38 protein-coding genes (1 of these 38 running past the window's edge) are annotated in these 57,671 nt (G+C 71.7%); 17 read left to right on the top strand and 21 right to left on the bottom strand.

Annotated features, from left to right (window positions below; all coding sequences use genetic code 11):
• The 3 genes in view from hemQ to hemE are tightly spaced (at most 21 nt apart) and all read right to left on the bottom strand, a layout consistent with a single transcriptional unit that may run on beyond the window.
• Window positions 1-332: the start of a hydrogen peroxide-dependent heme synthase gene (hemQ, locus tag POF43_RS15900; protein WP_271316961.1), read on the bottom strand. Its footprint begins 394 nt before the window's first position; only the first 332 of its 726 coding nucleotides appear in the window; its start codon is at window positions 330-332; its stop codon lies beyond the left edge, outside the window.
• 4 nt (window positions 333-336) lie between these two features.
• Window positions 337-1,800 carry a protoporphyrinogen oxidase gene (hemG, locus tag POF43_RS15895; protein WP_271322457.1) on the bottom strand — a complete coding sequence of 488 codons (1,464 nt, stop codon included), beginning with the start codon at window positions 1,798-1,800 and terminating at the stop codon, window positions 337-339.
• A gap of 21 nt (window positions 1,801-1,821) precedes the next feature.
• The gene (gene hemE / locus POF43_RS15890; protein ID WP_271322458.1) at window positions 1,822-2,913 is read right to left on the bottom strand and encodes a uroporphyrinogen decarboxylase; all 1,092 of its coding nucleotides are present in this window, start codon (window positions 2,911-2,913) and stop codon (window positions 1,822-1,824) included.
• Between the two features lie 89 nt (window positions 2,914-3,002).
• Here hemE and POF43_RS15885 point away from each other — a divergent pair, with 89 nt between their 5' ends.
• The 5 genes from POF43_RS15885 to POF43_RS15865 all read left to right on the top strand — a co-directional run bounded on the left by POF43_RS15885 (window position 3,003) and on the right by POF43_RS15865 (window position 9,694).
• Window positions 3,003-3,629: a DUF3000 domain-containing protein gene (locus POF43_RS15885; protein ID WP_271322459.1), complete on the top strand. Its 627-nt coding sequence runs from the start codon at window positions 3,003-3,005 to the stop codon at window positions 3,627-3,629.
• Between the two features lie 490 nt (window positions 3,630-4,119).
• Entirely contained in the window at window positions 4,120-4,782 is a 663-nt protein-coding gene (locus tag POF43_RS15880; RefSeq protein WP_222977281.1) for a LuxR C-terminal-related transcriptional regulator, read from the top strand.
• Between the two features lie 107 nt (window positions 4,783-4,889).
• A complete protein-coding gene (locus POF43_RS15875) occupies window positions 4,890-6,146 on the top strand; it encodes an HRDC domain-containing protein (RefSeq protein WP_271313728.1) in 1,257 nt (418 codons plus the stop codon).
• 201 nt (window positions 6,147-6,347) lie between these two features.
• The gene (locus tag POF43_RS15870; RefSeq protein ID WP_271313727.1) at window positions 6,348-7,568 is read left to right on the top strand and encodes a thiolase family protein; all 1,221 of its coding nucleotides are present in this window, start codon (window positions 6,348-6,350) and stop codon (window positions 7,566-7,568) included.
• The gene (locus POF43_RS15865; protein ID WP_271313726.1) at window positions 7,565-9,694 is read left to right on the top strand and encodes a 3-hydroxyacyl-CoA dehydrogenase NAD-binding domain-containing protein; all 2,130 of its coding nucleotides are present in this window, start codon (window positions 7,565-7,567) and stop codon (window positions 9,692-9,694) included. Before POF43_RS15870 ends, POF43_RS15865 begins: the two co-directional genes overlap by 4 nt.
• A 182-nt stretch (window positions 9,695-9,876) precedes the next feature.
• Here the strand turns inward: POF43_RS15865 and POF43_RS15860 are convergent, their stop codons facing one another.
• Complete coding sequence (locus POF43_RS15860) at window positions 9,877-10,692, bottom strand: thioredoxin domain-containing protein (protein WP_271313725.1); 816 nt, start codon at window positions 10,690-10,692, stop codon at window positions 9,877-9,879.
• 92 nt (window positions 10,693-10,784) lie between these two features.
• Between POF43_RS15860 and POF43_RS15855 the strand changes: the two genes are divergently transcribed.
• Window positions 10,785-11,195 carry an NTP pyrophosphohydrolase gene (locus tag POF43_RS15855; protein ID WP_271322460.1) on the top strand — a complete coding sequence of 137 codons (411 nt, stop codon included), beginning with the start codon at window positions 10,785-10,787 and terminating at the stop codon, window positions 11,193-11,195.
• Between the two features lie 30 nt (window positions 11,196-11,225).
• On the opposite strand, the gene POF43_RS15850 is transcribed toward POF43_RS15855, so the two are convergent.
• The 12 genes from POF43_RS15850 to POF43_RS15795 all read right to left on the bottom strand — a co-directional run bounded on the left by POF43_RS15850 (window position 11,226) and on the right by POF43_RS15795 (window position 29,535).
• Window positions 11,226-12,737: an ArnT family glycosyltransferase gene (locus POF43_RS15850; RefSeq protein WP_372516024.1), complete on the bottom strand. Its 1,512-nt coding sequence runs from the start codon at window positions 12,735-12,737 to the stop codon at window positions 11,226-11,228.
• 175 nt (window positions 12,738-12,912) lie between these two features.
• A complete protein-coding gene (locus POF43_RS15845) occupies window positions 12,913-14,421 on the bottom strand; it encodes an amino acid permease (protein ID WP_271322461.1) in 1,509 nt (502 codons plus the stop codon).
• A gap of 167 nt (window positions 14,422-14,588) precedes the next feature.
• Complete coding sequence (gene dxs, locus POF43_RS15840) at window positions 14,589-16,508, bottom strand: 1-deoxy-D-xylulose-5-phosphate synthase (protein WP_271313722.1); 1,920 nt, start codon at window positions 16,506-16,508, stop codon at window positions 14,589-14,591.
• Between the two features lie 174 nt (window positions 16,509-16,682).
• Complete coding sequence (locus tag POF43_RS15835) at window positions 16,683-18,050, bottom strand: sugar ABC transporter permease (RefSeq protein WP_443732103.1); 1,368 nt, start codon at window positions 18,048-18,050, stop codon at window positions 16,683-16,685.
• On the bottom strand, window positions 18,047-18,835 hold the full coding sequence (locus POF43_RS15830) for an ATP-binding cassette domain-containing protein (protein WP_271313721.1): 789 nt from the start codon (window positions 18,833-18,835) through the stop codon (window positions 18,047-18,049). Before POF43_RS15830 ends, POF43_RS15835 begins: the two co-directional genes overlap by 4 nt.
• Before the next feature lie 226 nt (window positions 18,836-19,061).
• Window positions 19,062-20,162 carry a substrate-binding domain-containing protein gene (locus tag POF43_RS15825; protein WP_271313720.1) on the bottom strand — a complete coding sequence of 367 codons (1,101 nt, stop codon included), beginning with the start codon at window positions 20,160-20,162 and terminating at the stop codon, window positions 19,062-19,064.
• A 118-nt stretch (window positions 20,163-20,280) separates the two neighbouring features.
• Window positions 20,281-21,477 (bottom strand): ROK family transcriptional regulator, encoded by a 1,197-nt coding sequence (locus tag POF43_RS15820; protein WP_271313719.1) that lies wholly within the window; start codon window positions 21,475-21,477, stop codon window positions 20,281-20,283.
• A gap of 184 nt (window positions 21,478-21,661) precedes the next feature.
• Window positions 21,662-22,591 carry a carbohydrate ABC transporter permease gene (locus POF43_RS15815; protein ID WP_282698886.1) on the bottom strand — a complete coding sequence of 310 codons (930 nt, stop codon included), beginning with the start codon at window positions 22,589-22,591 and terminating at the stop codon, window positions 21,662-21,664.
• A 15-nt stretch (window positions 22,592-22,606) separates the two neighbouring features.
• Window positions 22,607-23,539, bottom strand: a complete 933-nt coding sequence (locus POF43_RS15810) for a carbohydrate ABC transporter permease (RefSeq protein WP_271324521.1) — start codon at window positions 23,537-23,539, stop codon at window positions 22,607-22,609.
• A 120-nt stretch (window positions 23,540-23,659) separates the two neighbouring features.
• Complete coding sequence (gene ngcE, locus POF43_RS15805) at window positions 23,660-25,066, bottom strand: N-acetylglucosamine/diacetylchitobiose ABC transporter substrate-binding protein (protein ID WP_271316511.1); 1,407 nt, start codon at window positions 25,064-25,066, stop codon at window positions 23,660-23,662.
• A gap of 509 nt (window positions 25,067-25,575) precedes the next feature.
• Window positions 25,576-28,290, bottom strand: a complete 2,715-nt coding sequence (gene acnA, locus POF43_RS15800) for an aconitate hydratase AcnA (RefSeq protein ID WP_271324522.1) — start codon at window positions 28,288-28,290, stop codon at window positions 25,576-25,578.
• 411 nt (window positions 28,291-28,701) lie between these two features.
• Window positions 28,702-29,535: an EamA family transporter gene (locus POF43_RS15795; protein WP_271316512.1), complete on the bottom strand. Its 834-nt coding sequence runs from the start codon at window positions 29,533-29,535 to the stop codon at window positions 28,702-28,704.
• Between the two features lie 581 nt (window positions 29,536-30,116).
• Here POF43_RS15795 and POF43_RS15790 point away from each other — a divergent pair.
• Entirely contained in the window at window positions 30,117-31,646 is a 1,530-nt protein-coding gene (locus tag POF43_RS15790) for a helix-turn-helix domain-containing protein (RefSeq protein ID WP_271313034.1), read from the top strand.
• Window positions 31,647-31,967: 321 nt separating this feature from the next.
• Here POF43_RS15790 and POF43_RS15785 read toward each other — a convergent pair whose 3' ends face one another.
• Window positions 31,968-33,350, bottom strand: coding sequence for an MFS transporter (locus POF43_RS15785; protein ID WP_271313033.1), 1,383 nt, complete (start codon window positions 33,348-33,350; stop codon window positions 31,968-31,970).
• Between the two features lie 1,243 nt (window positions 33,351-34,593).
• On the opposite strand from POF43_RS15785, the gene proS reads away from it, so the two are divergent.
• The 9 genes from proS to POF43_RS15740 all read left to right on the top strand — a co-directional run bounded on the left by proS (window position 34,594) and on the right by POF43_RS15740 (window position 49,529).
• Window positions 34,594-36,042 carry a proline--tRNA ligase gene (gene proS / locus POF43_RS15780; RefSeq protein WP_271313032.1) on the top strand — a complete coding sequence of 483 codons (1,449 nt, stop codon included), beginning with the start codon at window positions 34,594-34,596 and terminating at the stop codon, window positions 36,040-36,042.
• An 852-nt stretch (window positions 36,043-36,894) separates the two neighbouring features.
• Complete coding sequence (locus POF43_RS15775) at window positions 36,895-37,671, top strand: SDR family NAD(P)-dependent oxidoreductase (protein ID WP_271313031.1); 777 nt, start codon at window positions 36,895-36,897, stop codon at window positions 37,669-37,671.
• A gap of 1,815 nt (window positions 37,672-39,486) precedes the next feature.
• Window positions 39,487-41,205 carry a carbamoyltransferase family protein gene (locus POF43_RS15770; RefSeq protein WP_271313030.1) on the top strand — a complete coding sequence of 573 codons (1,719 nt, stop codon included), beginning with the start codon at window positions 39,487-39,489 and terminating at the stop codon, window positions 41,203-41,205.
• Between the two features lie 223 nt (window positions 41,206-41,428).
• A complete protein-coding gene (locus POF43_RS15765; RefSeq protein WP_271313029.1) occupies window positions 41,429-42,958 on the top strand; it encodes an amino acid adenylation domain-containing protein in 1,530 nt (509 codons plus the stop codon).
• Between the two features lie 300 nt (window positions 42,959-43,258).
• Complete coding sequence (locus POF43_RS15760) at window positions 43,259-44,389, top strand: SPL family radical SAM protein (RefSeq protein ID WP_271313028.1); 1,131 nt, start codon at window positions 43,259-43,261, stop codon at window positions 44,387-44,389.
• A gap of 605 nt (window positions 44,390-44,994) precedes the next feature.
• Window positions 44,995-46,098, top strand: coding sequence for an alpha-hydroxy acid oxidase (locus POF43_RS15755; RefSeq protein WP_271322773.1), 1,104 nt, complete (start codon window positions 44,995-44,997; stop codon window positions 46,096-46,098).
• A gap of 256 nt (window positions 46,099-46,354) precedes the next feature.
• Window positions 46,355-47,875, top strand: coding sequence for an aldehyde dehydrogenase family protein (locus POF43_RS15750; protein WP_282704607.1), 1,521 nt, complete (start codon window positions 46,355-46,357; stop codon window positions 47,873-47,875).
• A gap of 415 nt (window positions 47,876-48,290) precedes the next feature.
• The gene (locus POF43_RS15745; protein WP_271313025.1) at window positions 48,291-48,830 is read left to right on the top strand and encodes a hypothetical protein; all 540 of its coding nucleotides are present in this window, start codon (window positions 48,291-48,293) and stop codon (window positions 48,828-48,830) included.
• Between the two features lie 186 nt (window positions 48,831-49,016).
• Window positions 49,017-49,529: a hypothetical protein gene (locus POF43_RS15740; RefSeq protein ID WP_271322775.1), complete on the top strand. Its 513-nt coding sequence runs from the start codon at window positions 49,017-49,019 to the stop codon at window positions 49,527-49,529.
• 247 nt (window positions 49,530-49,776) lie between these two features.
• On the opposite strand, the gene POF43_RS15735 is transcribed toward POF43_RS15740, so the two are convergent.
• On the bottom strand, window positions 49,777-50,775 hold the full coding sequence (locus POF43_RS15735) for a hypothetical protein (protein ID WP_282704606.1): 999 nt from the start codon (window positions 50,773-50,775) through the stop codon (window positions 49,777-49,779).
• 426 nt (window positions 50,776-51,201) lie between these two features.
• Window positions 51,202-52,206, bottom strand: coding sequence for an ornithine carbamoyltransferase (gene argF, locus POF43_RS15730; RefSeq protein ID WP_271322777.1), 1,005 nt, complete (start codon window positions 52,204-52,206; stop codon window positions 51,202-51,204).
• Between the two features lie 275 nt (window positions 52,207-52,481).
• Here argF and POF43_RS15725 point away from each other — a divergent pair, with 275 nt between their 5' ends.
• Complete coding sequence (locus tag POF43_RS15725; RefSeq protein ID WP_271313021.1) at window positions 52,482-53,285, top strand: alpha/beta fold hydrolase; 804 nt, start codon at window positions 52,482-52,484, stop codon at window positions 53,283-53,285.
• A gap of 394 nt (window positions 53,286-53,679) precedes the next feature.
• On the opposite strand, the gene POF43_RS15720 is transcribed toward POF43_RS15725, so the two are convergent.
• Both POF43_RS15720 and POF43_RS15715 read right to left on the bottom strand, forming a co-directional pair.
• Entirely contained in the window at window positions 53,680-54,903 is a 1,224-nt protein-coding gene (locus POF43_RS15720) for an arginine deiminase (RefSeq protein WP_271313020.1), read from the bottom strand.
• A gap of 203 nt (window positions 54,904-55,106) precedes the next feature.
• The gene (locus POF43_RS15715; RefSeq protein WP_271325244.1) at window positions 55,107-57,653 is read right to left on the bottom strand and encodes a polynucleotide kinase-phosphatase; all 2,547 of its coding nucleotides are present in this window, start codon (window positions 57,651-57,653) and stop codon (window positions 55,107-55,109) included.
• Window positions 57,654-57,671 lie beyond the last annotated feature (18 nt).

Raw genomic sequence — 57,671 nt, 5'->3', positions numbered from 1 at the left:
CACACCGGTTCGAGGTGGCGGCCGAGCCGGGTGCGGCGGAAGAGGTTGTAGGCGGTCTGGAGTTCGTCGGAGGTCTCGGCGTGCCACCAGATCATCAGGTCGGCGTCGGCGCGCAGCCCGGAGACGTCGTAGGTGCCGCGGACGGTGACGTCCTTGGCGGCGAGCTGGTCGAACAGCTCCTGGACCTCGTCGGCGTACCCGGTGCGGTCCTGCGGCAGCACGTCGCGCAGCTTGAAGACCGACCAGAGGGTGTAGCGGATCACGTCGTTGAGGTCCCGGGCCTTCTTGCCCGCGTTGGGCGCCTTGGCGGTCCCGTCAGCATTCTCGGTCATGCCGTCATTCTCCTGTGCCGTCGTCAGGGCCGGCCGACCGGGTCCGGGCGGCCAGCGCGTCGAGTACCTCGCCGGCCGCGCGGTGCGCGGAGGCCACGCAGGCCGGGATGCCGACGCCGTCGTAGAGCGCGCCGCACACGGCCGCGCCGGGGAGCTTGGCGACCTGTTCGCGGATGCGGGCGACCCGGGCGGTGTGGCCGACCGGGTACTGCGGCAGGCCGCCGGTCCAGCGGGTGACCCGGGCGGCCACCGGCGCGGCGGTGACGCCGGCCGCCTCGCCGAGGTCCTTGCGCGACAGCCGGACCAGGTCGGTGTCGTCCCAGGCCAGGTCGGCCTCCTCGCCGTGCCGGCCGACGGAGGTGCGCAGCACGAAGGTGCCGGGGCCGGCGTCGGCGACCCAGCCCCACTTGCGGCTGGAGAAGGTGGACGCCTTGATGGTGCGCCGGTCGACCGGCGGTACCAGGAAGCCGCTGCCGCTGGGCAGGTTGAGCAGGTCGCGCTTGCGGAACGCCATGGTGACCAGCGCCATGCTCGCGTACTCGGCGCGGTCGAGTTCGGCGGCGGCGGTGGGCGACTCGGCCGCCAGCAGCCGGGCGGCGGCCGGCGCCGGCACCGCCAGCACCACCGCGTCGGCCTCCAGGGCGCCGGGGGCGGTGCCGCCGTCGATCCGCAGCGTCCAGCCGTGCGCGGTGCGGCGCAGCGCGGTGACCCGGGCGCCGGTGCGCACCTCGGCGCCGGCCGCGCGGCAGGCGTCGGCGACGGCGAGCGGCAGCCGTCCGATGCCACCGCGGATGCCCATGAAAACGGGGGCGTCCGGGGTGGTGGCGGCGGCCGCGGCGCGGCGCATGGCGCCCCGGACGCCTTCGATGAGGGAGCGCTGCTCGCGTACCGCCCGGTACAGCTGCGGGACGGCGGCGCGCATCGAGATGCGGTAGGCGTTGCCCGCGTAGACCCCGCCGAGCAGCGGTTCGACGAGCCGGTCGACGACCTCGCGGCCCAGGCGGGCGGCGACGTACTCGCCGATGGCGACGTCCTCGCCGACCTTGGTGCGCGGCAGGACGTGGTCGAGCGGGACGCGGGCGAGCCCGGCCGGGGACAGCACGCCGGAGGCGGACAGCGGGGCGAGGTCGCCGGGCACGCCCATGAGGTGGCCGCGCGGCATGGGCCGCAGCCGGCCGCGGGTCCACAGCGCGGCGCGGGTGGTGGCCGGTGCCAGCAGGTCGTCGCCGAGGCCGACCTCGCGGGCCAGCGCGACCGCCTCCGGGCGCCGCGCCAGCATCGACTCCGCGCCGAGGTCGACCGGTACGCCGGCGATCTCGTCGGCGTACAGCTTGCCGCCCAGCCGGCCGGACGCCTCCAGCACGGTCACCGAGGCGCCGGCGGTGGCCAGCCGGTGGGCGGCGGCCAGCCCGGAGATGCCGCCGCCGATGACCACGACGCGGCCCAGCGGCCGCCTGCTCGCTCTCATGTCGTCCACGGTGCCCCGCCCTCAGCCGGCGTGGACGGCACTCGTCCGCGTGGTGGTGTGGACGAAGTCGACCAGCCGGGTCAGCACCTCCGGGTCGGTGTCGGGCAGCACGCCGTGGCCGAGGTTGAAGATGTGGCCGGGCGCGGCACGGCCGGCGTCGAGGATCTCGCGGGTCTTGGTCTCCACCGCCTCGCGCGGCGCGAAGAGCACCGCGGGGTCGAGGTTGCCCTGCAGGGGCTTGCCGCCGCCGACCCGGCGGGCCGCCTCGTCGAGCGGGACGCGCCAGTCGACGCCGACCACGTCGGCGCCGGCCTGCGACATCAGGCCGAGGATCTCGCCGGTGCCGACGCCGAAGTGGATGCGCGGTACGCCGTAGGAGGCGACGGCGTCGAAGACCTTCACCGAGGCCGGCAGCACGTAGCGGCGGTAGTCCTCGGGGGCGAGGGCGCCGGCCCAGGAGTCGAACAGCTGCACGGCCGAGGCGCCGGCCTCGATCTGGACCTTCAGGAACGCGGCGGTGATGTCGGCGAGCCGGTCGAGCAGCGCGGCCCACAGGTCGGGGGCGCCGTACATCATGGCCTTGGTGCGCTCGTGGTTCTTCGACGGGCCGCCCTCGACGAGGTAGCTGGCGACGGTGAAGGGCGCGCCGGCGAAGCCGATCAGCGGGGTGGCGCCGAGTTCGGCGGTGAGCATGCCGATGGCCTCGGTGACGTAGTCGACGTGGCCGGGCTCCAGCAGCGGCAGCCGGTCGAGGTCGGCGAGGCTGCGGATCGGGTCGGGGGCGACCGGGCCGACGCCGGGCTTGATGTCGATGTCGAAGCCGATGGCCTTGATGGGTACGACGATGTCGCTGAAGTAGATGGCGGCGTCGACGTGGTGGCGGCGCACCGGCTGGAGGGTGATCTCGGTGACCAGGTCGGGCCGCATGCACGACTCCAGCATGGCGGTGCCCCTGCGCAGCTCGCGGTACTCCGGCAGCGAGCGGCCCGCCTGGCGCATGAACCACACCGGGGTGTGCGGCACCGGTTCGCCGCGACAGGCGCGCAGGAACGCCGAGTCGGCGGTGGCGGGGTTCGGGATGGGACGGTCGGCGGCACGCTCGTCAGCACTCACGGGGGAATTTTCGCATGGGCCGAAGGGGCGACCCGCCACGCCCGGCCTCCTCCCCGCGCTCGGCCGGTGGGCGGCCTAGTCTTCCGGGCATGGCAGCGGCTCAGGGACAGCTCCCGGACGGGGACGAGGCACCCGTGGTTTTCCGGCAGGCGGTGGACGCGCTGCTGGGCGCCCGGCCCCGGCCGGAGGTGACGCTCGCGCCGATGCCGGCCCCCAAACGGCTGGCGCCGTACGCGTACGCGCTGGAGGCCGAGGTGGCGGCCGAGGACGAGGAGGAGCTGGCGGACGGGCGGCTGGTCCTGCTGCACGATCCGGCGGCGCCGGCGGCCTGGGGCGGCACGTTCCGGGTGGTGACGCTGGCACGGGTGGAGCTCGAACCGGAGATGGCCGCCGATCCGCTGCTCCCGGAGGTGTGCTGGTCGTGGCTGACCGGCGCGCTGGCGGCGCGCGGCGCGGAGTACAAGGAGGCGGGCGGCACGGTCTCGCGCAGTTCCTCGCACCATTTCGGTGCGCTTTCCGACCGCGCGGACTCCACCCAGATCGAGGTACGCGCCTCGTGGACGCCGGTGGCCGGCGCGGCCGGGGTGCCGGACACCGCGGCGCACCTGGCGGCGTGGTGCGAGCTGCTGTGCACCGGCGCGGGCCTGCCGCCGGCCCAGGGCGACGGCGGCTCCGGCTCGGTGGTCTCCCTGCCGAACCGCCGCGGCCCGCGCTGAGCCACGGCTTACGGCGCCGTCCGGCACCCGTCCGGCACCCGTTGCGCACCCGTCGCGCATCCGTCGCGCACTGATCGCGGCCGGTCCCGCACCTCTTGCGCATCCGCCCCGATCCCGTTGCGCTCCCGTCCCGCACCGTCCCCCCCGTACTGGCTCCGGCCGGGCCCGCGCCGTTTCCGGTCCCGCTCCGCGGCCGTCCGCGCCCGGGGGACGACTGCCCGGCGGGGCGCGGATCCGGTGCGCGACGCGCCGGGGGTCGCGCGGGTGGCGTCGTCGGATCACTCCGGTGGCGCCATTTGTCGTTTCCGGGACGGTGATCGATCATTTGACCGGCGGCCGTGCGCGAAACATTACGGAATAAATCGCGATTCTTCTCTAAAGCCGGGTTCCGTGAGTGCCGAAGAGGACTGTGACCCTAATCCTCGCGGAAATTCCGGCCCCCTCCCTCTCCTCGCCGGAGCCCTTTCCGCCACCCCCCACAGGAGGCCCGGTGTCGGTTCTTCTCGACCACCCCACAAGCCTGGTCGCCTACCGCCCGATCAAGCCGACGGCCATGGTCGTCGTCGCCGACCCGCGCGTCCGCAGCACCGTGACACGGCATCTGTGGGCGCTCGGAGTCCGTGACGTGATCGAAGCGTCCTCGATCGCGGAGGCCCGCCCCCGGGTCGGCACGCCACGCGACATCTGCGTAGCCGACGTCCATCTGCCCGACGGTTCCGGGCTCACCCTGCTGGCCGAGACCCGGGCGGCGGGGTGGCCCAACGGCCTCGCGCTGTCGGCCGCCGACGACATCGGCGCGGTGCGCAACGCGCTCGCCGGCGGCGTCAAGGGCTACGTCGTCACCGGTACCCGTACCAACGTCGGTCTGGCGCAGCGCCCCGGCGCGGCGCCGATCGGGGCCCCCGGGGCCCGCATGCAGCGCCGCCCGCCGGGCGCGCCGGGGCACCCGGGCGGTTACCGGGAGCTGTCCGGCCGCGAGGTGGAGGTGCTGCGGCTGGTCGCCGAGGGCCAGTCGAACAAGGCGATCGGCGTCTCGATGGGCCTGTCGGCGCTGACCGTCAAGAGCCACCTGGCCCGGATCGCCCGCAAGCTGGGCACCGGCGACCGGGCGGGGATGGTGGCGGTGGCCCTGCGCACCGGGATCATTCACTGACCGATCACCGCTTCTTCGGCCGGACGCCCGCAGACGGAACGTTTCGCTCTGCGGGCGTCCGGCCGTTCCGGCGGTCAGCGCGCCGGACGCCCGGCTACCCTTGACGGGTGACCGACGCCCGAGAGACCGCAGCAAGCGAAGCAACCCCGGCGCCGGTCCCGTTGCTGGACCCGCGCGAGGGGATTCCGCCGGTGACCGCGAGCGCCGAGGCGCTCGCCGAGGTGGTGGCCGCCTTCGCCGCGGGCACCGGCCCGGTCGCCGTCGACGCCGAGCGGGCGTCCGGCTACCGGTACGGACAGCGGGCCTATCTGGTCCAGCTGCGCCGGGCCGGTGCAGGGACCGCGCTTGTCGACCCCATCGCGTGCGGCGGCGACCTGACGTCGCTCGGTGACGCCATCGCCGGTGAGGAGTGGGTGCTGCACGCCGCCTCGCAGGACCTGCCGTGCCTGTACGAGATCGGGCTGCGGCCGACCAGGCTGTTCGACACCGAGCTGGCCGGGCGGCTGGCCGGCTTCCCGCGGGTGGGCCTGGGCCCGATGGTGGAGAGCGTGCTCGGCTTCGCGCTGGAGAAGGGGCATTCGGCCGTCGACTGGTCCACCCGCCCGCTGCCCGAGCCGTGGCTGCGGTACGCGGCGCTGGACGTGGAGCTGCTGGTCGACCTGCGCGACGCGCTGGAGGAGGAGCTGCGCTCGCAGGGCAAGCTGGAGTGGGCGCTGGAGGAGTTCGCGGCGCTGGCCGCGGCACCGCCGCCCGCGCCGCGGGTGGACCCGTGGCGCCGCACCTCCGGCATGCACAAGGTGCGCCGCCGCCGGCAACTGGGCGCGGTGCGGGAGCTGTGGAACGCGCGGGACGCCATCGCCCGGGAGCGGGACGTCTCCCCCGGCCGGGTGCTGACCGACGCCGCGATCGTGGCGGCCGCGCTGGCCATGCCGCTCAACGCGCACGCGTTGGCCGCGCTGCCCGGCTTCGGCGGCCGGGTCAACCGGCGCCAGATGGACGGGTGGCAGGCCGCGGTGGACCGGGCCAGGGCACTGCCGGAGCGGGAGCTGCCGCAGACCGGCGCCTCGCCGGCCGGGCCGCCGCCGCCGCGGTCGTGGGCGGACCGCGATCCGGCCGCCGCCGCCCGGCTGTCGGCGGCCCGGGCCGCGGTGAGCGCGCTGGCGGAGGAGCTGAACATGCCGCAGGAGAACCTGATCGCGCCGGACAGCGTGCGCCGGGTGTGCTGGGAGCCGCCCGCGCGTGCGAGTGCGCAGGCGGTGGCCGAACGGCTGGCGGAGCGCGGGGCGCGGCGCTGGCAGATCGGCCTGGTGTCGGAGCTGATCACCGAGGCGCTGGGCGCGGTGGCACCGGCCGCCGAGGACTGATCGGGCGGCGGTGCGCGGCCCGGGACGCCTGCGCGGCGGCCTGCTGGGCATACGTTGGCGGTAGGCGTGGCGGGCGGTGCCGCGATGTGACGTTCACCGCTCCCGGTGGGGGGACTGGGCACTTTGGTTACCCACGAGTAGCATGAGGGTGAGCCGCCGCGACGGCTCCCGCAGCGCCCCCGCACCTGGAGGAGAGCAAACGTGCCGCGTACCGCTAGGGATGTCGTCTTCGTCGACGGCGTCCGCACCCCGTTCGGCAAGGCGGGCCCGAAGGGCATCTACCACGAGACCCGGGCCGACGATCTGGTGATCAAGTGCATCCGGGAGCTGCTGCGGCGCAACCCGGACCTGGACCCCGCCCGGGTGGACGAGGTCGCGGTCGCCGCCACCACGCAGATCGGCGACCAGGGCCTGACCCTGGGCCGGACCGCGGGGATCCTGGCCGGCCTGCCGACCTCCGTACCCGGCTTCTCCGTCGACCGCATGTGCGCCGGCGCGATGACGGCGGTGACCGCCACCGCCGGCGGCATCGCCTTCGGCGCGTACGACGTCGTGGTGGCCGGCGGCGTGGAGCACATGGGCCGCCACCCGATGGGCGAGGGCGTGGACCCCAACCCGCGCTTCGTCTCCGAGAAGCTGGTCGACGAGTCCGCCCTGTTCATGGGCATGACCGCGGAGAACCTGCACGACCGCTTCCCGCACATCACCAAGGCGCGGGCCGACGCGTACGCCGTGCGCAGCCAGGAGAAGGCCGCCAAGGCGTACGCCGACGGCAAGATCCAGAAGGACCTGGTGCCGATCGCGGTGCGGCGCACCGGCGCGGAGGCGGGCGAGACCGGCTGGGGCCTGGCCACCACCGACGAGCCGATGCGGCCGGGCACCACGCTGGAGAACCTGGCCGGTCTGAAGACCCCCTTCCGTCCGCACGGCAACGTGACGGCCGGCAACTCCGCCGGCCTCAACGACGGCGCGACCGCCTCGCTGCTGGCCGCCGAGGACGTGGCGCGCGAGCTGGGCCTGCCGGTGCGGATGCGGCTGGTGTCCTACGCGTTCGTCGGTGTCGAGCCCGAGGTGATGGGCGTCGGCCCGGTGCCGGCCACCGAGAAGGCGCTGGCCAAGGCCGGTCTGACCATCGACGACATCGGCCTGTTCGAGGTCAACGAGGCGTTCGCGGTGCAGGTGCTGGCGCTGCTGGACCACTACGGCATCGCCGACGACGACGAGCGGGTCAACCAGTACGGCGGCGCGATCGCCTACGGCCACCCGCTGGCGTCCTCCGGGGTCCGGCTGATGACCCAGCTGGCCCGCCAGTTCGAGGACCACCCGCACGTGCGCTACGGCCTGACCACGATGTGCGTCGGCTTCGGCATGGGCGGCACCGTGATCTGGGAGAACCCGCACTTCGAAGGGGCCGGCAAGTGACCACCACCGCTGAGCTGTTGCAGGGCGCCGCCGCGCTGTTCCCGGACGAGGTGGTCACCAGCGCCCACGTCCGCCACCTCGAACTGCCCGACGTGCGCGGGAAGTTCGCGCTGATCACGCTGGACAACGGCCTGGACCACACCAAGCCGACCACCTTCGGCCCGCAGTCGCTGGCCAACCTCGACGCGGCGATCGACCAGGTCGAGCGGGAGGCGGGCGACGGCGAGATCGTCGGCGTCGGCATCACCGGCAAGCCGTTCATCTTCGCGGTCGGCGCCGACCTCAAGGGCGTCGAACTGCTCGGGCGCCGCGAGGACGCGCTGGCCATCGGCCGGGGCGGCCACGACGTCTTCAAGCGGCTGTCGCAGCTGACGGTGCCCAGCTTCGCGTACTACAACGGCGCCGCGATGGGCGGCGGTGTCGAGGTCGGGCTGCACTGCACCTACCGCACCGTCTCCGCCGCGCTGCCGGCGTTCTCACTGCCGGAGGTCTTCCTCGGCCTGGTGCCCGGCTGGGGCGGCTGCGTGCTGCTGCCGAACCTGATCGGCCCGCAGCGCGCGATCAGCGTCATCATCGAGAACTCGCTGAACCAGAACCGCCAGCTGAAGGGCGAGCAGGTCCAGGAGCTCGGTATCGCCGACGCGATCTTCGAGGGCGCGGACTTCCTGGAGCAGTCCCTGCTGTGGACCGCCGCGGTGCTGCGCGGCGAGCTGGAGGTCGTGCGCCCGCACATCGACCGCGGCGCGGCCTGGGACCAGGCCGTCGAGCACGGCCGGGCCGTCGCGGACAGCAAGGTGCACGGCGCGGCCCCGGCCGCCTACAAGGCGCTGGACATCATCGCCGCCGCCAAGGACGCCGACCTGGAGGCGGGCTTCGCGGCGGAGAGCGAGGCGCTGGCCGACCTCATCATGGGCGGCGAACTGCGCAGCGGCATCTACGCGTTCAACCTGGTGCAGAAGCGCGCCAAGCGGCCGGCCGGCGCGCCGGACAAGGGCCTGGCGCGGCCGGTCACCAAGGTCGGCGTGGTCGGCGCGGGCCTGATGGCCTCGCAGCTGGCGATGCTGTTCGCCCGGCGCCTGGAGGTGCCGGTGGTGCTCACCGACATCGACCAGGAGCGGGTCGACAAGGGCGTGGGCTACGTCCACGGCGAGATCGACAAGCTGCTGCTGAAGGGCCGGATCACCAGCGACCGGGCCAACCGGCTCAAGGGCCTGGTGAGCGGCTCGCTGGACAAGGCCGCCGCGTTCGGCGACGCGGACTTCGTCATCGAGGCGGTCTTCGAGGAGATCGGCGTCAAGCAGAAGGTGTTCGCCGAGGTCGAGGCGGTCGTCTCCGAGCACGCGATCCTGGCGACCAACACCTCCTCGCTGTCGGTCTCGGAGATGGCCTCGCAGCTCAAGCACCCCGAGCGGGTCGTCGGCTTCCACTTCTTCAACCCGGTCGCCGTCCTGCCGCTGCTGGAGATCGTGCGCGGCGAGCGCACCGACGACTCCTCGCTGGCCACCGCGTTCGCGGTCGCCAGGAAGCTGAAGAAGACCGCGGTGCTGGTCAAGGACGCCCCGGCGTTCGTGGTCAACCGCATCCTGACCCGCTTCATGGGCGAGATCCAGAACGTCATCGACGAGGGCACCGAGATCGCGGTGGCCGAGCGCGCCATCGAGCCGCTGGGCCTGCCGATGTCGCCGCTGGTGCTGCTGGAGCTGGTCGGCCCGGCGATCGGCCTGCACGTCTCCGAGACGCTGCACGGCCACTTCCCGGACCGCTTCACCGTCTCGCCGAACCTCAAGGCGGTCGTGGAGGCGGGCAAGCGCGGCTTCTACCTGCACGACTCCGGCAAGCCGGAGCTGGACCCGTCGGTGCTGGCGCTGCTGACCCAGGGCGGCACCGCGCTGAACGAGGAGCAGGTGCGCACGCGGGTGCTGGACGCGGTCGCGCAGGAGATCGGCCTGATGCTGGCGGAGGGCGTGGTCGCCGAGGCGCAGGACATCGACCTGTGCCTGATCACCGGCGCCGGCTGGCCCTTCCACCTGGGCGGCATCACGCCGTACCTGGACCGCGAGGGCGTCTCGCAGCGGGTCAACGGCAAGCCGTTCCTGGCGCCGGGTGTGGCCAGCGTTCCGGCCTGACGGCCTGACGGCCGGTGCGGGGCGCTGTACGGCGCCGTGCCGGGCGCAACGTCAACAGGGGCCGTCCGTGAGGGAGTTGATCCCCACGGACGGCCCCTGGCGCTGTCAGGGGCCGTACCGGGCCCCGGAACGGCCGACGGCCCCCGCGCCGGGCGCGGGGGCCGTCGTACGGCGGTGCCGGGTCAGGAGGCGGCCGGCGTGGGCGAGGCGCTGGCCATCACCTGGCCGAGGGCCTTCTTGACCAGCGCGTCGAGCTTCGCCGGGGTCAGGTGCTGCTGGAGCGGGTTCACCGTGGTGCCGTTGATCTGGATCACCGGCACCGCGCCGAGGCCGGCCTTGGTGTAGTCCGCCTGCGAGGCGCGGACCCAGCCCTGGTGGTCGAGGCTCTGCACGCACGGCACGAACAGGCTGGCCTGCATGTCGTGCACGTGGTGGCCGAGCTTCTCCAGGTAGGGCAGGCTGGCGAACTTGTCGTCAGTGATGTCGGCGGGCTGCTTCTTCCACAGCTCGTTGACGTAGGAGACGAACTGCGCCTTGCCCTGGTCCTGCGCGCAGGCGGCCGCGTTGGCCGCGTACAGCGCGCCCTTGCCGCCGTGCGCGGTGTCACTGGTGGTGACCAGGCGGTAGGCGATCTCCGCCCGGCCGGAGTCGAGGAGGTTGTCGAACGTCGGCTTCCACTGCTCGGCGAAGGCCTTGGACTGCGGGTCGCGCAGGTCCTCGTAGACCGTCACCGTCACCGGAACGGCCGGCTTCACCGGGACCGCGAGGTCCTGCGGTGCGGTGGAGGGCATCCCGTTGGGGATCTTGACGTTGGTGGTCTCGCCGCCGCGTACGTGCGAGCCGATCACCGCCGAGACGGCGAACACCGCCGCCACACCGACGATCGCCGTCGAGTAGGGCCGCCACCGGCTCCAACCGGTGCGCCGGGCGCCGGCCGTGCCCGAAGGCGTCGGCTGCTGCTGCCCCTTGGCGTCCTGCGACCCCTTGGACTCTGCCATCACGCGTCCCATCGTTTCCTGCGTCCTGCCGTCAGACGTACCGCGCCTGTATACCACCGTCGGCTTAACGGCCCGTCTGGCAGGGTAGGGATATGGACCCTCTGCCGCTGGTCGTGGTCGACGCCGCCAACACCGTCGGCTCGGTGCCGGACGGCTGGTGGCGCGACCGGCACGCGGCCACGGTCCGGCTGCGCGACGCGCTGGCACCGCTGGCCGGCAGCGGTCTGCCGGAACGCGCCGACGTGCCGCGGTTCGCCCGCCACGGCCCGCTGGAGCTGCTGCTGGTCGTCGAGGGCGCCGCCCGCGGGGTGCCGCCGGTCGACGGCGTCGCCGTGGCGTCCGCGCCGGGCAGCGGTGACGACCACATGGTCGAGCTGATCGCCCGCGCGGCGCACGACCACCCCGGCCGCCCGGTGCTGCTGATCACCGCCGACCGCGCCCTGCGCGAGCGCGCCCGGGTGCACGGCGCCGTCAGCGCCGGCCCGAAGGCGGTCCGGAGCTGACGGACGCCCGGGTCCGCCGCCGGTGCCGTCTCAGCGGCGCAGGGCGTACAGCACCGCGCCGTCGCAGGTGGCGACCGGGCGGTAGCGCCGGCGCAGCAGGTCGCGGAAGGCCGGCACCTGGGCGGGGCCGTAGGGCTGGCCGCGGGAGTCGTCGACGACCAGGCCGGGCGGGTGCCGGCGCATCTCGTCGCGGAACGTCTGCCACGCGCCGGGCACCGCGTACCGCTCCCCCACCCGGGCGCCGTCGCGGCCACCGCTGAAGTTGGTCAGGAATCCGGCGGTGAGGTACCGGCTGGCCGGCGGGCGGTGCGCGAGCCAGTAGACCTCCGGGTGCATGCCCCACACCAGGACCCGCTCGCCGGGGGCGGTGCGGTCGCTGACGGCGGCGGCCACCGAACCGGAGTGGCTCAGCCCCGAGGGCGGGGCGGCGAGCCCCCAGGCCAGGAAGCCGCAGGCGGCCAGCGCGGTCCAGGCCAGCGCGGGACGGCGCCAGCGCGGCAGGCCGCGCAGCGCCGCGACGCCGATCAGCACCAGGGGCGGCAGCAGCTGGAGGTAGTAGTGGCCGTAGAACTGGAACCCGGTGACCACCGCGACCGCCGAGGCCGCCAGCCAGACCCACAGGTCGCCGTCCCCGGTGCCGGGCGTCCGGCGCCGCACGGCCACCGCCGCGGGCACCAGGAACCCGGCGCAGGCGGCCGCCACGATCCCCGCGTTGCCCAGGCCGCGGCCGGCCACCGCCAGCCAGGCCCCGGAGGCGGAGACGTAGGACCCGGAACCGGTGACCGTCCAGAAGACGAAGCGGGAGAAGCCCAGGGCGCTCGCGGCGGCCAGCAGCGGCACCGCGAAGCCCGCCGCCAGCGCCGCGGCTCCGCGACCGCGCCGGGCGTGCGGACCGCTGCGCCACAGCATCCACAGCACCGGCAGCAGCACCGCGCCGCCGGTCTGCTTGGTCAGCACCGCGCCGGCCACCGCGAGCCCGGCCGGCGCCCAGCGGCGGCGGTCGGCGCACCAGAAGGCGGCGACGGTCCACGGCAGCATGAAGACCTCGAACGTCGCCGCCTGGGAGTCCTCCGGCGCCAGGCCGATGGAGACCAGCAGGTAGCCCACCCCGGCCAGCACCCCGGCCCGGTCCGACCAGCGGCGCCGGGCCAGCGAGGCCAGCAGCGCGGCGGTGGCCAGGTGGGCGGCGAGCGCGAGGACCTTCAGCGGCCACAGCGAGGTGTCGCCGAACAGCCGCAGGGCGCCCTCGTAGAGCCACGGGACGAGCGGCGGCTTGCGGTCGACCACCGTCTGGTAGAGCACTCCGCCGTGCGACAGCAGTCGGGCCTCGGTGGCCAGGAAGCCCTCGTCGGGGTTCCACACCACGTGCAGGAACGACGGCAGGTGGGTCAGCGCGGCCACCGCCGCGAGCAGCGGCAGCAGCCCGCGCCAGTAGTGCCGTCCGGCCGGCACCGCCGCCCTCAGGACCGCCGACGGTCCGCCGTCGCGAGGCATCGGCGGTTTCGCCCTGGTGATACCGGGGGAGCGTGCGGCGGCGGGCATGCGGTCCAACCTACCCACGGTTCACCGTGCCAGACCATCGAACGGGACGAGCCGCCGTCCCGCCCGCCGCACCGGTCCCACCGGTCACCAGCCGCGTCGCACCGGCCGGTGCCACCGGGTCCGGTACCGCACCGGCCGCCGGGCCGCACCGCCGCCCGGACCGCTCCGGCGTTCGTCAGCGGCCGCGGCCGAGCCGGCTGTGCCCCTTGCCGTAGGCGAAATAGACCACGAAGCCGACGAGCATCCACACGCCGAACCGCAGCCACGTCTCGGCCGGCAGGTTGATCATCAGCCACAGCGAGGCGGCCACCGACAGCACCGGCACCAGGGGCACCAGGGGGGTGCGGAAGGCGCGCGGCAGGTCGGGCCGGGTGCGGCGCAGCACGACGACCCCGATGGCGACCACCACGAAGGCGAACAGCGTGCCGATGTTCACCAGCTCCGACAGCTCCGAGATGCTGGTGAACCCGGCGACCACCGCCACGATGACGCCGAGCAGCAGCGTCGAGCGGTACGGCGTGCCGTAGTTCGGGTGGACCTGGGAGAACATCCGCGGCAGCAGTCCGTCGCGGCTCATGGCGAAGAACACCCGGCTCTGCCCCAGCAGCAGGATCATGCAGACCGAGGTGAGCCCGATCGCGGCGCCGAAGCTGATCAGCCCGGCCCAGAACGGCGCGTTGTTCGCCTTGAAGGCGTCGGCCAGCGGCGCGTCGACCGACAGCCGGGTGTACTTCTCCATGCCGGTGACCACGACCGAGACGGCCACGTAGAGCACCGTGCAGATGATGAGCGATCCCAGGATGCCGCGCGGCACGTCGCGCTGCGGCCGGTGGGTCTCCTCGGCGGCGGTGGCGACGATGTCGAAGCCGATGAACGCGAAGAAGACCACCGCCGCCGCGCTGAAGATGCCCCAGACCCCGAAGGTGGTCGGGGTGTAGCCGGTCATCAGCTGCACCAGCGGCGCGCCGAGGCCGTTCTTGCCGCCGGTGGGCTGCGCCGGGGGCAGGAACGGGTGGTAGTTGGCGCTCTTGACGTATCCCAGCCCGGCGAAGATGACGATCAGCACCACCACGACCTTGACGGCCACGATGACCGACGTCACCCGGGCCGACAGCTTCATGCCGACCACCAGCACCCCGGTGATGACCAGCACCAGCAGGAAGGCCAGCAGGTCGAAGCCGAAGCCGCCGCCGGGGCTGGTGCCCGACAGCGCCTGCGGCAGCGTCGCCCCGGCGGTGTCCAGCAGCGAGCGGATGTACCCCGACCAGCCGACGGCCACCACCGCGCAGCCCAGTGCCAGTTCGAGCACCAGGTCCCAGCCGATGATCCAGGCGGGCAGCTCGCCGATGGAGGCGTACGAGAAGGTGTAGGCCGATCCGGCGACCGGCACCGTGGAGGCGAACTCGGCGTAGCACAGCCCGGCCAGGCCGCAGACGACGGAGGCGGCGACGAAGGACAGCGCGACCGCCGGACCGGCGTAGGACCTGGCGACCTGGCCGGTGAGCACGAAGATGCCGGTGCCGATGACCACGCCGACGCCGAAGACGGTCAGGTCCAGCGCGGACAGCGACTTGCGCAGCGCGTGCTCCGGCTCCTCGGTGTCGCGGATGGACTGCTCGACGGACTTGGTGCGCAGCAGCGGGCTGCGGGCGCGATCGTCCGGACGGTGCGGCGGGGTCCCCATCGGCGTGCCTCCACGGCGGTTGCCCCGCCCGGCGGCGGGGACGCGCAGGCGGCCATCTGAGCATTCCGCCGGGCGGGCGCCCCGGATCGACGCGCGGCGCCGGTGAAGACGCCCCGGGCGGACCACCTGGACTGGCGGTCCGCCCGGGGCGGGGGTAGTGCGGCGGGTCAGTCCTGGACGGCGCCGGCCGTGGTGACGCCCTCGACGCGGCCGTCGAGGCGGGCGACGAGCCCGGTGACGCGGCGGGCGATGTCCGGGGCGGTCAGGCCGACGGAGGCCATGACCTCCTTGCGGGAGGCGTGCTCCAGGAACTCCTGCGGGATGCCGAAGTCGCGCACCGGCATGTCCACGTCGGCGTCGCGCAGCGCCTGGGCCACGCAGCTGCCGACGCCGCCGGTGCGGCCGTTGTCCTCGACGGTGACGACCACCCGGTGGCGGGCGGCGAGGCCGGGCAGCGCCGGGTCGACCGGCTTGACCCAGCGCGGGTCGACGACGGTGCTGGAGATGCCCTGGGCGTCGAGGAGTTCGGCGATCTCCAGGCACATCGGGGCCAGCGCGCCGACCGAGACGACGAGCACGTCCGGGTCGGTGCCGCCGGTGGGGGCGCGCAGCACGTCCATGCCGCCGACGGTGCCGACCGCGGTGACGGCGGGGCCGACCGCGCCCTTGGAGTAGCGGACCACGGTGGGCGCGTCGTGGACCGCGACGGCCTCGCGCAGCTGGGAGCGGACCTGGTCGGCGTCGCGCGGGGCGGCGATCCGCAGGCCGGGGACGACCTGGAGGATCGACATGTCCCACATGCCGTTGTGCGAGGGCCCGTCGGAGCCGGTGACGCCGGCCCGGTCCAGTACGAAGGTGACGCCGCAGCGGTGCAGTGCGACGTCCATCAGGACCTGGTCGAAGGCGCGGTTGAGGAAGGTGGCGTAGACCGCGACCACCGGGTGCAGCCCGGCGGTGGCCAGGCCGGCCGCGGAGGTGGCGGCGTGCTGCTCGGCGATGCCCACGTCGTAGACCCGCTCGGGGAACTCCTTGGCGAAGCCGGTCAGGCCCACCGGGTGGAGCATGGCGGCGGTGATGGCGACGATGTCCTCGCGCTCGCGGCCGAGCTTGACCATCTCCTCGCCGAAGACCGACGTCCAGTCCAGGCCGGCCTCGGCGACCGGCAGGCCGGTGTCGGGGTGGATCGGGCCGATGCCGTGGAAGCGGTCGGTCTCGTCCTGCTCGGCGTGGGTGTAGCCGCGGCCCTTCTCCGTCAGGCAGTGCACGATGACCGGGCCGCCGAACCGCTTGGCGCGCTGGAGCGCGGACTCCACCGCCGCCACGTCGTGTCCGTCGATCGGGCCGACGTACTTCAGGCCCAGGTCCTCGAACATGCCCTGCGGGGCGATGAAGTCCTTCAGGCCCTTCTTCGCGCCGTGCAGCGTCTCGTACAGCGGGCGGCCGATGACCGGGGTGCGCTCCAGCAGTTCCTTGGCGCGGGCCAGGAACTGCTCGTAGCCGTCGGTGGTGCGCAGCGTGGCGAGGTGGTCGGCGAGGCCGCCGATGGTCGGCGAGTACGACCACTCGTTGTCGTTGACCACGATGACCAGCGGGCGGTTCTTGGCGGCGGCGATGTTGTTCAGCGCCTCCCAGGCCATGCCGCCGGTCAGCGCGCCGTCGCCGATGACCGCGACGACGTGGTCGCGGCGGCCGAGGCGTTCGTTGCCCTTGGCGATGCCGTCGGCCCAGCCCAGCACGGTCGAGGCGTGGCTGTTCTCGATGACGTCGTGCTCGGACTCCGCGCGCGAGGGGTAGCCGGACAGGCCGCCGGCCCGCTTCAGGCGGGAGAAGTCCTGGCGGCCGGTGAGCAGCTTGTGCACGTAGCTCTGGTGACCGGTGTCGAAGAGGATGGTGTCGCGTGGCGACTCGAAGACCCGGTGCAGGGCGATGGTCAGCTCCACCACGCCCAGGTTCGGGCCGAGGTGCCCGCCGGTCTTGGAGACCTCCTCGACGAGGAAGGTGCGGATGTCGGCCGACAGCTCCACCAGCTGTTCCTGGGTGAGCCGGTCGAGGTCGCGCGGTCCCTTGATACGGGTCAGCAGCGGCACCCGTGCCTCCTTGGTCGCTGGTCGAGCGTGCCGTTCGAAGTCGATCCCGCCGATTCTAGTGTTCCGTGCCGGGCGGTGCGGCAGGCGAGCCAGCGACGTACGTCACCCGGACGCAGCAACGACGACGCCCGGCGACCGCTCTCGCGGGTGCCGGGCGTCGTCGTTGGCGGGGCGTCAGGCGCGCCCGGCCGCCTGCTGGGTACGGCGCGAGATCGAGTCGACCACGACCGCCGCGAGCAGGACGGCGCCGGTGACCATGTACTGGATCGCGGTGCCGAGGTTGAGGATGTACAGGCCCTGCTGGATGGAGACGATGACCAGCGCGCCGAGCAGCGCGGACCAGGTCTTGCCCCGGCCGCCGAAGAGGCTGGTGCCACCGATGACGGCCGCCGCGATGGCGTTCATCAGCGTGTTGCCGCCGCCCTGGGTGGACTGCGCGGAGTTGACCTGGCCGGCCAGGAACATGCCGCCGATGGCGGCCATGGTGCCGGAGATCATGAACACCGAGATGCGCACCTTGGCGACGTTGATGCCGGCCCGGCGGGCCGCCTCGATGCCGCCGCCGACCGCGAAGACCTTGCGGCCGTAGGAGGTGCGCCGCAGCACCAGGTCCCAGCCGACCACCAGGACCAGGAAGATCAGCAGGTCCAGCGGCAGGCCGCTGTTCTGGTTGAGCACGTACGCGGCGACGAAGGCCAGGATCGCCAGGGCGGCGGTCTTGACGATGATGTCGGCCAGCGGACGGGAGGGGATGTTGGCCTTGCGGCGCTTGGCGGCCTCCAGCAGCGCGAAGACCAGGTAGAGCACGGTGCCGATCAGCGCCAGGCCGTAGGCGGCGCCGACGTCCTCGAACGTGTAGTTGTACATCTGGTACAGCACACCGTTGGCCGGCAGGTTGATGGTGCCGTGCTGGCCCAGCACCTGGAGCATCAGGCCGTTCCAGGCCAGGAAGCCGGCCAGGGTGACGACGAACGCCGGTACCCCGACCTTGGCGAAGAAGAAGCCGTGCACGAAGCCGAGCACGGTACCGGTGAGGATGCCCAGCACCAGGGCCAGGCCGCCGGACATGCCGTGGTTGACGGCCAGGACGGCGAAGACCGCGCCCGCGACACCGCCGACGTAGGAGACCGACAGGTCGATCTCGCCCAGCAGCAGGACGAAGACCACGCCGAGGGCGATCAGGCCGGTGCCGACGATGTCCTGCGCGATGGTGGCGAAGTTGTTCGCCGACAGGAAGGAGCTGTTGAGCAGGCCGAAGACGATCCAGATGATGATCAGCGCGGCGACGACCGGCACCGACCCGAGGTCACCGCTGCGCATGCGGCGGCCGAACTCGGTGAGGTAGCCCTTGAGGCCCTCCTCGCGCACCAGCAGTCGCGGGTCGACGGCGACGATGGCGGCCGCGGCCGCCGCCGGCGCGGCGACCGCGTCGTCGGTGGGCGTCGCAGCGGGGGTGCTCTTGGTGAGGGCGGCCTCCTGGCCGGCCCGCTGGCCGGGGACGGTCTCCCGCGGCTCCGTGTTTCCGATCTCCGGGTTGCTCACTTCTCGCCCTCCGCGGAACGCGCCTTACGGCGGGTCACGGCGTTGTCCGTGGCGCCGGTGATGGCGGAGATGATCTCTTCCTGGGTGGTGGTCCCGACCGGGAAGACGCCGTTGTTGCGCCCCAGCCGCAGCACGGCGACCTGGTCGGCGACCGCCTTGACGTCCACCATGTTGTGGCTGATGAGGATGACCGCGAGGCCCCGGTCGCGCAGCCGCTCGACCAGGTCGAGGACCTGGGCGGTCTGCTCGACGCCGAGCGCGGCGGTGGGCTCGTCGAGGATGACCAGCTTCGGCTCGCCGATCAGCGAGCGGGCGATGGCCACGACCTGCCGCTGACCACCGGACAGCGAGGCGATCGGGATGCGGACGCTGGGTATGCGGATGGACAGCGTGTGCAGCAGTTCGCGCGCCCGCTTTTCCATCTCGACCTCGTCGAGCACGCCGAACCGGCGGATCTCCCGGCCGAGGAAGAGGTTCTGCACGACGTCGAGGTTGTCGCACAGCGCGAGGTCCTGGTAGACGGTCGCGATGCCGAGCGCCTGGGCGTCGTGCGGCCGGGCGATGGAGACCGGCTTGCCCTCCCACTCGGTGACGCCCTCGTCGATCGGGTGGACCCCGGCGATCGTTTTGACCAGGGTGGACTTTCCGGCGCCGTTGTCGCCGACCAGGGCGACCACCTCACCGGCATGGATCTCCAGCTCGACGTCGGTCAGCGCCTGTACGGCACCGAACCGCTTGGAGACCCCGCGCAACGCCAGCACGGGCGTAGCGGACACATGAACCAACTCCTTCGCCGCCTGACCGGCGGGGACCGCGCCGGAGGGGGCCGGCGCGGGGTTGCGTGCGGACGGGAGAGCCGTCGGCTCCCCTGGCCCGGCGGACGGTTGCCGCTGCGGGTGGGGTCCGTCCGGCGTCCCGACCCGCAGCGGGGTTAGTCGATGGGAGGGGACGCCGGACAGGTCCGTGCGAACCGGCCGGAGCGGTGCTCCGGCCGGTCCTGGGCTCTTTTTGTTACTTGAGGCCGGCCTTGTCGCAGGCGGCCTTGTACTGCGGGGTGCAGATCGCCTGGACGGTGTAGAGGCCGGAGGCGACCACGGTCTGCTGCACGTTCTTGTTGGTGAGCACCACGGTCGGGATCAGCTTCGACGGGATGTTCTTGTTCGTCGCGCTGGACTGGGTGGTGTCGGCCACGGCGGACAGCGACTTGCCGGTGACCAGGTCGATCGCCATGGTGGCGGCGTCGTCGGCCTCGGTGGTGTACGGCTTGTAGATGGTGAACGCCTGGGTGCCGGCGAGCACCCGCTGGACGCCGTCGATCTGCGAGTCCTGGCCGGAGACCGGCGGGATCGGCTTGATGTGGGCGGCCTGCAGGGCGGAGACCACACCGGCGGCCATGCCGTCGTTGGCGGAGTAGACCGCGGCGATGTTCTTGGCGCCGATGCGGCTGATCGAGCCGGCGACCTCCTGGTTGGCGTTGTTCGCCAGCCAGCCGGTGGTGTCGAACTTGGCCGCGATGTCGACCTTGCCCTGGAGCACCTTGAGCGCGCCGGCCTTGAACTGGGCGGCGTTCGGGTCACCCGGGTCGCCGTTCACCATGATGATCTTGCTGCTGGGCGTGGCCTTGGAGCCCATCGCCGCCAGCAGCGCGGTGCCCTGCTGCTCGCCGACCTTCTCGTTGTCGAAGGAGACGTAGGCGTCGACCGGGCCCTGGGCCAGGCGGTCGTACGCCACGATCTTGATGCCCTTCTTGTGGGCGGCCTCGATCGACGGCTGGATCGCCTTGAAGTCGACCGCGTCAACGATAATGGCCTTGTCGCCGTCGTTGATCAGGGTCTGGATCTGCTGCTGCTGGGTGTTCGCGTTCTGCGCGGCGTTTTCGTAGTCCATCGTGCAGCTGGGGCACAGCTGCTTGATCTTCGCCTCGATCTTGGGGCGGTCGACCGCCTCGTAACGCGTGGTCTGGTTCTCCGGCAGAGCCAGGCCTATCTTGAAGCCCTTGCTGGCCGACGCGGTGGTGGACTTGCTATCGCCCGCCTTGCCGCACGCGGCCATGGTGAAGGCCATCGACACGGCAGCGGTCGCGATAACGGCGCGACGCAGAATGATGTTCACGGGTGCCTCCCTGACAGGGCCGCGTCGCTGCGGCCGAGGTTCACGTGAGTCAACTCCGCGCCCGTCTTGGCGTCAAGAAGTAAATCGTTAACGAGATGACAACGTCATCACTTGTTATCTACCTGAAGGCGAGCGAATCCCGTCCGGGATCGGTCATATGGTCGGAATCGGTCATTTCGCTCAGCACCAGCGCCAGCGCTCCGAGCACTTCGGCGCGACCGCCCAACGCCCCGGGAACGATGGCCAGTTGGCGGGCGGCGCTGGGGATCGCGTAACGGGAGACGGATTCGCGGATCGGCCCGAGCACCAGCTCACCGGAGTCGGCGAGGTCGCCGCCGAGCACGACCCGGGTGGGATTGAGCACGTTGCACAGGTTGGCCACCCCCATGCCCACGTGCCGTCCGACGTCGGCGATGACCCGGCGGCACCCCGGGTCGCCCTCCCGGGCCAGCTGCACCATGCGCGGCACGGTCAGGTCCGGCCCGTGGCTGCCGCGCAGCAGCTCCAGCACGTGCCGGGCGGCGGTGAACGTCTCCAGGCAGCCGCGGTTTCCGCAGCGGCAGACCGGTCCCGACTCGTCGAGGGTGATGTGGCCTATCTCCCCGGCGCTGCCGCCCGGGCCGCGGTAGATGCGCCCGTTGATCACCAGTCCGGCGCCGACGCCGCTGGCGACCTTGATGTACGCCAGGTCCTGCGCGCCGCGGCCGCTGCCCCACACCAGCTCGCCGAGGGCGCCGAGGTTGGCGTCGTTGTCGACGTGCACCGGCATGCCGAGCCGGCCGGCCAGCTCCTCGCGCGGGTTGATTCCGCTCCAGCCCGGCAGTATGGCCGTCGAGCCCAGCACGCCGGTGGCGATGTCGAGCGGTCCCGGCACGCCCAGGCCGACCCCGATGACCTTGTCGGCGCCGATCCCGGTGGTCTCCACCAGCCGGGCCACCAGCCGCTCCGCCCGGTCGAAGCCCTGGGCGGCGGAGGCGTCGACGTCGATCGGCTCGGTCTGCTCCGCCAGCACCTGGTGCGCCAGGTTGCCCACCGCGACGCGCAGGTGGGAGTGGCCGAAGTCGACGCCCACCACGATGCCGGCGTCACCGGACAGCGAGACGCTGCGGGCCCGCCGGCCGCCGGAGGAGGTGGGGGTGACCTGGACCGTGCCGTTGTCGCGCAGTTCCCGCACGATGTTGGAGACGGTGGCCGCGGACAGGCCGGTGCCCCGGGCGATCTCGGCCTGGGTCAGCGAACCGGCCAGCCGCACGGCGCGCACGACCCGTTCGAGATTGGCCCGGTGCAGGGACGACTGCGACCCCGGAGTCTGCACGACCTACCACTCCCGCCGTCGTCTACAACATGTGAACCCTAAGCAGAGCCTCAGGCGTCCTGTCCCGTCAAGAGATCGACCAGGACAACCCCGAGATGATCACACATGCCGGGCACGGCGAAAGACCCCGTTCAGCAGGACGGAGCCCGGCGTCAGGTTGTGAAAGGACGGCGGCGGCACCGCCTCACTTGAGGGTGCCGGCGGTCAGGCCCGCCTGGACCTGGCGCTGGAAGGACAGGTAGACCACCAGGACCGGCAGCATTGCGATCGTCATACCGGCGAACAGCGCGGGCATGTCGTTCTTGTACCCGGACTGCACCATGAGGTTGACCAGTCCCTGGGTCAGCACCGAGTGGTCGGCGTCGGTACCGGACTGCTTCTGCATCAAGGTCAGCGGCAGGATGTACTGGTTCCACTGGCCCAGCACGTTGAATATCCCCACGCTCAGCAGGCCGGGCTTGGCGATCGGCAGCATGATCTGGAAGAACGCCCGGGTGTGCGAGCAGCCGTCGATCATCGCAGCCTCGTGCAGCGCGGTCGGCAGCGTGCGGAAGAACGAGTGCATGAAGAAGACGGTGAACGGCATCGAGTACGCGACGTACACCAGGATCAGGCCCTGGTAGGTGTTGAGCATGCCGAGGTTCTTCAGCATGAAGAACAGCGGCACCAGCGCCAGGTAGACCGGGAACATCGCGCCGGCCACGAAGAAGAAGTAGATCAGCCGGTTGCCGGGGAACTCGTAGCGCGCCAGCACGTAGGCGGCCATCGAGCCGAACAGCATCGTGAGGGTCACCGAGAAGACCAGCACGATCAAGGTGTGCACCAGGAAGCCGCCGACCCCGTTCTCCCAGGCGCGGCCGAAGGCGCCCAGGTTCCAGTTGGTCGGCCAGGCCCAGGCGCTGCCGCCGATCTCCGTACTGGTCTTGAACGCACCCAGCACGATCCACACCAGCGGCAGCACGATCATCACCGCCCACAGCACCAGGAAGCCGTGCGAGAAGACGTTGAGCGCCTTGCCGGAGTCGGCGAACCGCTCGTCGCGGCCGGGGGGCCGGGCGGGCGCGGCCGCGGTGACGGCGACCGGGGTGGGGGTGGGGTCCTCGACAGTACTCATGGGTGGCAGCCCCGCTCAGAACTCGATGCGCTCGCGGCGGGTGGCCCTCAGGGCCAGCACCGACACGATCAGGGTCAGGAACAGGATCACCACGCCCATGGCGCAGGCGTATCCGCTCTTCCCGAAGTACAGGAAGTTGCGCATCAGATACGTCGACAGCACTTCGGAGTGGTAATCGGGGCCGCCGCCGTAGGCGGTGCCGGGGGTCAGGGTGGAGACCAGCGCGAAGAAGTCCATCGCGGCGATGGCCAGGTACACCCAGGCGGTCTGGACGCTGTCCCACAGCAGCGGCATGGTGACCTTGAAGAAGGTCTGCGCCCGGCCGGCGCCGTCCAGCAGCGCGGCCTCGAAGATCTCCTTCGGGATGGACTGCATGGCCGCCGAGAACAGCACCAGGTAGAAGCCGACGCCCTGCCAGACCATGATGGCCAGCAGGCACCACAGCACGGTGCCCGGATCGTTGAGCCACTCGATCGGGTTCTGCGAGTTCTCCAGGCCGATCTTCACCAGCACGCCGTTGAGCAGACCGCCGGCGTCACTGCGGTAGACCGCCTCGAACAGCACCGCGAGGATCGCCACCGACAGCACCTGCGGGAAGAAGAACACCACCTTGTAGAAGGCCGCACCCGCCACGCCCTGCACACCGCCGGTCCTGCCCTGCCCGCCCACGTTCAGCATGAACGCGAAGAACAGCGCCAGCAGGATGGTGATGACGGGCAGGAAGACCAGCAGCAGGCCGTTGTGCTCCAGCGCGGTGAGGAAGACGTGGTCGCTCAGCAGCGCCGTGTAGTTCTTCAGCCCGATGAAGTGCATGGTCTGCGACTCGCCCGACCAGTCGGTGAGCGAGTAGCCGAAGGTCTGTATGTACGGCCAGATCACCAGGACCGCGTACAGCGCGACCGGCACGATGAGAAAACCCACGATGAACGGGTACCTGCGGTGTCTCATGGCTCCTGCCTTGGTGTCCGGCCGCGGTGGCGGCACGCGGGGGGCGTGCCGCCACCGTGTGGTGCGTGGGGCGGCGGCGCGGCCGCCGGGCGGCGGCACGCCGGGAGGGCGTTCCCGGGGTCAGGAGCCCTTCTTCGCCTTCACCGCCGACGCCTTGACCGTCTTCAGCCACTCGGCGGGCTTCATGCGGTTCGCCATGACCTCGGCGCTGGCGTTGTCCATGTCGGTGGCGAAGGCGCTGTAGTCGTTGACGTAGGTCGGGTTGAACACGTTCGCCCCGGCGGCCTTCAGCGCGGTCACCGTGGACTGGGTACCCGGGCGCAGCTTGACGGTGGGGTCGACGCCGTCCTTGACGACGGTCAGCGAGTTGGCGGTCTGCGCGAACGCGGTGGCGCCCTTCTTGCTGAGCATCAGGCGCATGAACTCCATGCCGCCGGCCGCGTTCTTCGCCTGCTTGGGCACGATGTAGAACTCGTTGGCGCCGCCGCGTATGGCGGTGGCCGGCAGCTTGTCGCCGGGCAGCGAGGGCATCGGCATGAACGTCATCTGGAAGTCCGACGGCGTGGCCTTCAGCTGCTCGTTCTCCAGCCAGGCGCCGCAGGGGATGAACGCGGCCTTGTACTGGTTCCAGGCGGTCTGCGACTCGATGTGCGTCATGCCGTCGGTGCCGGGCAGCAGGTAGTTCCGCTGCACGATCTCGTACATCGCCTCGATGGCGTTCTTGGCGGCGTCCTCGTCCCAGATCGTCGGGTCCATCGCGTCGATGCGGGTGAGGAAGTCCTGGCCGCCGTTCTTGATCGCCAGGTCCATGATGGCCACGTCGATGTAGTACGGGTACTTGCCCTGGTGGGCGAAGGGCGCGATCTTCGTGGTCTTCTTGATCTCGGCGCTGAGCGACATGAAGTCGGACCAGGTGGTGGGCGCGGTCCAGCCGTGCTGCTTGAACAGCTTGCCGGAGTACCACATGCCGGAGACGGTGTAGACGTACGGCAGGGTGACGAACTTGTTGTCGACCATGCCGATCTGGACGGTGCCCGGCATCAGTATGTCGCGGACCTTCTTGCTCGGGTCGTCTATGGACGGCGCGTCGAGCAGCGGGGTGAGGTCGGTCAGCTGGCCGGCCTTCTGCAGCACGTCCAGCTTGATCATCTGGTTGCCGGAGTCGTCGACGATGTCCGGCGGGTCGCCCGCGTTCAGCCGGGGCTGGAGCAGGCCGGTGATGTTCTGGGTGGGGGTGTGGGAGACCTTCGCCCCGGTGTACTCCTTGGAGTACAGCTTCTCGAACTGGCGTGCGTAGTCGTCCCCGAATCCGCCGTCGAAGATGACGACGTCGAGCGGCGCGTTCTTGTCGACGCCGAGCGGGTTGGCCGCGGTCTTGGTACCGGTGTCCTTCTTGGTCGAGCCGCTTCCGCCGGCCGCGCAGCCGCTCAGGAGGGCCGCCGCCGGTACGGCGACGGCTCCCATCGCCGCCGCACGCTTGATGAGGTCACGCCGGGCAAGCCTGCCGGGCTCGATGGTCGGTCCCATGCTCAAGTCCTCGCTTTCTCCAGGACTCAGGCGGTGCACCGGATACCCGCCGGTTACCGCGGTTCGGGGTGAAGCTGGGGGTCGTAACGACGGCCGCTGAACGCCGACAGGTATAGTCCAGTTGTCATAGTCAGGGCAAGATCGAACGCCCATTTGGGCGGGAAGCTTTCCCGGGTTGTGACCTCACGACTCCTCATGTCGGCGGCCCGCTCCTTCCTGCGCGGCGGCGGCCGGCCGCGCCGCGCGACGACCGGGGCCGGCCCCGCACCGACGACCGGCCCCGCCCGCAACATACGAGAAGGCCGCACCCCGCTTGTGGCGGGATGCGGCCCTGTCGGGTTTTTTTACCGCTTCCGGATCAGTTGCCCGGTCCGTCCGGCGGTGCCGGCAGCTCCGGGCGGACCGGCCCGCACGGCGGCGGCGGTTCGCGGTCCGGGCCGGGACGTCACCGGGCGGCCGGCCCGCGCGGCCGGCGGCGGTGGTCCGCCGGCGGCCGCGCGGGAGGGTGCCTACTTGCGCAGCAGCGACCGCAGCACGTACTGCATGATGCCGCCGTTGCGGTAGTAGTCCGCCTCACCGGGGGTGTCGATGCGCAGGATCGCGTCGAACTCGACACCGGTGTCGGTGGAGACCTTGACGGTGGCCGGGGTGCTGCCGTCGTTCAGGGCGGTCACCCCGGTGATGGTGAAGGTCTCCTCACCGGTCAGGCCCAGCGACTGCGCCGTGGCGCCCTCGGGGTACTGCAACGGCAGCACGCCCATGCCGATGAGGTTCGAGCGGTGGATGCGCTCGTAGGACTCGGCGATGGCCGCCTTGACGCCCAGCAGCGCGGTGCCCTTGGCCGCCCAGTCGCGCGACGAGCCGGAGCCGTACTCCTTGCCGGCCAGCACGACCAGCGGGGTGCCGGCCGCCTGGTAGTTCTGCGAGGCGTCGTAGATGAAGGCGACCGGGGCGCCCTCCTGGGTGAAGTCGCGGGTGTAGCCGCCCTCGGTGCCCGGCGCGATCTGGTTGCGCAGCCGGATGTTGGCGAAGGTGCCGCGGATCATCACCTCGTGGTTGCCGCGCCGCGAACCGTAGGAGTTGAAGTCGCCGCGCTTGACGCCGTGCTCGGTGAGGTACTGGCCGGCCGGGGTGTCGGCCTTGATGGAGCCGGCCGGGGAGATGTGGTCGGTGGTGACCGAGTCGCCCAGCTTGGCCAGTACCCGGGCGCCGGCGATGTCCTCGACCGGGGCCAGGTCCATCGTCATGCCGTCGAAGTACGGGGGCTTGCGCACGTAGGTGGACTCCGCGTCCCACTCGAACGTGTCACCGGTGGGGATGGGCAGCGCCTGCCACTGCGCGTCGCCGGCGAAGACGTCCGCGTAGGAGGTCTTGAACATCTCCTCGCCGATGGCGGAGGCGACGACCTCGTTGACCTCCTGCTCGGTCGGCCAGATGTCGGCCAGGTACACCGGCTTGCCCTCGGTGTCGATGCCGATGGCCTCGCGGGTGATGTCGGTCTTCATCGAGCCGGCGATGGCGTAGGCCACCACCAGCGGCGGCGAGGCCAGGTAGTTCATCTTGACGTCGGGGTTGATCCGGCCCTCGAAGTTGCGGTTGCCGGACAGCACCGCGGCGACGGCGAGGTCGGCGTCGTTGACCGCCTTGGAGACCTCGTCCGGCAGCGGGCCGGAGTTGCCGATGCAGGTGGTGCAGCCGTAGCCGACCAGGTTGAAGCCGAGCTTGTCCAGGTACGGGGTCAGGCCGGCCCGGTCGAAGTAGTCGGTGACGACCTTCGAGCCCGGGGCCAGGGTGGTCTTGACCCACGGCTTGCGCGTCAGGCCCTTCTCCACCGCCTTCTTGGCCACCAGCGCGGCGGCGACCATGACGTACGGGTTGGAGGTGTTGGTGCACGAGGTGATCGCGGCGACGGTGACGGCGCCGTGGTCGATCTCGTAGCTGCTGCCGTCGGGGGCGGTCACCGGGGTCGGCCGGGTCGGCACACCGTTGCGCGAGGCCGGCGCGTCGGAGGCCGGGAAGGACTCCTTGCCCGCCTCCTCGTCGTCGGCGACGTAGTTGCGCACGTCGGTGGCGAACCGCTCGGCGGCCTCGGCCAGCACGATGCGGTCCTGCGGGCGCTTGGGGCCGGCGATGGACGGCACGACGCTCGCCAGGTCCAGTTCCAGCTTCTCGGAGAAGTCCGGCTCGGCGGCCGGGTCCAGCCACAGGCCCTGCGCCTTGGCGTACGCCTCGACCAGCGCCAGCTGCTGCTCGGAACGCCCGGTCAGCTTCAGGTAGTTGACGGTCTCGACGTCGATCGGGAAGATCGCGGCGGTCGAGCCGAACTCCGGCGACATGTTGCCGATGGTGGCACGGTTGGCCAGCGGCACCGCGGAGACGCCCTCGCCGTAGAACTCGACGAACTTGCCGACCACCCCGTGCTTGCGCAGCATCTCGGTGATGGTGAGCACCAGGTCGGTGGCGGTGGTGCCGGTGGGCAGCGCGCCGGTGAGCTTGAAGCCGACCACCCGCGGGATCAGCATGGAGACCGGCTGGCCGAGCATGGCCGCCTCCGCCTCGATGCCGCCGACGCCCCAGCCCAGCACGCCCAGGCCGTTGACCATCGTGGTGTGCGAGTCGGTGCCGACCAGGGTGTCGGGGTACGCCTGGCCGTTGCGGACCATGACGGTGCGGGCCAGGTGCTCGATGTTGACCTGGTGGACGATGCCGGTGCCGGGCGGGACGACCTTGAACTCGTCGAACGCGGTCTGGCCCCAGCGCAGGAACTGGTAGCGCTCCTTGTTGCGGCCGTACTCCAGCTCGACGTTCTGGGTGAACGCCTCCGGGGTGCCGAAGCGGTCGGCGACGACGGAGTGGTCGATGACCAGCTCGGCGGGGGCCAGCGGGTTGATCCGCGACGGGTCGCCGCCGAGGTCCTTGACCGCCTCACGCATGGTGGCCAGGTCCACGACACACGGCACACCGGTGAAGTCCTGCATGATCACGCGGGCCGGGGTGAACTGGATCTCCTGGCTCGGCTGCGCGCTCGCGTCCCACCCGCCGACCGCGCGGATGTGGTCGGCGGTGATGTTCGCGCCGTCCTCGGTACGCAGCAGGTTTTCCAGCAGCACCTTCAGGCTGTACGGCAGACGGGCGGAGCCGTCGACCTTGTCCAGCCGGAAGATCTCATACGACTCGTCGCCCACGCTCAGCGTGCTGCGGGCGTCGAAGCTGTTCGCCGACACGACAGTCTCCTTATGCATGATCTCGCGGGTACCACCGCATCCTGCCGCCACAGGGTCGCCGCCCATCAGCTAAGGTAACCCTTAGTTGGGTGGCCCTTCCTCGCGTGACCGCGGCACGCCTTCCCGACAGATATCTCGATGTCGAGATAACTCTAGTACATGGTCGCGCGATCGGTCATGCGCGGGCGCCGCGACCGGCCGCGGCGCGGGTCCGGCACCGGCTCGGCGCGGGTCCGGCGCGGCCGACAGGGGTGGCGGACCGCCGGGCGCGTCCCGCCGCGGGCCGGGCACCCGCCGGCATCCGCCCTCCGGGACCGCGCCGGCCGGACCGCGCGGCCCTTCCGGGGCGCGTCGCCCCTCGCGGACCACGTCGCCGTCCTCGCCGCAACGTCCGGGCCGCCGGCCCGCCGGCTAGACGTTGATGAGGACGACACCGCCCAGGGCGGCGAGGACCCCGATGTTCTGCACGGTCCGCAGCCGCTCGTGGAGCACCTGCCGGGCCAGCAGGCTGGTGACGACCGGGTAGAGGGAGCCGAGCACCGAGACCATCGCGAGGTGGCCGCTGTGCGCCGCGCTGTCGTACGACGCGCTGGCGCCGATGTCCCCCAGGCCGACGACGACGGCCAGGCCCACCGTGCTGCGCTTGAACTCCATGCCCTTCAGCGTCCCGGTGGCTATCACGAACGGCAGCAGGATGACGATCCCGGTCAGCTTCTCGGCCAGCAGCGTCCCGTACACGCCGTGCGGCGCGCCGAGACCGGAGAACAGGTAGAGCGAGCCGAAGCCGGCCGCGGCGCCGAGCGCCAGGAGGATCGTGCGGCCGCCGGCGAAGCCGGAGCGGAACTCCGGGCCGGAGACCAGGACGATGCCCACGAAGGCGACGGCGATGCCCGCGCCCTGCACGACGGACACGTGCTCGCCGCGCAGCAGGCCGTAGGCGACCGGCAACGCGGTACCGCATGCGGCGATCGGGGCGACCAGCGACATCGGACCGCTCGTCATCGCCCGGTAGAACGCGAAGACCCCGAAGAGGTTGAGGAACCCGGCGAGGGCGCCGTAAACCAGATAGACGCCGATGTGCACGTGCACGCCCGGCAGGCACAGGCCGGCGGTCAGCAGGACGAGCGCCACCACCTGGGAGGTCAGCATGACCAGGACGACCGGCATGCGCCGGGAGACGATACCGCCGCCGAAGTCGGCGGTCCCCCAGAACGCTGACGCGAGCAGTGCGAGGAGCGCAGTCACTGATGTTCCCTTCCAGCAAGGTCCGTTGGTCAACAGACCTACCACGGGCCCCCCTTGCGCCAGGCAGGAATACGGCCACGGTGTACAGCCAGCCGTACCGGACGCGGGGGTGGCGGCGTCCGCGGGAGGAAGGGGTGCGCGGATGCCCGGGGTCGGCGGGTGGTGTTGTCCGGCGAGGGAGCGGCGGCCGGGGTGCGCGGATTGCCCGGGGTCGGCGGATGGGGTCGGCGGGGGTCGGCCGGGTCGGCGGGCGCGGACGGGGCCGGCGGGCGCGGACCGGGTCGGCCCGGGACCGCGGCGGAGGCCATCGCGGTCGGCCGCTTCGCACGGGCGGCGTTCGGGGGGCTCGCGGCGGCGCGGTTTTCCGGGGCGGGGGCTGCGGCGGCGCGGTTTCCGAGGGCGTGCGCAAGCACCGTTCCGGGGGCTTGCGCAGGCGCGGTTCCGGGGCTTGCGGAAGCATCGTCCCGGGGCCGCGGAGGCGCCGCTTCAGGGGGCGGACGGGCCGTCGTGGCAGGGGTCGTTCACCCGAATGGCCCGCTCCGATTGACTAGTCCATCTCATATCTGAGATATCCTCGTCGCATGGCAGAAGACTACCTCGTACGCATCGGCAAGCTCATCCGTGACGCTCGTCAGCACCGCGGGTGGACCCAGTCACAGCTGGCGGAGGCACTCGGCACCAGTCAGAGTGCCGTCAACCGCATCGAGCGTGGGAATCAGAACATCAGCCTTGAGATGATCGCGCGCATAGGCGAGGCCCTGGACAGCGAGATCGTCTCCCTCGGCTACTCCGGCCCCATGCACCTGCGGGTGGTCGGCGGCCGGAGCCTGTCCGGCGGCATCGACGTCAAGACGAGCAAGAACGCCTGCGTCGCGCTGCTGTGCGCGACGCTGCTCAACGCCGGGCGCACCACGCTGCGCCGGGTGGCCAGGATCGAGGAGGTCTTCCGCATCCTGGAGGTCCTCAACAGCATCGGCGTGCGCACCCGGTGGATCAACGACGGCAACGACCTGGAGGTCGTGCCGCCCGCGCACCTCAACCTCGACGCGATGGACACCGAGGCGGCCCGCCGCACCCGCAGCGTCATCATGTTCCTCGGCCCGCTGATGCACCGGGCCAACCGCTTCAAGATCCCGTACGCCGGCGGCTGCGACCTGGGCACCCGTACCGTGCACCCGCACATGGCGGCGCTGCGCCACTTCGGCCTGGAGGTCACCGCCACCACCGGCTCGTACCACGCGGAGGTCGACCGCTCGACCGCGCCGCGCCGCCCGATCGTGCTGACCGAGCGCGGCGACACCGTGACGGAGAACGCGCTGCTGGCCGCGGCCCGTTACCCGGGCGCCAGCGTGATCCGCAACGCCAGCTCCAACTACATGGTCCAGGACCTGTGCTTCTTCCTGGAGCAGCTGGGCGTCAAGGTCGAGGGCATCGGCACCACCACGCTGACCGTGCACGGGCTGGCCACCATCGACTGCGACGTGGACTACTCGCCGTCGGAGGACCCGGTCGAGGCGATGAGCCTGATCGCGGCCGCGGTGGTGACCTCCTCGGAGCTGACGATACGCCGGGTGCCGATCGAGTTCCTGGAGATCGAGCTGGCGGTCCTGGAGGAGATGGGCCTGGACCACGAGCGCAGCGCCGAGTACCGCGCCGACAACGGCCGCACCCGGCTGCTGGACCTCACCGTGCGCCCGTCGAAACTGAAGGCGCCGCTCGACAAGATCCACCCCATGCCGTTCCCCGGGCTGAACATCGACAACGTGCCGTTCTTCGCGGCGATCGCGGCGACCGCCCAGGGCTCGACGCTGATCCACGACTGGGTCTACGACAACCGGGCGATCTACCTGACCGAACTCACCCGGCTCGGCGCCGCCGTCCAGCTGCTCGACCCGCACCGGGTACTGGTGGACGGGCCGACCCGCTGGCGCTCGGCGGAGATGATGTGCCCGCCGGCGCTGCGCCCGGCCGTCGTCGTACTGCTGGCGATGCTGGCCGCCGAGGGCACTTCGGTGCTGCGCAACGTCTATGTGATCAACCGCGGATACGAGGAGCTGGCCGAGCGGCTGAACTCCATCGGCGCGCAGATCGAGACGTTCCGCGACATCTGACGGACGGTGCCGCCGCCGGGACGGTGCCGCCGCCGGTCCAGAGAGCGCCGGTCCGGAGATGCGGCCGGTCCGGCGGCGGGCGCTCCCGGACGCCCGCGCGCCGCTGTTCGCCGGACCGAGGCGTTCAGCCGCCCCCGGCACGGCTCCCCCAGTGCGCCCGCACCCGCGGGCGCCGCGTCGATCCACTGCCCGGCGGCTCGGCGGCGTTCCGCCGGGTGCGGGACGGCTGCCCGGGGGCGGGAATTGTGATGTCCCGCCCCCGGTTGGCCGCGCGTGAGCGCGTCGTCGTCGCCCGGACCGGGGCCGCGCGGCCCGCGGGTTCTACGGCCGCAGTTCCGGGGCCGTGGCTGCCGGACCGATGTCCCCTTCGCGGGAGCCCCGCGCCCCGGGCATCCGGCTGGCCTCGGCCAGCGCGAGGTCGTGGGTCTCGGGGGCCCAGGCCTTCGTCAGGAGGAACCCGAGGACGAGGACCGCCGCCAGGCCGTAGAACGAGGCCTGGACACCGAAGCGGTGAATGGTGATCGGCAGCAGGAAGGTGCCCACGCACGCGCCGATCCGGCTGATCGCGGTGGCCACGCCCACGCCGGTCGCGCGCAGGTCCGTCGGGAAGAGCTCACCGGGATAGACGGACTGGAGGTTCGTCGCGGCGGCGAGCACCAGGGCGAAGACGGCGAACGCGATCACCAGGGGCACCACCCGTCCGGCCGGAAGGCTGGCCAGCACCGTCAGCGCGACCGCGGTGATGACGAACGTCCACAGCAGCATCGCGCGGCGCGGCATCCGGTTCGCGACCGGCAGGCCGAACACGGCGCCGAGCAGCAGGAACAGGTTGAACACCAGCCCGGACCAGAACCCGTTGCCCAGGCCGATGGCGGTGCAGATCTGCTCCTGGAAGATGTAGATGGCGTAGTACGGCATCCCCTGGCAGGCCCAGAAGCCGCCGGCGAACACCGTCCGGCGCCACATGGACCGGGAGAACAGCTCCCCGATCCTCGACTGCGTGCCGGCGTCCTCACGGTCGGCCGCGTCGATGTAGACGTGGGTGCCGTAGAACTTGTCCAGCACGGCCCTGGCCTCGGCGTCCCGCCCCTTCCGCACGAGCCAGCGCGGGGATTCCGGCGCGCCGATCCGCATCAGCAGCACGATCGCGGCGGGTACGGCGCTGCTGGCCAGCAACCACCGCCAGGAGTCGTCACCGAGGACGTCCAGTGCGGCCTTCACCGGGTACGCCACGGCCAGGCCGACGATCGCGAGAACGTTCAGGTAGGACAGCCACAGACCGCGCCGCTTCCTCGGTACGAGTTCGGCGAGCAGGGCGATGGCGATCGTGAAGTCCGCCCCGATGACCATCCCCATGAAGAACCGGACGACGAAGAGCGCCAGCGGACCTTCGACGAACAGCTGGACCGGCGACAGGAGCAGCAGGACGAAGAGGTGGACGAGAAAGAGGAGCTTCCGGCCGAACCGGTCCGTGATCCGGCCGAAGATCAGACTTCCGACGAAAAGACCGAACAACGTCGCCGAACCGATCGCGCCGGTCCACGTCGGGCCGAGATGGACCTGCGGTCCCCACGACGCCAGCGCGAAGCCTCCCACGCCCAGCACATATCCATCGAGGAACAAGCTCCCGCCGCAGAATAAGACGGCACGAGCGTGGAACGAATTGAACGGCACGTCGTCCAACGCGACCGACGGTGTACTCATGGATTTCCTTCCCTAGACGAATGGCGAACGTGTCGCACAGGACGGGTCGAGCCGCGGCCTGCGGACGGTGGCCGGTGAACTGTGAGCTGCGGCCGGTGGGCGGTGGGCGGTGAGCCATCGGCTGTACGGGGGTGAGCCGTGGACGGTGGGCGGTGAGCCGTGCGGGTCGGGGGCGGGTCGCGGGCGTCGTGCGAGGACGGGACCGCGGGGCACCCCACCCCCGGCGGGCGGCGACGACCCTGGTGATGACGCGGCGCCGGGTCCGGCGGCCGGACGGCGGCCGGGGCGCGGTCGAGGCGCCGGCGGGAGAACGGGCCGAGCACGGTGGAGAGGCGAAGCCTGCGGGGGATTCGGCCGGCTCCCCGGTCCGTTGCGCCTACGCCGCGAGCGCGGGCGCGGTGCGGTCACGGCTCACCGGATCGGCGCGGAGACCGCCCGTTCGTCCGGCCCGGTGGCGCGCGGCGTGTGAAGGCCGGTTCGCCGGTCAGCGGCGAACACCGATGGGCTCACGACTGATGAACCTCGTAGTCCGTACCTCCACGATCTCGGGGAAGGCCCGCTACAGGTAACCCGTGACCAAGTGTCGACGGTTGATCGTGGCCCACCTCACACCTCCTGTCAAAGAGGTGACGACCCCCTGAGGGGGAAATCGCCGCGTGTGGGGTGACGCGGGCGATCGCGTCGGCCGGACCGGTCCCGGCGCAAGCGCCGACCGCGCACTCACGGGGTTCCGGACCGGGCGCGATACGCGTCCGACCCCCGGGAACCCGGTGCCCAACGGCCCCTTCCTCCCTGTCCGTTCCTCATGGTCGGTCTCCCCCACCGTCCGTCCCCTCCCCGTCCTCCTCCCTCACCGCACGCAGTCGGCCGTCGCACGCAGCGGGACCCCGGCGGTGACGTGGCCGGCGCGGGAGATGAGGGGCCGGCCCGGGAGGTCGCCAGAAGATAAGGAGCGTGCTCCCCCGCCGTCCCGCTCGCCGCCGGGGTCGGGACGGTGGCCGCCGGGGTCGGGGACGGGCGCCGACGCGACGCCGGGACCGGGGGCGCGGCATCGGGCCGATCGGGGACGCGAGTCCGGGCCGGAGACGCGAGATCGGGCGGCCGAGCCGTTGCCGGAGCCGGTGGCCGAACCAGTGGCCGAACCGGTGGCCACGGCCGCGTGCCCGGCGGGCGCACCCGGCGGCGGGCCCGGCCGCCCGTGGCCGGGAGCGGTGGTTCATCGTGGATCGGCTATCCTCGCCCGGTGAGCGAGAAGAGTGTGACAGCGCTGTCGGAGGACTTCTCCGCGTGGTACAACGAGGTCGTCGTGCGAGCCGAGTTGGTGGAGCGGGGCCCGGTGCGCGGCACCATGGTCATCCGCCCCTACGGCTACCGGATCTGGGAGACGATCCAGGCCGACCTCGACGCGCGGATCAAGGCGGCCGGGCACGGCAACGTCGCCTTCCCATCGCTGATCCCCCAGTCCTACTTCCAGCGTGAGGCCGAGCACGTCGAGGGATTCTCCCCCGAACTGGCCGTGGTGACGCACGCGGGCGGCAAGAAGCTGGAGGAGCCGCTCGCCGTACGCCCCACCTCCGAGACGGTCTTCGGCGAGTACATGGCGCGCTGGATCGACTCCCACCGCGACCTGCCGCTGCTGCTCAACCAGTGGGCGAACGTGGTGCGCTGGGAGATGCGGCCGCGGCTGTTCCTGCGCACGACGGAGTTCCTGTGGCAGGAGGGGCACACCGCGCACATCGACGAGGCCGACGCGATGCGCGAGACGATGTGGGCGCTCGACACCTACGCCACGGTGGCGCGGGACATCGCGGCCATGCCCGTCGTCCCGGGTGAGAAGACGCCGGGCGAGCGGTTCGCCGGCGCCGTGCGCACCTACACCGTCGAGGGCATGATGCGCGACGGCCGCGCGCTCCAGGCCGGCACCTCGCACTACCTCGGCACCAACTTCGCGCGGGCCTTCGAGATCCAGTACCAGGACGAGGGGGGCGCGCTCCAGCTCGCCCACACCACCTCGTGGGGCATGAGCACCCGCATGATCGGCGGCGTGATCATGACGCACGGCGACGACAAGGGCCTGGTGCTGCCGCCGCGGCTGGCGCCCTACCAGGTCGTGATCGTGCCGATCGGGCGCAACGAGGCCGCGGAGCGCACGACGGCGGCGGCGCGTGCCCTGGCCGACGAGCTCAAGGCGGCCGGCGTGCGCGTGCACGTCGACGACAACCGGCCGCAGCTGTCCCCCGGGTTCAAGTTCAACGACTGGGAGATGCGCGGCGTACCGGTCCGGCTGGAGATCGGCCCGCGCGACCTGGAGGCCGAGGTCGTCACGCTGGCCCGCCGACTGCCGGTCGACGGGGTCGCGGGCAAGGAGCAGATCCCGCTCAAGCGGGTGGCCGAGCTGCTGCCCGGCATCCTCGACGACTTCCAGGCGTTCCTGCTGCGCCGCGCCGAGACCTTCCGCGACGAGCACACCGCCGACGTCGACAGCTGGGACGCGTTCACCGAGCAGGTCGCCGGCGGCTGGGCGCGCGCGTTCCACTGCGGGCGCACCGAGTGCGAGGACGAGATCAAGAACGAGACCGCCGCCACCCCGCGCTGCATCCCGGCCGAGGCGCCGGAGGAGTCGGGCCAGTGCGTCCGCTGCTCGCAGCCTTCGGTCTACGGCCGGCGAGTGATCTTCAGCCGCGCCTACTGATCCACCGGGTGCTCTCGTCCCGCGATCCGTCGGACGCCTTGTCCCACGATCCGCCGGGCGCTTCCGTTCCGTGATCCGCCGGGTGCTTTCGTCCCGCTGTGCGTGGCCGTCCGCCGCGCCGGTTCGCCGCCCGCGTCGTCCGTACGTGACGACGCGGCCGGGGTTCCGGCGCGGCGTTCTGTCGTCCGGGGGCCCGCTCGGATCACGGCCGCCGACGGTCCCGCACCCGTTCGGCGTCCAGGCGGACCACGCCGGCCCTCGCGGTGAACGGCGGTGCCGACCGGGGGTGAACACCGGGGGCGGTCCGTCGACGACGCGCCGGCATCGCGGTCACCGGCCCGCGGCCGGATGCGGCAGTCGGGACCGCGGTGGGCGGGGAATTCGCCCGGCGGACCCGCGCGACCCGCTGCCGGGCTGACCGGGGCCGATGCCGGCGGAGCCGGGGTCCCGTACGTCCCGGAGCGCCGGGGCCGTCTGGTCGAGGTCGGCCAACTGCCTTTATTATCATCGACGTTGCCCCAGGCAACCGGTATCCCGTCCCGTACGCATCCGGCATCCCGTTCGACGCCCGGGTCCGGCGCGGCTTCAGGCTCCGGCACCGGCGTGAGTCCGGCGGCGCGTCACCCGCCGCCGCCCGGTCCGGCGATCCGACCGCGTTCGACCGTCCTGCGACACGCCGCGCACGGCGAGGCGGCGGCCCGGCACAGCACGGCCACATGATCGTCGATCTCGACACGCGACGCGGTCAGGAGGGGGTCCGGGTGGTCATCCCCAGTCGTCGCCCCGCGCCCTCCCCCGCTCTCCGCGTCGCCGCACACGCAAGGACCAACCCATCTAGCGGGAGGTAGCTTCGTGGACCCCAACATCCCTGAGGCGTTACGGCGCTTCGACCTCACCGGCCGCGTGGCCGTGGTGACGGGGGCCTCGTCCGGGCTCGGCGCGGGGCTCGCCCGGGCGCTCGCCTCGGCCGGCGCCCGGGTGGCCCTGGTGGCTCGCCGGTACGACCGCCTCGTCAAGCTGGCCGACGAGATCGGAGGTCTTCCCGTCGCCTGCGACCTGCTGGACCAGGCCCAGCTGGAGGCGCTCGTCCCGCAGGTCACCGCCGAGCTGGGCGGCCCGGAGATCCTGGTGAACGTGGCGGGTGACATCTTCAGCCGCGACCCGGCCGAGATCGAACCGCTCGACGCGATACGCAAGACACTCGACCTCAACCTGGTCGCGCCGTTCCAGCTGTCCCAGGCCGTCTTCCCGCACATGGTCGCGGCCGGGCGGGGATCGATCGTCCACGTGTCCTCCATCAGCGGGCAGGTCGGCTTCCCCGGGTACCCGCAGGCCGCCTACGCCGCCAGCAAGCAGGGCCTGTCGGGGCTCACCGCCGAGCTGGCCGTGCAGTGGGCCCGGCACGGGATCCGGGTGAACACGCTCGCGCCGGGGTTCTTCCGCAGCGAGATCAACGACGAGCTGTACGAGGACGAACGCTTCCGCGCCTGGCTCCAGCGCAACACACCGCTGCCCGCCAACGCCGGCTTCGACGACTTCGCGGGCGCGGTCCTGTGGCTGGTCAGCGACGCCGGGCGACACGTGACGGGGCAGACGATCGCCGTCGACGGCGGCTTCACCACGCAGTAGCCGCGAGCGCCTTCGCGGGTCGGCGGCTCGGCGGATGGACGGGTCGGCGGGGTCGGCGGGTCGGCGGGTGGACGGGTTCCGGCGGCACGGGATCACCGGGACCCGCCGGCCGGTGGGGTCCGCCCGGATTGCCCGGAATCCGCCGGCCGGCGGGGTTCGCCGGCAACCCGCTGACCGCTGGTACCCGTTCTCCGCGACCCGGCTGACCCGGCTGACCCTGCCGCCCCCGGCTGACCCGGCCGACCCGGCGTCAGCGCGTTCGCCGGGGCCTGCCGCCGCTTTCGGCAGCCCGTTGTTCGTCCGCGACCGGGGGGCACGTTTTCTCACCCCTGGCCCGGGGCACGCACGGCGGCGACACCGTGAATTCATGGGTTCGGAACGGCCCGCCGGCCACGTGATCCAATTCACCGGCGTCCACGGCCAACCTGGGGATTCCCGGTGTCCCGCGTGATCAACCGACAGGCTTCCTGTACCAGTTGCCCCACGGATGCCTTGAACTGGGGGCGGAACTTCTGTACCGTCAGAGTCACGCACCTCATCCTCTCTGCTGGAGAGAAGCTGTCCGAGATCCTTGGTTCCTGATCGCCAATAGCTTTGTGCGCGCTTGCCCGGTACCCGATCGGCTACCTTTGAGGGCTCTTCCCCCGGACCAGGGGCCGTTTCTCCTTCACACCACGCACAACGGATCCCGTCCTGGAACGGGTGCCACGTCACGCTGCCCTCACGGGCCCCGGCCACGATGCCGTCGGCCCACGGTCTCCACCAGATATGGGTAAGCATGTAGGTCTCTGCGCTTGGAGTTTCGGTGGATGATCATTGGTTACTTTTCGACGGCCGATACCGGCTGCCCGCTGACGCGTCGACAGCGGCGCCGGTGGAGTCGATCGGATCGTTAGAGGCACTCGTCACCGACCTTCGGAAGCGATTATCGGCGGCACCAGGAGCAGGTTCGCGGAACGGCGCCGGCTCTTCGGCGCCACTGCCATCGGCATTACCCGGGCGGACGCCGCCCCGGATGCATGCGTGTGCCACGAAGTGTGTACGGGAGAAGCCGGGAAAGCAGCCGGGCGGCCCCGTCGGCCCGATGCCCCGTCAGGTCCGGGACCGGACGGAGGACCACTTACCCCCCGCTTCCCGTTCCCGCGGCCGTGACCTGGCGGGTGCCGCCATCCCCACGTCAGCGCGGTCGTTCCCGCCGCAGGAGATCCCGTCCGCCCCGGTGGACCGGTCCCGGCGCGGCGTACCCGATCTGCGGCGCAGCCCCGGCGGGACCCGGCACGCGGTCCGCCCGGCGGAAGCGCCGGCCCCCGCCCCGTCGATCGGACCGCGCCCACGGGGCCGGGCCGGCCGGGAGGAAGCGGCCCGATCGCGGCCCGATCGCCGAAGACCACTCCGCCGTCCGAGCGGATGTCCGAAGTCCGGCGACCGTGAAGGGCGCCGGAATCATGTCGGATTTCGCCGGGACCCGCGTCCCCGACCGGCATTCCCACGGATTTCTCTCCCGCCCGGTTCCCGTCGGCGGCCCGTACGCCTGCCCGTCGTACCCGCCCGGGGACGGCTTTGCGCGTCACCGGGCGGCCGGGGCCTTTCCCTGTCCGGTGCGGCGGCTACTGCGTGGCACGGACCGTACGTGACACCCCCTGCTGACGGGGAATTCCCGTTCACCTCCGCGGGCGCGGAGTCCGACCTCTCACGACACGTCTCTTCTTGACGAATACCTTGCTGAGGCGTTCCCATCTGTCCATGCTTGTTGCGTCTGCGGAACAGCGATGATCGGCGTAGGGAAACGGACATCACCGCATCTCTGGAGGGGAAATGGCAGCCGCATTCCTGGGATTGAACATCCTGCACGACACGTCGGCAGCGATAGTCGTTGACGGAGAATTGGTCTGCGCCATCGAGGAGGAGCGTTTCAACCGGGACCGGCATACCGCCGCGTTCCCCAGCTCCGCGATCGAGTACTGTCTCCAGCAGGCCGGCATACGCCGCGAGGACGTGCTCGGCGTGGGCCTCACCTTCGATTACGAGCAGTTCAAGAACAATGCCAATCCCTTCGACCAGAACGTCATCGACCGCGATGATCTCAGCGCGGACGGAATCGAACTGACCAAGAAGCTGAACACGGACACCTGGCGCGAGGCGCGGCTTCAGCTCGAACAGCACGGGCTGGAGAACGCGCGGTATTTCCGGCACCACCTGACGCATGCGGCGTGCGGCTACTACCTCAGCGGCTTCAGCGAGGCGAACGTCCTGGTGATGGACGGCCGCGGCGAACACGAGTCCACGTCGCTCTGGCACGCCCGCGGCACGCAGATCGACCACCTGGAGTCCTACCCGGTGACCGACTCGCTGGGGCACCTGTACACGTACGTGACGAGCCTGTGCGGCCTGTACGGCAAGAGCGGGCGCAACGGGAACGCCGGCCACCTCGGCTCCATCGGCAACGAGGGCAAGACGATGGGGCTTTCCGGGTACGGCTCCGACCGGATCAGCTTCAAGGACGTCGTCTCCTACGATGACGGGCGATACCACATCCACCTCGACAAGCTGCGCGACCTCGACGTCTACAAGGCGTCGCTGGGCAAGCCCGACGCGAACTCCCGGGACCTCGCCCACGGGGTGCAGCAGACCCTCGAAGAGGTGTACCGGTTCCTGGCGACACGCCTGGAGTCCCTCACCGGGTGCCGGCAGTTCGTGCTGGCCGGCGGCGTCGCCCTGAACTGCAACGCCAACGGCGCGCTGGCCGCCTCCCCCATCGTCGACGGCATCTCCGTCCCGCCGGCCGCCAACGACGCGGGGGCGGCGATCGGGGCGGCGTTCCTCCAGTGGGTCGAACACTCCGGCAAGGCCCCGGCGGTCCCGGCCGACCAGATCTACCTCGGCTCGGCGTTCGACGCGACCGCGGTGGCGGAGGCCGTCACGGCCAGCGGCGTCAGCCGCGTCGCCAAGCTCGACGACCCGGCCGCGGTGGCCGCGGCGGCCATCGCGGACGGCCATATCGTCGGCTGGTACCAGGGGAACATGGAGTTCGGCCCGCGCGCGCTGGGAAACCGCTCGATCCTGGCGGATCCGCGAAACCGGGACATGCCCGATAAAATCAACATGCGCGTGAAGTTCCGCGAATCGTGGCGCCCGTTCGCGCCTTCCGTCCTGGCCGAGGAGAACGCGGAATGGTTCGAGCCGGCAATTGAGTCGCCCTACATGCTGCTCGCCCTGAGCGTTCGGGAGGATCGACGCGACACGGTGCCGGCGATTACCCATGTCGACGGCAGCGCCCGGGTCCAGACGGTGACAGAGGAGGCGAACCCTCTTTACTACCGGCTGATCGACAGTTTTAGCAAACTCACCGGTGTCCCGATGGTCCTGAACACGTCGCTGAACATCCGGGGCGAGCCGATCGCCCGCACTCCGGAGGATGCCGTTCGGTGTTTTACCGAGTCGGGCCTTGACGTGCTCTTCATCGCTGATATGGTTATGTGGAAAGAGGGTGTCAGCCTAAATCTGAACGCGACCGGCACTGGTTCACGCCCATAGCCGGACCGGCTGGAAATAGGCGGAAGTCGCGCGTGTGCGCGCCCGGTGACTGCCCGCAGGCCAGCGTGGCCGGCGAATGAGGATATCGCCGGTCCCGCCGCGCCGGCGGAGCAGCACGGCATTGTTGCTGGGGGTTCTGCACGACACATAACAGGTATCCGAAACACATTTCCAGATTCACGTTGATTCTCAGCAAGCGGAGTTCTCAATGACGGAAAATAGCGTGTCTGCCGAGACGGCGGCGCTGGTTCACGAGATGGTTGCGGCAAAGGCCGCCGAGCACCCGGACGCCATCGCGCTGCGCTGGTCGGACGGGGAGATGACGTACCGGCAGGTCCAGGCCTCGATCCAGCGGTTCGCCCGGCACCTGGTGGGCACCCGGCGTGCCGCGCTGTTCAACGACCGGTCCCCCGAGTTAGTCATAGCCGTCCTGGCCGTGCTCGCCTGCGGTGGGGGGTACGTCCCGCTGGACAACACCTACCCCAGGCGCCGGCTCGACTACATGCTGGCCAACAGCGGCGCGGACCGCCTGCTGTGCCGGTCCGCGCTCGCCGACCTGATCACCATCCCGGACGGGTGCCGGCTGGAGATCCTCGACGACGTCGTGCAGGACGACGCCGCCGCGCAGGAGAGCGCCGAGGCGGACCTGCGGCAGTCCGCCGCCGAGGTCTCGGTGGAGGACACCGCCTACGTCACCTACACCTCCGGTTCCACCGGGTGGCCCAAGGGTGTCGAGATGCCGCACCGCGCCCTGGCGAACATCATCGCCTGGCAGGTCGCCGACTCCGGCTCCACGGTCGGCTGGAACACCCTGCAGCTGTGGCCGCTCAGCGTGGACGTCGCGTTCCAGGAGATCATGGCGACCTGGGCCAGCGGCGGAACCGTGGTCCTGGTGAAGGAGGAGACCCGCCAGGACTGGAAGAAGCTGCTCCAGTACATCGACGAGCAGCAGATCCACCGCGTGTACCTGTCGTTCACCACGCTCTACCAGGTGATCGAGGCCGCGCACCAGACGGGGCTCTACCCCACCTCGCTGCGGGAGGTCATCACCGCCGGGGAGCAGCTCCAGATCAACGACTCGGTGCGGCAGTTCTTCGCCAAGACCGGCGCGCAGCTGCAGAACCAGTACGGCATGACGGAGACGCACATCGTCGCCGCCAAGACCCTGTCGGGCGATCCGCTGAAGTGGCCCGACCGGCCCACGATCGGCAAGGCCATCAACAACGCGATCGTCGAGGTCGTGGACGCGGACATGCGGCCGCTCCCGGTCGGCACCGAGGGTGAGATCTGCATCGGCGGGGCGCCGGTCCCGGTCGGCTACCTGAACCTGCCCGACCTGACGGCCCAGCGGTTCCGGCCGTGGACCGGACGCGAGACGCAGGCCTACCTGTCCGGCGACCACGGACGGCTGCTTCCCGACGGGGAGATCGAGTTCCTCGGGCGCCGCGACACCCAGGTGAAGATCAACAGCGCGCGGATCGAGCTGGAGGAGATCGAGATCCAGCTCAGGGCGCTGGAAAGCGTCAGCGACGCCCTGGTGACGGCGCACACCGAAGGCGAGGAGCAGTTCCTCGCCGTTCACTTCATCCCCGCGCCCGGCTCGGACATCGACGGGGAGAAACTGCGCCAGAAGCTGACCGAGGTCCTTCCGCGCCACTTCGTTCCCGCGCGCTACCTCGAAGTGGCGTCGTTCCCCTTCACCCCCGTGGGAAAGGTCGACCGCGACGCCCTCGCACGTTCGGTCACCGTGTAGCGATTCCGGCCGCACCGCCGGTCGTACCGACGGCGGGTGAACGGACGCCGGTCCTTTCGACGTCCCGGTGACACCGTTCGGAGAAAGGGATCCCCGCCGGCTCGGCGAGTCCGGCGGGGATCTCTTCCGAACAGATGGACGAACCGCAGGCGTTGACGGGTTCGCGTGATGTGCCGGACCTTTCGGCCGGACCGCACCAGGTCCTCACGAAGGTCCGGCACATCAGGGCGAGCAGCACGAAGCACAGCAGCGACAACTCGAACTCACACAAGAGGAACAACGGAATACCAGGGAGCAGACATGCACCGACTTCCGAGCGCCTTCGAGTTCCAAAACTCTGTGGAGACCATCCGCGCGCACCACTGGCGGTCCTACACGGATACCTACAAGGGTTGTGAGTTCGAGTGCCAGTACTGCCTCTACAAGGGCCCCGGGGAGTACGGCCGGCACGTGCGCCCGGTCGACGGTTCCATCCCGGCGCGCAGTGACCTGGGCATCGTCGATATCGGTACGACGACCGACCCGTACCAGCCGATGGAGGCCGAGCAGAAGCTGACGCGCTCGATTCTCGAGGCCGCCGCCGCGACGGAGATCCCGCTGTTCGTGCTCACCCGCGGCACGCTGGTGCTGCGTGACGTGGACGTGCTGCGCGACCTGGCCTCGGCCGGCCTGGTGGAGGTGTGCATCTCCGTCATCACGCTCAACGAGGATGTCGCGGCCCAGATCGAGCCGGGCGCTCCTCGTCCCCACGAGCGGCTGCGCGTCGCGGAGCAGCTGGCGGCGCACGACATCCCCGTCGCGTTCCACGTGGCGCCGCTGATTCCCGGTCTCGACACCCCGGAGAACGTGGCCGCGATGGGCAAGCGGCTCGCCGAGGCATGCGGCAGCCACATCTTCAGCGCGATGCTCGGCGCCCGCAAGCCGTACTGGGCCCCGTTCTACAAGAGCATGGACGCCGCCGCCGAGTACTGCGGATCGTTCGAGACCTTCGAGCGGGCCTACCCCCGGGACTTCGACTTCAGCCGCGGCGCGGCCGACACCTGCGACTTCGAATACGCGCTGCCGGCGCTCACCCCGCTGCGGGACGGCGTCACCGCCGGCGGGGCCACCTACGTCTCGGAGAACTACCCCTTCCTGACCACCGGGGCGCTGGAGGGGGGGATCTACCAGTGGAAGCTGCCGACCGTCTACGACATGGCCAGCTGGATCGAGGCCCGCGGCGCGGTCGCCGAATGGGCCGACTTCCTCACGTGGTACCGCGGCTTCGGTCCGAGCGAGCGGCTCGTCGGACTGGTCCGGTCCCTGTGGGAGAGCGGCGAGCTGTTCCTCGGCACCCGCCTGGCCAAGCAGAACGACGGCTACGTCGCCTCCGAGGAGTTGCTGATGCCCGCCCAGCACACCCTCGTCGCCAAGCGCACGCCCGTCGCCTGACCGGTCCACCGCGCGGGGCCGGTCCACCGCGCGGGGCCGGGGCGACGGCCGGCCGGTGACCCGCGACGGCGGTCGCCACCGGCCGGACCGGGCCCGCGCGGGACGTGCGGGAGCGGGAGCCGACGGGCGAGGGCGCGTACCGGGCGGCCGGGCCGGTCGCCCGGTACGCGCCGGCCGGGCGCCCGTAACCGTCCGGCCGCCCGCTCCCCACCCGGGACCGCTCCTTCGAGTCCACCCCATCGACCGCCATCACATCGAATTCCACCCCATCGACTTCCGCGCCCCACGGCCGTGCCGGAACCTTTCGGCAACCGGCGGGGCCCGCGGCGGCGGGACACGCCGGACGTGACCGCCGCCGGGGCCGTTCCGCAGGCCGGGCCGGGTCCGAGGCGGCCCGGGCAGCGGATGTCGCCCCCGGCCGGTGCGCCTCCCGGGCACCGGCGACGTCCCACCACGATCCGGAGCGGGTGCCGAGCGCACCGGAGACGGCGGGAGCTGTACCGGACCCCCGCACGGTGCGCGGTCCCGTCCGGTGACACCGCTACCGCAATCCCGCGTACGAGCGACTCGCGCAGACGCCAACAGCCGGCCGAAGGGACGCAACGATGACGCACTCCACGGATGAGCAGACGGTCGAGCCCACAGGTGAGCGGTTCGCCACGCTGGAGGAGATCTACGCCCGCGCGCGGGAACGCCTGGACGCGGACACCTGGGCGGTACTCGACGGCGGCGCCGGTGTGGAGCAGAGCCTGCGCGACAACCTCGCGGCGCTGAGCAGGTGGAGCTTCCGCCCGAAGTACCTGTCCGGGGTGACGGAGTTGGTCACCGGTACCACCTTCCTCGGCATCGACCTGGCCTTCCCCGTGCTCACCGCGCCGATCGGCGGGGACGGCATGTTCCATGAACGCGGCCAGTGCGAGATCGCCGCCGCGACCGCCATGGCGGGCATCGCTCCGGTGGTCTCCGAGGCGTCCCGCTTCTCCCTGGAGACCGTGGCCGCCGCCGGCGACGGTCCGAAGATCATGCAACTGCACGCGTGGGGCGAGCCGGAGGAGTTCCTCGCCCTCGCCCACCGCGCCTGCCAGGCCGGCTACGCCGCGCTCTGCGTCACCATCGACTGCCCCACGCTGGGGTGGCGGGAACGCACCATGACGCGGCGTTTCGTAACGCCCCAGGAGCAGTGGAGCGGCAACTACGGCGCCGACGCCACCTCGGCGGCCAACCGGCTGGTCTCCGGCTCCGGTTCGGACTGGACCTGGGAGACCCTGTCCCAGGTGCGGCAGCGGCTGGACGTCCCGATGCTGGTCAAGGGGGTCCTGACCGGGGAGGACGCCGAACTCGCCGTCGCCGCCGGCGTGGACGGGATCGTGGTGTCCAACCACGGCGGCCGGCAGCTGGACTGCCTGCCCGGCACGGTGGACCAACTGCCCGAGGTGGTGGAGACGGTACGCGGCCGGGTGCCGGTCGCGGTCGACGGCGGCATCCGGCGCGGCGCCGACGTGCTCAAGGCGCTCGCGCTGGGCGCGGACGTGGTCCTGGTCGGCCGCCTGACCGCGATGGCCCTGGCGGCCGGCGGCGCGGCCGGGGTCTACGCGGCGCTGAGCCTGCTGCGCGCGGAGTTCGAACGCTCCATGCTCCTCGCCGGCCGCCGGGCCCTCAAGGACCTCGACCGCTCGGTCGTCCAGCCGCGCGCGGGGGGACCGCGGTGAGGGGTGAACCCTGCGGGGGCCGGTCCGGGTGATCCCGGCGTACCGGAGCGGTCCGCGCCCCGGTACGCGGGTGGACGGTGTGCCACGCGAACCCGGTGCCGGGCCTCTGTGACAGGGACGGCTCGGCGTCGGGGACGCCTCGGCGCCGGGGCGGCTCGGTGACGGGGACGCGGGACGCTTCGACGCCGGGGACGCATCGGAGACGGGGATGCCCCGGCGCCGGTCGGGGCATGACAGTGCGGGTAGTGAGTGACGAGTGGATGGAGCAGTCGAGATGGTCGACACCGACAGCGCGATCGATTGGAAGGCGATGGCCGAGAAGGTCACGCCGGACGCCCGCCCTTTGGTGCACGGACAGCGGATCGATGTCGGCGGCGGCACCTTCGATCTGCTCAGCCCGCGGGACGGGAGCCTGCTGAGCGCGGTTCCCGCCTGCGGTGAGGCGGAGGTGAACGACGCGGTGGCGTACGCGCGCGCCGAACAGCGGCTCGGCGACTGGCCGAGGCGCTCACCGCGCGGACGCGGCGAAGTGCTGGCCGCGTGGGCGGACGCGATCGAGGCCGAGCGGGTCGAACTGGCGCTGCTGATCAGCCTGGAGACCGGCAAGCCGATCAGGGACGCGGTCGGGATCGATCTGCGCGGCGTCGTGCGGGCCGTCCGCTGGTACGCCGCGCTCGCCGACAAGCTCCACGGCGACCACCCCGACGTCGGCGGTGACGACGTGGCGCTGGTGAGCCGGGAACCGGTCGGGGTGGTCGGCATCCTGACCCCGTGGAACTTCCCGCTGGCGCTCCTCGGCTACGACGTGGCGCCGGCGCTGATGCTCGGCAACTCGGTGGTCGTCAAGCCGTCGGAGCAGGCGCCGCTGTCCGTGCTGCGCTGCTGCGAACTCGCCGTGCAGGCGGGCCTGCCCCGGGACGCACTGAGCGTCGTTCCCGGGCTCGGCCGCGTGGCGGGGCAGGCGATCGGCCGGCACCCCGACATCGACTCGGTCGCGGTGACCGGCTCGGCGGCGACCGGCCGCGCGGTGATCCGCGCCAGCGGGGAGAGCAACGGCAAGCGCGTCTGGCCGGAGTTGGGCGGGAAGTCGGCCGCCGTGGTGTTCAAGGACGTCCGTGACATCGGCGAGGCGGCGCGCGCGGTGGCGTGGGGCGCGTACTTCAACCAGGGGGAGATGTGCACCGGCTGCTCGCGCCTGCTGGTCGAGCGCGAGGTGTACGCCGAGTTCATGGACGCGCTGGGTACCGAGATCGACAAGCTGCGGGTGGGCGACCCGCTCGACTGGGAGACCTCCGTCGGCGCGCTGACCACCGAACACCAGCTGCGTGACGCCCAGCTGGCCACCGAGGAGGCCGTGGCGGGCGGCGGACGCGTCCTGCGCGGCGGGGAGAGCGTGGCGGCGGTGGCCGGCGGCCGCTACTTCGCGCCGACCCTGCTCGCCGACGCGCCGGAGTCGAGCCGGGTCTTCACCGAGGAGGTGTTCGCGCCGGTCGCGGCCGCCCGCCCGTTCGACGACGTCGACGAGGCGCTGCGCGTGGCGTTCTCCTCCGGGTACGGCATGGGCGTGTCGGTGTGGACGTCCTCCATGGACACGGCGTTCCGGGTGACGCGCGCGGTGAAGGCGGGCATCGCCTGGGTCAACTGCTTCGAGGGCGACGACCTCACCGTCCCGGTCGGCGGCGTCGGCAGGTCCGGCTACGGGCGCACCAAGGGCACCGCCGTCCTCGACAAGTACTCCGACGTGAAGACCACTTGGGTGCGGTTGGGAGACCGCTGAGGGCGGCGGGGCTGACGGCGGCCGTGGAGACCGATGGCGGCAACGGCTCACGGCGCCGTTCAGCCCCGCACACCGCACCGGTGCCGGCGGCCTCGAAAAACGCGGTCCGCGATGCCGTCGGTCTCCACGGCACCCGAGCCGTCCCGCCGTCCGGACTCAATCCGGCACCGAATCCGGACGGAATCCCGACCGAATCCTGATTGAATCCGGAATCGAATACCGGACGGAATTTCGGGGCCGCCTCCCGGGCCGAATCCGGGCCGCATCACCGATGACCACCTTGACGAGGCCAGGTAACGCGCCGGTCGAACATGCGACGCAAGGGCATCACGTGCATCGCCGTGCCGCCGCAACAGCGAGCGAGAGCCGCAATAGCGAGTACGACAGGATTCGCTGCCACCGAGAGGAATTCCTGATGCTTTACGCCTTTGGTTTCGACCGGCTGGCGGTGCTGGCCAGCGATCTGTACTTTCTGCACGCCGATCCCCCGAAAGGCCAGGAAGGGGCGGAGCACGGCGTCCGGCTGGAGCTGCGCCACATCAGGCCCGGTGAACTCAAGGGGTCGATCTACTCGTCCCGGCCGATCAGCGTCGACGAGCCGATCTGGCGGGCCGACCTGCTGGAGTCGGTGGACGGTCGCCCGGGCAGCTTCGACCGGACACACCATCATCCGAGATTCTCCGGGTGGAACGAGAGCGAGCGGGCCTTCGAGGAGGACCTGTTCGCCGACCCGGTCGGCTGGCTGGGCCGGAAGCTGTCGGACCTGCCGGGCCTGCTGGCGCAGGCCGGCGTCGCCGCGGACACGGCAAGTCCGGACGACCTGGCCGGCCTGCGGCTCGCGGTGCCGGAGATCCTCGATGCGGTCCAGCGGATGCTGGCCAGGGTGCGGGCGGGCGAGTTGGGCCGGCCGCCGCTGAATCCCCCGCCGGGAAGCATCCGCGCCAGCTGGCTCTGAGCACCTCGCCGGGCGTTCCGCGTCGGACGTTCTGCGATGGGACGTTCTGCGATCGGACGCTCCGCCGCCGACCGGTCCGCCGCCGGGCGTTCCATCGACGGCCGTTCCACCGATGGCCGTTGCACCGGCGGGCTTCCGCGCGCGGCCTGCTGCCGCGCGGTTCAACGAGACGAGAGGTGGACGTCAGTGGAGAGATGGGGCGCGGACCTGTACGGCGATCCCTGCGACGGCTGCGGCTACCGCTGGTCCCTGACGCCGCACGAGGCGATCCGGGTCCTCGAAGGGCTGCCCGACCGCTTCCGCGAACTGCTCAAGGGGTGCACCGGGGACGAACGCCACCCCGACCTGGCGTGGGGGCCCATCGAGTACGTCTGCCACGTGACCGACAACCTGCGGATCTGGGCCGAAGGGCTCGCCGGCGCCCGGCTGTCCGGGGAGGTCCACGTACCCGGCTACGACCCGGACCTCCTGGCACAGGCCCGCCGTTACCACCGGATCGCACCGGCGGCCGCCCTCTGGTCGCTGGAGCGAGCGGCGACGGCCTGGTCGGATTCGGTCACCGCGGCCCTGGCGGACGGCGTCGTCCTCCAGCACGCCGCCCGAGGCGCCCAGCGCGCGGAGGACGTCGCCCGCAACAACCCGCACGACGCCTACCACCACGCCTGGGACATCGAGCGCATCATCGCGTCCGCGCGGTGACCGTGCGGCGGCCGCGGCACGCGTGGGGATCGGGTGCCCGCGTGGTGACGGGTGACGGGCGACGAGGGACGCGGCTGCCGGGCGCTCCCGGGTGACGTGGCCGCCGGGCGCCCCGGGACGCTCTCCGGGCCACCGGATCGGTGCGCTGCCCGCGAACCGGCGCCCCGGGCACCGCACCATGCGCACGCCGGGCACGCCGGGCGACGCCGGTACGCCACCGTGACGCCGGTACGCCACCGTGACGCGGTCAGGGCAGCAGCCGGTGGTCCGTCTCCGCGCGCAACGTCTCCAGCGCACGCTTCGTCAGGACGTCGACCTGCTCCTGCTCGTCGGGCTCCAGCGGGCTGCGGCGGTGGGCGTTCGCCGGTTCGAAGACCTCCGCCCTGGACCCCTTGGAGTACCTCTTGCTCTCCTCCTCGAACGCGGCCGGCAGTCCACCGGCGGCGGCGAGGCCGAACCAGCTCTCGGTCGCGACCAGGGATTCGGCTTTCGCGCCCGCCAGCTCCCGGTATTCCAGAGTGCGCCAGCGAATGCCGGTTCCGGCCGGCCCGAAACTGTCCACGATCCGCTGCCAGGTGTTCGCGTAGAACTCCACGGAGCCCAGCGGAGTGTCGGCGACACCCGCGAGGTACCGGGCGGCCCGACCGTCCTCGGTGTCCCTGCCCCACGAGGGGGACTGCGCCACGTTGGAGGCCACCACCTCCTCGGGCTCGCGCCAGACGAACAGCCAGGTGGCGTGCTCGCTCCCGTTCAGCGCGGCCACCACGAGCGGCGTGATCCAACTGGTGAGCTTGATGACGAGTTCACGTCCCGCGACGGCCGCGGCGTGGCAGCTGAAGTTCATCAAGGCCCTCAGCAGGGCGGCGGAATCCGCGGCCTCCGCCGCATCGGCGGCCAGGGCGATCCTGCGCGCGGGGACGGTGACGAAGTCCGGCTCCTTGAGAACCATGGTCGTGGGCCGCAGAGTGAGGAGGTTGGCCAGCAGCGTCGATCCGCACCGGGACGTGTGGGCGATCAGGCGAAGGTGTTCATCGTCCCGCCGGTCGGCGAACTGCTCCACGAACGCACGAAAGGGAACCACTTTGTGGTCCCCCGCATCGACTCCGGCCACGGTATCGCTGTACCAGACCTCCTGAAACCCGGAATGCGCCAGCTTGGCGAGCAGGACGACACCATCGTCGAGATCGATGTCCGCAGGAAGGTAACCCGCCCTTGCCAGCTCAGCTAAGTTTTCCTCTGCGGGCATCTCTTCCCCCTGAAGTTTCCCATGGAGCTTCATTTCTCGTCCGAGTAACCACCGGGCGCGGCGCAGCCGCCTTCACGGGCGGACGCGGATGGTCCGGATCGCCTTGCCGGGGTGCTGTGAAACGAGGTGCTGTGAAGCAACGCCAACGTTAGCTGAAGTGTAACCGGAACGGTGAAGAATCCCACCTCGCGATTTCGGCCGGACCGGCGTCCGCGGGTCGATCGGATAAGCGGGAAGCGCTTCCGAGCCAGGGGGACGGGAGGCGTATCGAAGACGCCGTCGGCCCCGGCCCGGGAAGGGCTCTCCCGGCGAAGCGACGGACAGGTTCCGCCCCCGCCTTCGCCCGTTCCCGCCCCGGGACGCCGGTACCGCCGACCGCCCCGACCCATCGGCGCCCGGGCCCCGTTCCCCCGTGACGTCGGCCGGTCAGGCGCCGGCGAGGGTGGCGACCAGGAGCGCCTTGATGGTGTGCATGCGGTTTTCGGCCTGGTCGAAGACCACCGATCGCGGTGACTCGAAGACCTCGTCGGTGACCTCCAGCGAGGTCAGGCCGTGCCGGGCGTGCACCTCGCGGGCGACCGCGGTGCCCAGGTCATGGAAGGCCGGCAGGCAGTGCATGAACCGGGCGTCCGGGTTGCCGGTCGCCCTCATGACGTCCATGGTCACCGCGTACGGCGCCAGCAGGGCGATCCGCTCGTCCCAGATCTCCTGCGGTTCCCCCATCGACACCCACACGTCGGTGTGCACGAAGTCGGCGCCGCGCACTCCGACGGCGACGTCCTCGGTGAGGTTGATCCGCGCCCCGCTGGCCGCCGCGAACCGGTGGGCCAGCGCGACGACCCACGCCTGCGGCCACAGCGCCTCGGGCGCCACGATGCTGACGTCCATGCCGAGCAGCGCGCCGGTGACCAGCAGGGAGTTGCCGGTGTTGTAGCGGGCGTCGCCCAGGTAGGCGTAGGAGATGTCGGTCAGCGGCTTGGCGCTGTACTCGGACATGGTGAGGACGTCGGCGAGCATCTGGGTGGGGTGCCACAGGTCGCTCAGCCCGTTCCACACCGGCACGCCCGCGTGGGCGGCCAGCTCCTCGACGACCTCGTGCCCGTTGCCCCGGTACTCGATGCCGTCGAACATCCGGCCCAGCACCCGTGCGGTGTCGCGGACCGACTCCTTGTGCCCGATCTGCGAGCCGGCCGGGTCGAGGTAGGTGGTCGAGGCGCCCTGGTCGGCGGCCGCGACCTCGAAGGCGCAACGGGTGCGCGTGGAGGTCTTCTCGAAGACCAGCGCGAGATTGCGCCCGGTCAGCATCCGCTCCTCGGCGCGGTCCCGCTTGGCGGCCTTGAGCCGGGCGGCCAGGTCCACCAGGTGGTGGAACTCCTCGGCGGTGAAGTCCTCCTCCTTGAGGAAGTGCCGGCCGGTGAGGTCGGTGGCCAATGGGGGCTCCTAGGTCGCGGCGACTCCGAATACTGGAAGTCTATACGATGGGCAACATTCTTATGCGGACGGGGGTGTCCGCCGTTCGGTGCCCACCGCGGAGTGTCCGCCTGGGGGAGCCGCCGTGGGGTGCCGGCGTCGTCGCGCGGGGAACGGCGTCGGGCGGTGGCCGGCGGCGGACCGGGCCCGGCGATGTCGGTGTTCCGTAGGGAAGCGTGGGTTGATATCGGGGTGCTGTCGGGGCTCTGTCGGTGGCGGGCCGGATGCTGATCGACATGGCTGACCTTCTCGTACGATCCGACGACGATATGACCCCCTACGCCTTCGACGACGGCACCGGGCCCACGCTGCTGGTCGTTCACCCGGGCGGCGGTGACGCCACGAGCTGGGAGGCCGTCACGGGTCCGCTCACCGCTGACTTCCGGGTGGTCCGGGTCCGGCGCCGGATCTACCTGCCCGGCGCCGAACTCCCCCGGACCCACTCGATGGCGGTCGAGGCGGCGGACATCCTGGCGGTCGCCGAACTGCTGGCGGGGCCCGTGCTGCTGGCCGGGCACTCCTCCGGCGCCGTCGCCGCACTGGAGGCGGCGGTACGGGCCCCTTCCGCGTTCGCCGGGCTGTTCCTCTACGAGCCCCCGGTGCCCACCCGTTACCCGGTCGGCGGTGCGGCGGGGCTCCGGGCCCGCGCCGCGCTCGACGCGGGCGACCCGGTGGAGGCGATGCGCATCCACCTCGGCGACATCGTCAGGATGCCGCGCCCGGTGGTCGACGCGATGTTCCGCGACCCGGGCACCCGGGCCGCGTTCGCCCGCTGCGCCGCCGCGCAGATCACCGACAACGAGTCGATCGAGGCACTCGGCATCGGCGTCGACCGGTACACGGCACTGACGACGCCGACCACCCTGGTCGAGGGCGACCTCAGCCCCACCCACCTGCGCGAACGCGCCGCCGACCTGGCGGCGGCCCTGCCGGACGCACGACTGCTCACCCTCGCCGGCCAGGGACACATCGCCCACCTCACCGCACCGCAGACCCTGATCGCCGCGATCCGCGAGATGGCGGCGCGGGTCCTCGGCTGAGCGACCGGACGGCGGGGCCGGCGCACGCGGGCGCCGGCTCTGTCGTGCGGGGCCGGTGTGGGGGCGGGCAGGTGTGCGGGCGGGCAGGTGTGCAGGCGTACCGCTTGCGGGCGTACCGCCTTGGCGTCGTACGGGCGGAACGTCGTACGACCTGAACGTCGTACAGGCGGTACGTCACACCGGCGGAACGCCGTACGTGCTGAACGGCATACGTGCTGAACGGCACACCAGCGTGACGGCACTCAAGCTGAACGGCGTCCCCCCTGAACGTCATACAAGAGGGAAGTCCCACGTTCACCCGGTCGTACCGCCGGACGACAACAACCCGGCGAGCGGCGCAGCATGCCGTGCCGTCAGACCGTGCTCCCGAGGGTGCCGTGCGATGATCCGCCGGTCAGACCGGGTCGCGTTCCACCGGGCAGCTCATGCAGCGCGGGCCGCCGCGGCCCCGGCCGAGTTCGCTGCCGGGGATGGTGATGACCTCGATGCCGCGCTTGCGCAGAAAGGTGTTCGTGGTGACGTTGCGCTCGTAGGCCACGACCACGCCCGGCTCGACGGCGAGCACATTGCAGCCGTCGTCCCACTGCTCGCGTTCCGCCGCGTGGACGTCCTGCGTCGCGGTCAGCACCCGGATCGCGTCGAGCCCCAGGGCCGCCGCGATCGCCTGGTGCATCTGCTCCGGCGGGTGGTCGGTGACCTTCAGCTCGTCCGCGCCCTGTCCCGGTTCGATGGTGTACGACCGCAGCATGCCCAGGCCCGCGTACTGGGTGAAGGTGTCGCCGTCGACCATGGTCATCACGGTGTCGAGGTGCATGAACGCGCGGCGCTTCGGCATGTCGAGGGCCACGATGGTGCGGGCGGAACCGGCGGCGAACAGCCCGCGGGCCAGCATCTCCACCGCCTGCGGGGTGGTGCGCTCGCTCATCCCGATCAGCACGGCACCGTTGCCGATCACCAGCACGTCGCCGCCCTCGATGGTCGACGGGTAGGTGGCCTGGCCCTCCGACCAGACGTGGAACTCACCGGTGGCGAACATCGGGTGGTGCCGGTAGATCGCCTCGAAGTGCACGGTCTCCCGCCACCGGGCGGGCCAGCGCATCGCGTTGATGCTGACCCCGTCGTACACCCAGGCCGAGGTGTCGCGGGTGAACAGGTGGTTGGGCAGCGGGGCGAGCAGGAAGTCGTCGAGCTCCATCACGTGGAAACGCACCGACGCGGGCTCGGGGAACCGCTCCAGGAACTCGCGCTTGGTCAGGCCGCCGACCAGCGCCTCGACCAGGTCGGGCACCTCCAGCTGGTCCACGGCGGCCCGCAGGTGGTCGGTGGCCAGCGGGCCGAACTCCTTCTCGTCGAAGATCCGGTCCAGCACCAGCCGCCTGGCGACCGGCTCCTGCATCGTCTCGCGCAGCAGGTCACCGAAGAGGTTCACCTCCACTCCCCGGTCCCGGAGTATGTCGGCGAACGCGTCGTGTTCGGCACGCGCCCGCCGGACCCACAGCACGTCGTCGAACAGCAACTGGTCCTTGTTCGACGGGGTGAGTCTTTTCAGCTCCAGGTCCGGGCGGTGCAGGATGACGCGACGCAGCCGCCCGGCCTCGGAATCCACGTGGAAGCCCATGAAGCGAACCTTCCCATGCCGAGCCCCCGCGGACCCTCGCTCCGCGGGGTTTCCTCCGCCACACTCCCGTCCGCGAGCGGTCCGCAAGCGGCCCGCGCGGGGGCCGGGAAGGAGCCGGGAAGGAGCCGGGAGGAGGCCGGAAGAGGGCCGGGAGGGACGTGCCGCGCACCGGACCGGGACCGGTGCGCGGCGCGTCCGTCCGGTCACAGCCGGGGGTCGACCGGCTCCGACTCCAGCGCGAGCACGGCGAAGACCGCCTCGTGCGTCCGCCACAGCGGCTCCCCCGCCGCGAGCCGGTCGAGCGCTTCGAGCCCGAGCGCGTACTCGCGCAGCGCGAGCGACCGCTTGTGACCCAGGGCACGGCCGCGCAGCCGCGCCAGGGTCTCGGGACGGGTGTACTCCGGCCCGTAGATGATCCGCAGATACTCCCGGCCGCGGCATTTCACGCCCGGCTGGACCAGGCCCTTGGGGCCGCGGACGAACGCCGGGAGCGGTTTGACGACCATCCCCTCGCCGCCGGCCGCCGTCAGCTCCAGCCACCAGTCGGTACCGGCCGCGACCGACGCGAGGTCCCCGGTGTCCACCAGCAGCCGCCGGGTGCCCTGGAGCAGGCCGCTGGTGTCGGCGGCCACCAGGCGGTCGATCAGCGCGAGCTGCTCGTCGTGCGCGGTGGCCGCCAGGGAGCGGCCCTCCACCGCCAGCAGCTGGAACGGCGCGAGCCGCACGCCGTCCAGGCCGTCGGTGGTCCAGCAGTACCGCCGGTAGGCGTCGGTGAACGCGCCTGCGGCCTGCGCGCGTTCCCGCTGCCGGCCGAGCAGTTCGCCGACGTCCGTGCCGCGGGCGCCGGCCGCCTCCAGCGCGGCCAGCGCGCCGGGGAAGACCGTGCGGGCCGCGGCGCCCACCGCCGCGTACTGGCGGCGCAGCAGACCGGACGCCTTGAGCGACCAGGGCAGCAGTTCCGCGTCGAGCAGCAGCCAGCCGGTGTCCAGCGTGTCCCACAGCCCGGCGGCCCCGACCGCGTCGCGCAGCCGGCCGAGGACCTCCTCGGTGACGTCGGCGTCGTCGAAGAACGGCCGCCCGGTGCGGGTGTGCAGCGCGCCGGTGACGCCGGCCGGCGCGCCGAAGCGGGCCGCGGCGGTGTCCGCGTCCCGGCAGACCAGGGCCACCGCGCGCGAGCCCATGTGCTTCTCCTCGCAGACCACCTGCCGCACGCCGTCCGCCCGGTAGCCGGCGAACGCCTCCGCCGGGTGCTCCAGGTAGCCGTCGAGCGAGGAGGTCGCGCAGGGGGCCATGGTCGGCGGCAGGTAGGCCAGCAGCCCGGGGGCCACGGCGAACCGGCTCATGACCTCCAGCGCGGCGGCCGCGTTCTCCTCCCGCACCGCGACACGCCCGTGGTGGGCGGTCTCCACGGTCCGGCGGCCGGTGACGTCGGCCAGGTCCAGCGGCCGGCCGTCGAGTCCGCCGGGCGCGTCGGCCCGCAGCGGGCGCACCGGTTCGTACCAGACGCGCTCGGCCGGCACGGCGACCGTCCGCCGTTCCGGCCAGCGCAGCGCGGTCAGCTCGTTGCCGAAGACGCAGCCGGTGTCCAGGCACAGGGTGTTGTTGAGCCAGCCGGTGCGCGGGACGGGGGTGTGGCCGTAGACGACCGCGGCGCGGCCCCGGTAGTCCTCGGCCCACGGGTAGCGCACCGGCAGGCCGTACTCGTCGGTCTCGCCGGTGGTGTCCCCGTACATCGCGAAGGACCGCACCCGGCCGGAAGTGCGGCCGTGGTACTTCTCCGGCAGGCCGGCGTGGCAGACCACCAGCGCGCCGCCGTCCAGCACGTAGTGGCTGACCAGGGACGCGACGAACTCGGTGACCCGGCCGCGGAAGTCGGGGTCCCGCTCGTCCTGCCGCGCCAGCTGCTCGACGGTCTCGGCCAGCCCGTGGGTCAACCGCACGCTGCGGCCGCGCAGCTGGCGGCCGAGTTTGTTCTCGTGGTTGCCCGAGACGCACAGCGCCTGCCCATCGGCGACCATGCCCATGACCAGGCGCAGCACGCCGGGGCTGTCCGGCCCGCGGTCGACCAGGTCGCCGACGAAGACCGCCGTGCGTCCCTCGGGGTGCTCGGCGCCGACCGGCCGGCCGTCGGCGTCACACCGCAGCCGGTATCCGAGCGTGGTGAGCAGCGTCTCCAGTTCGGAACGGCAGCCGTGGACGTCGCCGATGATGTCGAACGGTCCGGTCAGGTGCCGTTTGTCGTTGTACCGCGGCTCCAGCACGACGGTGGCCGCCTCGACCTCGTCGACCCCGCGCAGGATGTGCGTCCTGCGGAAGCCCTCGCGCTCCAACTGCCGCAGAGACCGCCGCAGTTCGCGCTGCTGGCGGTCGACGACGTGCCGCTTGAGATGGGCGCGCTCCGGGCGTTCCGCGTTGCGTGCGACGCACACGTCGGCGGGCACGTCCAGCACGATCGCGATCGGCAGCACGTCGTGCTCACGGGCCAGCCGGACCAGCCCGCGGCGGCTCTCGCTCTGCACACTGGTGGCGTCGACCACGGTGAGCCGCCCGGCGGCCAGCCGCTTGCCCGCGATGTAGTGCAGCACGTCGAAGGCGTCACCGCTGACGCTCTGGTCGTTCTCGTCGTCACTGACCAGGCCACGGCATACGTCCGACGATATGACCTCCGTGGGCTTGAAGTGCCGCCGGGCGAACGTGCTCTTGCCCGAGCCGGTCGAACCGATCAGCACGACGAGGGAGAGGTCGGTGATGGGGAGGGGGTGCTTGGG

It is taken from the genome of Streptantibioticus silvisoli, assembly GCF_027947535.2.
Lineage (GTDB): Bacteria > Actinomycetota > Actinomycetes > Streptomycetales > Streptomycetaceae > Streptantibioticus_C > Streptantibioticus_C silvisoli.
Note: the sequence above shows the minus strand (reverse complement) of the source record. Positions and strands in the feature narration are given on the sequence as shown.

What these genes read in the sequence shown, in the direction of transcription:
- POF43_RS15755 (WP_271322773.1), top strand. Translation starts at nt 44,995, where the DNA reads ATGACGCACTCCACGGATGAGCAGACGGTCGAGCCCACAGGTGAGCGG.
- POF43_RS15760 (WP_271313028.1), top strand. Translation starts at nt 43,259, where the DNA reads ATGCACCGACTTCCGAGCGCCTTCGAGTTCCAAAACTCTGTGGAGACC.
- POF43_RS15810 (WP_271324521.1), bottom strand. Translation starts at nt 23,539, where the DNA reads ATGAGACACCGCAGGTACCCGTTCATCGTGGGTTTTCTCATCGTGCCG.
- POF43_RS15745 (WP_271313025.1), top strand. Translation starts at nt 48,291, where the DNA reads ATGCTTTACGCCTTTGGTTTCGACCGGCTGGCGGTGCTGGCCAGCGAT.
- ngcE (WP_271316511.1), bottom strand. Translation starts at nt 25,066, where the DNA reads ATGGGACCGACCATCGAGCCCGGCAGGCTTGCCCGGCGTGACCTCATC.
- POF43_RS15885 (WP_271322459.1), top strand. Translation starts at nt 3,003, where the DNA reads ATGGCAGCGGCTCAGGGACAGCTCCCGGACGGGGACGAGGCACCCGTG.
- POF43_RS15815 (WP_282698886.1), bottom strand. Translation starts at nt 22,591, where the DNA reads ATGAGTACTGTCGAGGACCCCACCCCCACCCCGGTCGCCGTCACCGCG.
- POF43_RS15720 (WP_271313020.1), bottom strand. Translation starts at nt 54,903, where the DNA reads ATGGGCTTCCACGTGGATTCCGAGGCCGGGCGGCTGCGTCGCGTCATC.
- POF43_RS15855 (WP_271322460.1), top strand. Translation starts at nt 10,785, where the DNA reads ATGGACCCTCTGCCGCTGGTCGTGGTCGACGCCGCCAACACCGTCGGC.
- POF43_RS15860 (WP_271313725.1), bottom strand. Translation starts at nt 10,692, where the DNA reads ATGGCAGAGTCCAAGGGGTCGCAGGACGCCAAGGGGCAGCAGCAGCCG.
- POF43_RS15790 (WP_271313034.1), top strand. Translation starts at nt 30,117, where the DNA reads ATGGCAGAAGACTACCTCGTACGCATCGGCAAGCTCATCCGTGACGCT.
- hemG (WP_271322457.1), bottom strand. Translation starts at nt 1,800, where the DNA reads ATGAGAGCGAGCAGGCGGCCGCTGGGCCGCGTCGTGGTCATCGGCGGC.
- POF43_RS15785 (WP_271313033.1), bottom strand. Translation starts at nt 33,350, where the DNA reads ATGAGTACACCGTCGGTCGCGTTGGACGACGTGCCGTTCAATTCGTTC.
- POF43_RS15735 (WP_282704606.1), bottom strand. Translation starts at nt 50,775, where the DNA reads ATGCCCGCAGAGGAAAACTTAGCTGAGCTGGCAAGGGCGGGTTACCTT.
- POF43_RS15850 (WP_372516024.1), bottom strand. Translation starts at nt 12,737, where the DNA reads ATGCCCGCCGCCGCACGCTCCCCCGGTATCACCAGGGCGAAACCGCCG.
- POF43_RS15770 (WP_271313030.1), top strand. Translation starts at nt 39,487, where the DNA reads ATGGCAGCCGCATTCCTGGGATTGAACATCCTGCACGACACGTCGGCA.
- POF43_RS15845 (WP_271322461.1), bottom strand. Translation starts at nt 14,421, where the DNA reads ATGGGGACCCCGCCGCACCGTCCGGACGATCGCGCCCGCAGCCCGCTG.
- POF43_RS15725 (WP_271313021.1), top strand. Translation starts at nt 52,482, where the DNA reads ATGGCTGACCTTCTCGTACGATCCGACGACGATATGACCCCCTACGCC.